General features: G+C 70.1%; 55 protein-coding genes (1 of these 55 cut by a window edge). 35 read left to right on the top strand and 20 right to left on the bottom strand.

What is annotated here, in order from left to right; all coding sequences use genetic code 11:
- The 6 genes from Pka01_RS09600 to Pka01_RS09575 all read left to right on the top strand — a co-directional run.
- Positions 1-134 carry the 3' end of a thiamine pyrophosphate-binding protein gene (locus Pka01_RS09600; RefSeq protein ID WP_203882276.1) on the top strand. Its footprint begins 1552 nt before the window's first position, so 134 of the gene's 1686 nt are visible here — the last part of the coding sequence; its start codon lies off the left edge, out of view; its stop codon occupies positions 132-134.
- Positions 135-144: 10 nt separating this feature from the next.
- Positions 145-1371 carry a formyl-CoA transferase gene (gene frc / locus Pka01_RS09595; RefSeq protein WP_203882275.1) on the top strand — a complete coding sequence of 409 codons (1227 nt, stop codon included), beginning with the start codon at positions 145-147 and terminating at the stop codon, positions 1369-1371.
- A complete protein-coding gene (locus Pka01_RS09590; RefSeq protein WP_203882274.1) occupies positions 1371-3518 on the top strand; it encodes an acetate--CoA ligase family protein in 2148 nt (715 codons plus the stop codon). Before frc ends, Pka01_RS09590 begins: the two co-directional genes overlap by 1 nt.
- Before the next feature lie 75 nt (positions 3519-3593).
- Positions 3594-5099, top strand: coding sequence for an Nramp family divalent metal transporter (locus tag Pka01_RS09585; protein WP_203882273.1), 1506 nt, complete (start codon positions 3594-3596; stop codon positions 5097-5099).
- Positions 5099-5638 carry a hypothetical protein gene (locus Pka01_RS09580; protein WP_203882272.1) on the top strand — a complete coding sequence of 180 codons (540 nt, stop codon included), beginning with the start codon at positions 5099-5101 and terminating at the stop codon, positions 5636-5638. The genes Pka01_RS09585 and Pka01_RS09580 overlap by 1 nt, the downstream gene beginning before the upstream one ends.
- Entirely contained in the window at positions 5635-6621 is a 987-nt protein-coding gene (locus tag Pka01_RS09575; protein WP_203882271.1) for a TerC family protein, read from the top strand. The genes Pka01_RS09580 and Pka01_RS09575 overlap by 4 nt, the downstream gene beginning before the upstream one ends.
- A 56-nt stretch (positions 6622-6677) precedes the next feature.
- On the opposite strand, the gene Pka01_RS09570 is transcribed toward Pka01_RS09575, so the two are convergent.
- From Pka01_RS09570 to Pka01_RS09560, 3 genes are all read right to left on the bottom strand, one after another.
- Positions 6678-6860 (bottom strand): hypothetical protein, encoded by a 183-nt coding sequence (locus Pka01_RS09570; protein ID WP_203882270.1) that lies wholly within the window; start codon positions 6858-6860, stop codon positions 6678-6680.
- 396 nt (positions 6861-7256) lie between these two features.
- Positions 7257-7994, bottom strand: coding sequence for a GntR family transcriptional regulator (locus Pka01_RS09565; RefSeq protein ID WP_203882345.1), 738 nt, complete (start codon positions 7992-7994; stop codon positions 7257-7259).
- A gap of 121 nt (positions 7995-8115) precedes the next feature.
- Positions 8116-9324, bottom strand: a complete 1209-nt coding sequence (locus Pka01_RS09560; protein ID WP_203882269.1) for an MFS transporter — start codon at positions 9322-9324, stop codon at positions 8116-8118.
- Positions 9325-9516: 192 nt separating this feature from the next.
- On the opposite strand from Pka01_RS09560, the gene sucC reads away from it, so the two are divergent.
- The 10 genes from sucC (at position 9517) to Pka01_RS09510 (ending at position 19604) form a co-directional block, all read left to right on the top strand.
- Positions 9517-10674, top strand: coding sequence for an ADP-forming succinate--CoA ligase subunit beta (sucC, locus tag Pka01_RS09555; RefSeq protein ID WP_203882268.1), 1158 nt, complete (start codon positions 9517-9519; stop codon positions 10672-10674).
- Between the two features lie 76 nt (positions 10675-10750).
- Positions 10751-11635 (top strand): succinate--CoA ligase subunit alpha, encoded by an 885-nt coding sequence (gene sucD, locus Pka01_RS09550; RefSeq protein ID WP_203882267.1) that lies wholly within the window; start codon positions 10751-10753, stop codon positions 11633-11635.
- A gap of 89 nt (positions 11636-11724) precedes the next feature.
- The gene (locus tag Pka01_RS09545) at positions 11725-12510 is read left to right on the top strand and encodes a hydroxypyruvate isomerase family protein (protein WP_203882266.1); all 786 of its coding nucleotides are present in this window, start codon (positions 11725-11727) and stop codon (positions 12508-12510) included.
- Positions 12507-13376, top strand: coding sequence for a 2-hydroxy-3-oxopropionate reductase (locus Pka01_RS09540; protein ID WP_203882265.1), 870 nt, complete (start codon positions 12507-12509; stop codon positions 13374-13376). Before Pka01_RS09545 ends, Pka01_RS09540 begins: the two co-directional genes overlap by 4 nt.
- A gap of 64 nt (positions 13377-13440) precedes the next feature.
- Positions 13441-15165: a glyoxylate carboligase gene (gcl, locus tag Pka01_RS09535; protein ID WP_203882264.1), complete on the top strand. Its 1725-nt coding sequence runs from the start codon at positions 13441-13443 to the stop codon at positions 15163-15165.
- Positions 15166-15176: 11 nt separating this feature from the next.
- Complete coding sequence (locus Pka01_RS09530; RefSeq protein WP_203882263.1) at positions 15177-16715, top strand: aldehyde dehydrogenase family protein; 1539 nt, start codon at positions 15177-15179, stop codon at positions 16713-16715.
- A gap of 133 nt (positions 16716-16848) precedes the next feature.
- The gene (locus Pka01_RS09525) at positions 16849-18081 is read left to right on the top strand and encodes a glycerate kinase (RefSeq protein WP_203882262.1); all 1233 of its coding nucleotides are present in this window, start codon (positions 16849-16851) and stop codon (positions 18079-18081) included.
- Positions 18082-18535: 454 nt separating this feature from the next.
- A complete protein-coding gene (locus Pka01_RS09520; RefSeq protein ID WP_203882261.1) occupies positions 18536-18913 on the top strand; it encodes a DUF2089 domain-containing protein in 378 nt (125 codons plus the stop codon).
- Positions 18913-19170, top strand: coding sequence for a hypothetical protein (locus tag Pka01_RS09515; RefSeq protein WP_203882260.1), 258 nt, complete (start codon positions 18913-18915; stop codon positions 19168-19170). The genes Pka01_RS09520 and Pka01_RS09515 overlap by 1 nt, the downstream gene beginning before the upstream one ends.
- Positions 19171-19181: 11 nt before the next feature.
- The gene (locus Pka01_RS09510; RefSeq protein ID WP_203882259.1) at positions 19182-19604 is read left to right on the top strand and encodes an SHOCT-like domain-containing protein; all 423 of its coding nucleotides are present in this window, start codon (positions 19182-19184) and stop codon (positions 19602-19604) included.
- Positions 19605-19779: 175 nt separating this feature from the next.
- On the opposite strand, the gene Pka01_RS09505 is transcribed toward Pka01_RS09510, so the two are convergent.
- The 5 genes from Pka01_RS09505 to Pka01_RS09485 form a co-directional block, all read right to left on the bottom strand.
- Complete coding sequence (locus Pka01_RS09505) at positions 19780-20724, bottom strand: hypothetical protein (protein WP_203882258.1); 945 nt, start codon at positions 20722-20724, stop codon at positions 19780-19782.
- A 98-nt stretch (positions 20725-20822) separates the two neighbouring features.
- Positions 20823-21614: an ABC transporter permease gene (locus tag Pka01_RS09500; RefSeq protein ID WP_203882257.1), complete on the bottom strand. Its 792-nt coding sequence runs from the start codon at positions 21612-21614 to the stop codon at positions 20823-20825.
- A complete protein-coding gene (locus Pka01_RS09495) occupies positions 21611-22597 on the bottom strand; it encodes an ATP-binding cassette domain-containing protein (RefSeq protein WP_203882256.1) in 987 nt (328 codons plus the stop codon). The genes Pka01_RS09500 and Pka01_RS09495 overlap by 4 nt, the downstream gene beginning before the upstream one ends.
- A gap of 99 nt (positions 22598-22696) precedes the next feature.
- On the bottom strand, positions 22697-23533 hold the full coding sequence (locus tag Pka01_RS09490) for a DUF4097 family beta strand repeat-containing protein (RefSeq protein WP_203882255.1): 837 nt from the start codon (positions 23531-23533) through the stop codon (positions 22697-22699).
- Positions 23534-23607: 74 nt separating this feature from the next.
- Positions 23608-24141 (bottom strand): hypothetical protein, encoded by a 534-nt coding sequence (locus Pka01_RS09485; RefSeq protein ID WP_203882254.1) that lies wholly within the window; start codon positions 24139-24141, stop codon positions 23608-23610.
- Between the two features lie 595 nt (positions 24142-24736).
- Between Pka01_RS09485 and Pka01_RS09480 the strand changes: the two genes are divergently transcribed.
- Both Pka01_RS09480 and Pka01_RS09475 read left to right on the top strand, forming a co-directional pair.
- Positions 24737-25789 carry an NAD(P)/FAD-dependent oxidoreductase gene (locus Pka01_RS09480; protein ID WP_203882253.1) on the top strand — a complete coding sequence of 351 codons (1053 nt, stop codon included), beginning with the start codon at positions 24737-24739 and terminating at the stop codon, positions 25787-25789.
- A gap of 268 nt (positions 25790-26057) precedes the next feature.
- A complete protein-coding gene (locus Pka01_RS09475) occupies positions 26058-26579 on the top strand; it encodes a pyridoxamine 5'-phosphate oxidase family protein (protein ID WP_203882252.1) in 522 nt (173 codons plus the stop codon).
- Between the two features lie 93 nt (positions 26580-26672).
- On the opposite strand, the gene Pka01_RS09470 is transcribed toward Pka01_RS09475, so the two are convergent.
- The gene (locus Pka01_RS09470) at positions 26673-27254 is read right to left on the bottom strand and encodes a TetR/AcrR family transcriptional regulator C-terminal domain-containing protein (protein ID WP_203882251.1); all 582 of its coding nucleotides are present in this window, start codon (positions 27252-27254) and stop codon (positions 26673-26675) included.
- Positions 27255-27386: 132 nt separating this feature from the next.
- Here Pka01_RS09470 and Pka01_RS09465 point away from each other — a divergent pair, with 132 nt between their 5' ends.
- Positions 27387-28241 (top strand): alpha/beta fold hydrolase, encoded by an 855-nt coding sequence (locus tag Pka01_RS09465; RefSeq protein WP_203882250.1) that lies wholly within the window; start codon positions 27387-27389, stop codon positions 28239-28241.
- 84 nt (positions 28242-28325) lie between these two features.
- Entirely contained in the window at positions 28326-29441 is a 1116-nt protein-coding gene (gene nicT / locus Pka01_RS09460) for a Nickel transporter NicT (RefSeq protein WP_239114855.1), read from the top strand.
- Between the two features lie 31 nt (positions 29442-29472).
- Here the strand turns inward: nicT and Pka01_RS09455 are convergent, their stop codons facing one another.
- Positions 29473-30339, bottom strand: a complete 867-nt coding sequence (locus tag Pka01_RS09455; RefSeq protein ID WP_203882249.1) for an NAD(P)H-binding protein — start codon at positions 30337-30339, stop codon at positions 29473-29475.
- Between the two features lie 120 nt (positions 30340-30459).
- Here Pka01_RS09455 and soxR point away from each other — a divergent pair, with 120 nt between their 5' ends.
- Complete coding sequence (gene soxR, locus Pka01_RS09450) at positions 30460-30900, top strand: redox-sensitive transcriptional activator SoxR (protein ID WP_203882248.1); 441 nt, start codon at positions 30460-30462, stop codon at positions 30898-30900.
- A 30-nt stretch (positions 30901-30930) separates the two neighbouring features.
- Here the strand turns inward: soxR and Pka01_RS09445 are convergent, their stop codons facing one another.
- Positions 30931-31395 (bottom strand): MarR family winged helix-turn-helix transcriptional regulator, encoded by a 465-nt coding sequence (locus Pka01_RS09445; RefSeq protein ID WP_203882247.1) that lies wholly within the window; start codon positions 31393-31395, stop codon positions 30931-30933.
- Positions 31396-31567: 172 nt separating this feature from the next.
- Here Pka01_RS09445 and Pka01_RS09440 point away from each other — a divergent pair, with 172 nt between their 5' ends.
- Complete coding sequence (locus tag Pka01_RS09440; protein WP_203882246.1) at positions 31568-32134, top strand: NADPH-dependent FMN reductase; 567 nt, start codon at positions 31568-31570, stop codon at positions 32132-32134.
- A gap of 123 nt (positions 32135-32257) precedes the next feature.
- Here the strand turns inward: Pka01_RS09440 and Pka01_RS09435 are convergent, their stop codons facing one another.
- Genes Pka01_RS09435 through Pka01_RS09425 form a run of 3 tightly spaced genes read right to left on the bottom strand, consistent with a single transcriptional unit; the run spans position 32258 to position 33964 of the window.
- Entirely contained in the window at positions 32258-32650 is a 393-nt protein-coding gene (locus tag Pka01_RS09435) for a DUF4180 domain-containing protein (RefSeq protein WP_203882245.1), read from the bottom strand.
- Positions 32643-33530, bottom strand: coding sequence for an alpha/beta fold hydrolase (locus tag Pka01_RS09430; protein ID WP_203882244.1), 888 nt, complete (start codon positions 33528-33530; stop codon positions 32643-32645). Before Pka01_RS09430 ends, Pka01_RS09435 begins: the two co-directional genes overlap by 8 nt.
- Positions 33527-33964 carry a helix-turn-helix domain-containing protein gene (locus tag Pka01_RS09425; protein WP_203882243.1) on the bottom strand — a complete coding sequence of 146 codons (438 nt, stop codon included), beginning with the start codon at positions 33962-33964 and terminating at the stop codon, positions 33527-33529. The genes Pka01_RS09430 and Pka01_RS09425 overlap by 4 nt, the downstream gene beginning before the upstream one ends.
- A 178-nt stretch (positions 33965-34142) precedes the next feature.
- Between Pka01_RS09425 and Pka01_RS09420 the strand changes: the two genes are divergently transcribed.
- Entirely contained in the window at positions 34143-36836 is a 2694-nt protein-coding gene (locus tag Pka01_RS09420) for an ATP-binding protein (protein WP_203882242.1), read from the top strand.
- On the opposite strand, the gene Pka01_RS09415 is transcribed toward Pka01_RS09420, so the two are convergent.
- Positions 36808-37566 carry a GNAT family N-acetyltransferase gene (locus tag Pka01_RS09415; protein WP_203882241.1) on the bottom strand — a complete coding sequence of 253 codons (759 nt, stop codon included), beginning with the start codon at positions 37564-37566 and terminating at the stop codon, positions 36808-36810. The genes Pka01_RS09420 and Pka01_RS09415 overlap by 29 nt on opposite strands.
- Before the next feature lie 603 nt (positions 37567-38169).
- On the opposite strand from Pka01_RS09415, the gene Pka01_RS09410 reads away from it, so the two are divergent.
- Both Pka01_RS09410 and Pka01_RS09405 read left to right on the top strand, forming a co-directional pair.
- A complete protein-coding gene (locus Pka01_RS09410) occupies positions 38170-39135 on the top strand; it encodes an ATP-binding cassette domain-containing protein (protein WP_203882240.1) in 966 nt (321 codons plus the stop codon).
- Positions 39136-39172: 37 nt separating this feature from the next.
- Positions 39173-39922 carry an ABC transporter permease gene (locus Pka01_RS09405; RefSeq protein ID WP_203882239.1) on the top strand — a complete coding sequence of 250 codons (750 nt, stop codon included), beginning with the start codon at positions 39173-39175 and terminating at the stop codon, positions 39920-39922.
- Positions 39923-39940: 18 nt separating this feature from the next.
- Here the strand turns inward: Pka01_RS09405 and Pka01_RS09400 are convergent, their stop codons facing one another.
- On the bottom strand, positions 39941-41014 hold the full coding sequence (locus Pka01_RS09400) for a TetR/AcrR family transcriptional regulator (RefSeq protein WP_203882238.1): 1074 nt from the start codon (positions 41012-41014) through the stop codon (positions 39941-39943).
- A gap of 166 nt (positions 41015-41180) precedes the next feature.
- Here Pka01_RS09400 and clpX point away from each other — a divergent pair, with 166 nt between their 5' ends.
- The 5 genes from clpX to Pka01_RS09375 all read left to right on the top strand — a co-directional run bounded on the left by clpX (position 41181) and on the right by Pka01_RS09375 (position 45266).
- The gene (clpX, locus tag Pka01_RS09395; RefSeq protein WP_203882237.1) at positions 41181-42443 is read left to right on the top strand and encodes an ATP-dependent Clp protease ATP-binding subunit ClpX; all 1263 of its coding nucleotides are present in this window, start codon (positions 41181-41183) and stop codon (positions 42441-42443) included.
- 122 nt (positions 42444-42565) lie between these two features.
- Positions 42566-42904 (top strand): YciI family protein, encoded by a 339-nt coding sequence (locus tag Pka01_RS09390; protein WP_203882236.1) that lies wholly within the window; start codon positions 42566-42568, stop codon positions 42902-42904.
- 38 nt (positions 42905-42942) lie between these two features.
- Entirely contained in the window at positions 42943-44067 is a 1125-nt protein-coding gene (locus tag Pka01_RS09385; protein WP_239114854.1) for an RNA polymerase sigma factor, read from the top strand.
- 42 nt (positions 44068-44109) lie between these two features.
- Positions 44110-44730 carry a YceI family protein gene (locus tag Pka01_RS09380; RefSeq protein ID WP_203882235.1) on the top strand — a complete coding sequence of 207 codons (621 nt, stop codon included), beginning with the start codon at positions 44110-44112 and terminating at the stop codon, positions 44728-44730.
- 83 nt (positions 44731-44813) lie between these two features.
- On the top strand, positions 44814-45266 hold the full coding sequence (locus Pka01_RS09375) for an ester cyclase (protein WP_203882234.1): 453 nt from the start codon (positions 44814-44816) through the stop codon (positions 45264-45266).
- Positions 45267-45351: 85 nt separating this feature from the next.
- On the opposite strand, the gene mmsB is transcribed toward Pka01_RS09375, so the two are convergent.
- The 3 genes from mmsB to chvE form a co-directional block, all read right to left on the bottom strand.
- The gene (gene mmsB, locus Pka01_RS09370; RefSeq protein WP_203882233.1) at positions 45352-46614 is read right to left on the bottom strand and encodes a multiple monosaccharide ABC transporter permease; all 1263 of its coding nucleotides are present in this window, start codon (positions 46612-46614) and stop codon (positions 45352-45354) included.
- A 5-nt stretch (positions 46615-46619) separates the two neighbouring features.
- Entirely contained in the window at positions 46620-48149 is a 1530-nt protein-coding gene (gene mmsA / locus Pka01_RS09365; RefSeq protein ID WP_203882232.1) for a multiple monosaccharide ABC transporter ATP-binding protein, read from the bottom strand.
- A gap of 74 nt (positions 48150-48223) precedes the next feature.
- A complete protein-coding gene (gene chvE, locus Pka01_RS09360; RefSeq protein ID WP_203882231.1) occupies positions 48224-49354 on the bottom strand; it encodes a multiple monosaccharide ABC transporter substrate-binding protein in 1131 nt (376 codons plus the stop codon).
- Between the two features lie 314 nt (positions 49355-49668).
- Between chvE and Pka01_RS09355 the strand changes: the two genes are divergently transcribed.
- The 5 genes from Pka01_RS09355 (at position 49669) to Pka01_RS09335 (ending at position 55538) form a co-directional block, all read left to right on the top strand.
- A complete protein-coding gene (locus Pka01_RS09355; protein WP_203882342.1) occupies positions 49669-50661 on the top strand; it encodes a LacI family DNA-binding transcriptional regulator in 993 nt (330 codons plus the stop codon).
- An 84-nt stretch (positions 50662-50745) separates the two neighbouring features.
- Positions 50746-52395 (top strand): ribulokinase, encoded by a 1650-nt coding sequence (gene araB, locus Pka01_RS09350; protein ID WP_239114853.1) that lies wholly within the window; start codon positions 50746-50748, stop codon positions 52393-52395.
- A complete protein-coding gene (locus Pka01_RS09345; RefSeq protein WP_203882230.1) occupies positions 52392-53051 on the top strand; it encodes an L-ribulose-5-phosphate 4-epimerase in 660 nt (219 codons plus the stop codon). Before araB ends, Pka01_RS09345 begins: the two co-directional genes overlap by 4 nt.
- Positions 53048-54529: an L-arabinose isomerase gene (gene araA, locus Pka01_RS09340; protein ID WP_203882229.1), complete on the top strand. Its 1482-nt coding sequence runs from the start codon at positions 53048-53050 to the stop codon at positions 54527-54529. Before Pka01_RS09345 ends, araA begins: the two co-directional genes overlap by 4 nt.
- Before the next feature lie 187 nt (positions 54530-54716).
- Positions 54717-55538, top strand: a complete 822-nt coding sequence (locus tag Pka01_RS09335) for a pentapeptide repeat-containing protein (protein WP_203882228.1) — start codon at positions 54717-54719, stop codon at positions 55536-55538.
- Between the two features lie 7 nt (positions 55539-55545).
- On the opposite strand, the gene Pka01_RS09330 is transcribed toward Pka01_RS09335, so the two are convergent.
- Positions 55546-56352 carry an SDR family NAD(P)-dependent oxidoreductase gene (locus tag Pka01_RS09330; RefSeq protein ID WP_203882227.1) on the bottom strand — a complete coding sequence of 269 codons (807 nt, stop codon included), beginning with the start codon at positions 56350-56352 and terminating at the stop codon, positions 55546-55548.
- Between the last annotated feature and the right edge of the window lie 240 nt (positions 56353-56592).

Genomic DNA, 56592 nt, shown 5'->3' with positions numbered 1-56592 from the left:
AGGTCCGCGACCCGGCCGACATCCGCCCGGCACTCGAGCGGGCCCGCGAGTCGGGCAAGCCCGCGCTCATCAACGTATGGGTCGACCCGGACGTCTACGCCCCCGGGACCATGAACCAGACCATGTACAAGTAGGGGAGCCTCGATGAGCAGCGCACTCGAGGGCGTCCGCGTCCTCGACATGACCCACGTCCAGTCCGGCCCCTCCTGCACCCAGCTCCTCGCCTGGCTCGGCGCGGACGTGATCAAGCTCGAGTCCCCCAACGGCGACATCACCCGTCAGCAGCTGCGGGACGTCGCCAACGTGGACAGCCTCTACTTCACCATGCTCAACTGCAACAAGAAGAGCATCACGCTCAACATGAAGAGCGATCGGGGAAAAGAGATCTTCACGGAGCTCGTCCGGGACGCGGACATCCTCGTGGAGAACTTCGGCCCGGGAGCCGTCGACCGCATGGGCTTCACCTGGGAGCGGCTCCAGGAGCTCAACCCGCGGCTGATCTACGCCTCCATCAAGGGCTTCGGCCCCGGACGGTACGCCGACTTCAAGGCCTACGAGGTGGTCGCCCAGGCGATGGGCGGCTCCATGAGCACGACCGGCTTCGAGGACGGCCCGCCGCTCGCGACGGGCGCCCAGATCGGTGACTCGGGCACCGGGATCCACACGGTGGCCGGCATCCTGGCCGCCCTCTACCAGCGGACCCAGACCGGCCGCGGCCAGCGGGTCCAGGTCGCGATGCAGCACGCGGTGCTGAACCTGTGCCGGGTCAAGCTGCGCGACCAGCAGCGCCTGGCGCACGGAGGGCTCGCCGAATACCCCAACAAGACCTTCGGCGACGACGTCCCCCGCTCGGGCAACGCCTCGGGAGGCGGCCAGCCCGGCTGGGCGGTCAAGTGCGCCCCCGGCGGGCCGAACGACTACATCTACGTGATCGTCCAGCCTCCCGGCTGGGCCCCCCTCGCCCGGATCATCGGGCGCCCCGAACTGGCCGACGACCCCGAGTGGGCCACCCCCGCCGCCCGGCTGCCCAAGCTGGACAAGATGTTCCAGCTGATCGAGGAGTGGACGAGCCTGCACGGCAAGTGGACGGTGCTCGACGCGCTGAACGCCGAGAACATCCCCTGCGGCCCGATCCTGTCCACCAAGGAGCTCATCGAGGACGACTCGCTGAGGGCCGAGGGCATCATCGTCGACGTCGCCCACCCCGAGCGCGGCACCTTCGCGACTGTCGGCAGCCCCCTGAACCTGTCGGACTCCCCGGTCACCGTGACCACCCCGCCGCTTCTCGGCGAGCACAACCAGGAGATCTACGCGACCGTCGGCGTCACCGCCGAGGAGCTCGCCGAGCTGAAGTCGAACGGAGTCATCTGATGCCGAACAACGTCACCCCCGATCCCCAGGCGGTGCGCGAGGTTCTGGACAAGGCGCGGGCCGAGGGCCGTACCGGCCTGACCGCGCCGGAGGGCAAGCGGATCTGCGACGCGTACGGCATCGCCACCCCCGGCGAGGGCCTCGCGACCTCCGCCGACCAGGCGGCGGCGCTCGCGGCGGAGATCGGCCTCCCCGTGGTACTCAAGATCGTCTCGCCGGACATCCTGCACAAGACCGAGGCCGGCGGCGTGCTCGTCGGGCTCGCCACGCCCGAGGCGGTCCGCGACGGCTACGCGCAGATCATGGCCGCGGCCCACGCCTACAACGCCGACGCGGCGATCGACGGCGTGCAGGTCCAGCAGATGGTCGGCGGCGGTCACGAGGTGATCATCGGCGCGGTCACCGACCAGACGTTCGGCAAGGTCGTCGCCTTCGGCCTCGGCGGCGTGCTCGTCGAGGTCATCAAGGACGTCACGTTCCGGCTCGCGCCGCTGTCCGGCGACGAGGCGACCGGGATGCTCGACGACATCAAGGCGGCCGAGGTCCTGAAGGGCGCCCGCGGAGCCGCTCCCGCCGACCGCGCCGCGCTCGCGGCGATGATCGAGCGGGTCGGCGCCCTCGTCAGCGACTTCCCCGAGATCACCGAGGTGGACCTCAACCCCGTCTTCGCGACCGCCGAGGGCGCCATCGCCGCCGACGTGCGCATCCTGCTCGCCGAGGGTCCCGTCGTCGAGCCCGTACGGCTGCCGCGCGAGCAGATCCTCGCCTCCATGAAGCGGATCTTCAAGCCCCGGTCCGTGGCCGTGATCGGCGCGTCGGGGGAGACCGGCAAGATCGGCAACTCGGTCATGCGGAACCTCATCAACGGGGGTTACCAGGGCCACATCTACCCGATCAACCCGAAGGCGCCGGAGATCCTCGGCCTGCCCGCCTACGCCAGCATCTCCGACGTGCCGGGCGAGGTCGACGTCGCCGTGTTCGCCATCCCGGCGAAGTTCGTCGCCGGAGCCCTGGAAGAGGTCGGCCGCAAGGGCGTCGCCGGGGCCGTCATGATCCCGTCGGGCTTCGCCGAAACCGGCAACGTCGAAGGCCAGCAGGAGATCGTCGAGATCGCCCGCAGGCACGGCGTCCGCATGCTCGGGCCCAACATCTACGGCTACTACTACACGCCGGAGAACCTCTGCGCGACGTTCTGCACGCCGTACGACGTGAAGGGCAGCGTCGCGCTGACCTCGCAGAGCGGCGGCATCGGCATGGCCATCCTCGGCTTCAGCCGCACCACCAAGATGGGCGTGTCCGCGATCGTCGGCGTCGGCAACAAGGCGGACGTCGACGAAGACGACCTGCTCACCTTCTTCGAGCAGGACGACAACACCCGCTGCGTCGCCATGCACCTGGAGGACCTGAAGGACGGGCGCGGCTTCGTCGACGCCGTCCAGCGGGTGGTGAAGAACAAGCCGGTGATCGTGCTGAAGGCCGGGCGCACCGCCATGGGCGCCAGGGCGGCAGGTTCGCACACCGGCGCGCTCGCCGGCGACGACAAGGTCTACGACGACATCCTCCGTCAGGCCGGCGTCGTCCGGGCGGCCGGGCTGAACGACATGCTCGAGTACGCCCGCTCGCTGCCGCTGATGCCCACCCCCCAGGGCGAGAACGTCGTCATCATCACCGGAGCCGGCGGCTCGGGCGTGCTGCTCTCCGACGCCTGCGTGGACAACGGCCTCACGCTCATGGAGATCCCCCCGGATCTCGACGAGGCCTTCCGCGCCTACATCCCCCCCTTCGGGGCGGCGGGCAACCCGATCGACATCACCGGAGGTGAGCCACCGAGCACCTACGAGAACACCGTCAGGCTCGGCCTGTCGGATCCGCGAATCCACGCACTGGTCCTCGGCTACTGGCACACCATCGTGACCCCCCCAATGGTCTTCGCCGAGCTCATCGCCCGCGTGGTGGCGGACGAGCGGGCGAAGGGCAACACGAAGCCGGTGGTCGCGTCGCTCGCGGGCGACACGGAAGTAGAGGAGGCATGCGAGTACCTGTTCGACCACGGCGTGGTGGCTTATCCATACACGACCGAGAAGCCGGTGGCCGTGCTCGGCGCGAAGTATCGCTGGGCCAGGGCCGCGGGTCTGCTGAGCGGCTGAGCCGGCCGCTTTCGGGGCGAGTGAGGGGGCGTTCGAGGCTGCCTTAGAAGTGATCAACTCCCCAGGAGGATTTAGGTGGAGACATCCAAAACACCGGCTACCCCAGGACCCGGCCAGGCCGGCGTCTCGCCGGTGCAGGACGAACGAGTATGGAAAGCGGGCCGGCTGGAGCCGATGCCCATCCGGTCATTACCCGACGCGCCTCCCTCGGTGCACATCCTCGGCCCGACCGTCTTCCTGGTCGCGCTGGGCGTGGGCATGGGCGAGTCCTACATGTGGCCCCGGCTGGTTCTGCTCTTCGGGCCGGAGATCCGCTGGCTCTTCCTCATCGGCGTCACCCTCCAGGCCGTCGTCATGCTGGAGATGGCCCGATACGCGATGGCGACGGGGGAGAGCATCTTCTTCGGCGCCGCGCGCGTCTTCAAGCCGCTCATGTGGTTCTTCTTCGCGGTGGCGATCCTCGTGTACATCTGGCCGGGGCACCTGTCAGCGGGCGCCGCGGCCTTCGAGAAGATCACCGGAATACCCTGGGTGGTAACGGCCTGCGTGGGCCTGGTCCTGGTCGGCATCGTGTTCAGCCTGGCCAAGGTGATCTACAACCTGCTCGAGAACGTGTTGTCGATCCTCATCGGCGTCCTGGTAATCGGCACCGCGATCATCGCGGCCATGGTGGGCAGCTGGTCGGACCTGTCGAGCACCATCACCGGCATGTTCGCCTTCGGCTACCTTCCGGACGAGGCGCTGTCGCCGACGTGGTTCCCCGTCATCGTCGGCTCCATCGCCTTCGCCGGCCCCTCCGGAATGCAGCAGATGTGGTACACCCTGCACCTGCGCGACTCCGGGGCCGGCATGGGCGCGCACATCCCGAAGATCCGCGGGTTGCGGCACGCCGGTGAAGAGGAGGCCATGCCCTCGCGTGGCTTCATGTTCGACACCGACAACCCCGAGGAGATGCGCAAGTGGAAGGGCTGGCGGCGCTGGGTCACCTTCGACGCCTTCCTGCTCTTCTGGGGCATCACGATGCTGGTGACGGTCTCGTTCACCGTGCTCGCCCAGGCGGCGTCACGGCAGAACTCGAATGTCAAGGAACTGATCCTCGCCGGTGACAGGGAGGCGTCGCTCAACGCGATGTCCGACTCCTTCGCCTCCGCCGGCAGTTCGGTGCTCGGCGCCGTCTTCCTCGGCTTCATCGCGCTGATCGGCCTCAACGCCACGCTGGGCCTGTTCGACTCCTTCTCCCGAGGGCAGGCGGACATGAGCTACCACTTCGTGCCCGGCGCCAAGAAGTTCGGCATCTCCAAGCTCTACGCCGCCTTCCTGTGGGGCGTGATCATCTTCGGCATCTGCATCCTGTTGTGGGGACCCGCGGACGGCCCCGGAGCGATCCTCGACACGCTCGCGTTCCTGTCGACGTTCGCGATGGGCGCCTACTGCGTCACCCTCCTGCTGGTGAACAACCGGATGTTGCCCAAGCCGATCCGGCCCAAGCTGTACACGAACCTGATCATCGGGTTCGGCGCGGTGTTCTACCTCGGGATGCTGTTCTACAGCCTCTTCAAGTACGGCGTGGTGCTCGACTGATGAATCGCGCCCGATTGCAAGCAGAGGTCGCCCTGCCCGGACTGGTCATCGGGCTCCTCGGGGGCGCCATGGCCGGCGGGCTGACCCTGGTCGCGGGGCACTCCGCGACCTGGGCGCTGGTCTCCGCGCTGTCACTGGCCATTCCTCTCGGCCTGCTCGGGGCGGGGTACGGCATGCTGCTCGGCCGGAACCTGTTCCAGCCGGGAGTGTTCGCGCCCGCAGGCGTCTACTGGCTGGTCGGCTTCCCGCTGGGCCGGCTCGTCCAGGAGGCGGTCACGAGCCAGGTCGTCTTCGGCCAGGTCATGTTGTCCGACGATCTGCCGGCCTTCCTGGCCTTCCAGGCCGTCGTCAGCCTCGGCTTCGCGATCGGCTTCGTGTGGCTGCACGAGCGCCTGGCTCCGCAGTGGTTCATGCGCGTCGCGGACGGCAATCCGGTCGCGAACGAACTGCTCGGCCGGTATGTGGCGCACGCGGAGGCCCTCTGGCGGGCGCGGGAGCAGAGGCGGGCGTTCAGGCGCCGTGAGAAAGGAGCACGATGAACCTGCCTGTGTGGGTATGGCTGGTCACGGTCGGCGGCTTCCTGTCCGTGTTCGCCGTCGACTTCTACCTCATCTCACGCAACCCGCGGCAGCCGTCGTTCCGTGAATGTGTGTGGTGGGTGTCGTTCTACGTCCTGCTCGCGGTGATCTTCGGCCTGGGCATGGTGTTCCTCGCCGGCCCGACACACGGCGGGGAGTTCTTCGCCGGCTGGATCACCGAATACTCCCTCAGCGTCGACAACCTGTTCGTGTTCCTGATCATCATGAGCCGCTTCTCCGTGCCCCAGCGGTACCGGCAGAAGGTGCTCATGACGGGAATCGTGCTGGCACTCGTCATGAGGGGCGCCTTCATCGCGGTGGGGGCGGAGGCGATCACGCGGTTCGACTGGCTCTTCTACATCTTCGGAGCCTTCCTCGCGTACACCGCCTACAAGCTCATCACGGAGAAGGAAGAGGAGGCCGACTTCTCGGAGAACCTCGCCCTCCGCACGGTCAAGCGGCTCGTGCCGTCCACCGACGCCTACCACGGCGCCGCGATGACGACGCGGATCGACGGGCGCAGGCTCGTCACGCCGATGCTGATCGTGATGGTGGCGATCGGGACGTCCGATCTCCTGTTCGCCCTGGACTCCATCCCGGCCATCTTCGGCCTGACGAAGGAGCCCTACATCGTGTTCACGGCCAACGTCTTCGCCCTGATGGGCCTGCGCCAGCTCTTCTTCCTCGTGGGAGGCCTGCTGGAGCGACTGGTCTATCTCAACAAGGGCCTGGCGGTGGTCCTCGCCTTCATCGGCGTCAAGCTCGTGATGGAGGCCCTCCACCACGACGGCGTCTCGTGGGCGCCCGAGGTGCCCATCGTGGCCTCCCTCGGCGTCATCATCGGCACGCTGGCCATCACCACGGTCGCCAGCCTGCTGAAGTCGCGAAGCGACCGCCGCAAGGAGGTCGAGTTGGAACGGGATCAGGTGTCCGTGGACTCCTGACGCCCGGCCCGCGCCCATGGGCGGGAGCTCTCCTCGGGGGAGACTCCCGCCCATGGTCATCGGGAGGCGTCGATCCTGCGGTCGCCGGCCCAGGCCTCGAGGTAGCGCTCGACGTCGTCGGCGGAGCCCTGCCTGCGCATCGCCGCCGCCAGTCCGGCGCCGATCATCCGGCCGTCCGCGGGATGCCCCACGGGCTCCTCGAGCAATGCGCGGAATCTGCGCAGAAGCGTCTTCTTCATTTTTCTGCCTTTCCTTCATGGATTCGGCCTGATGCCCCGGATGCCGTCCGGTCTTCAGGCTCACGGCTCTGACCTCGGTCGACTCAGAACGGCCGGCTCCGCGAGGTGCTGTTTCCGTTCCATTGACAATCATCTACCCGAGGTGTTTCAACCAAACGGAGTGCTCGTGAATTCCATGTCAATTCTGAAACTTCACGGCGACGCCCGGGGATCCCGCCGGATCTGGTATGCCAATTTTCACGGGCACGCGAACGACGGCCATCCGGTTGATCTCGACGTGAAATCGGCTCTATTGCGCCGGTCCGCCCACCCCGTGGGTCAAATGATTCGCCTGGCACGTTTCTGGGAAACGTGCCAGGCGGTAAATCCGCTTTCAGCGGGACTTTCTGTGGTCTTTCACTTGGGGGAACGCGGCCGGCGGCGCCTCGTGGGCTCCGGCGCCGCCTCGATCGGCTCCGCCTCGCGCTGCTCCAGGTAGGAGCTGCGCGTGTGCTCGGTGTGCTTGCGCATGATCTCGGCCGCGCGGTCCTCGTCGGCTGCGGCGATGGCGTCGACCAGTTCGGTGTGCTCGCGCCAGGAGTCGCGGCCCCGCTTGCGCGCGACCGGTGTGTGGTACCACCGGACCCGCCGCGAGACCTGGGAGGCGAGCTCGGCCAGCACCTTGTTGCCGGACAGCTCGGTGATCGCCGCGTGCAGCTCGGAGTTGATCGCGACCGACGCGTCGACGTCGTCGGCCTCCACGGCGGCCAGCCCACGGGCGCACAGCGCACGCAGCCGCTGCACGCCGTCGGGCGTCGAGTGACGGGCCGCGAGCTTGGCCGACTCGGTCTCCAGCAGCGTGCGCACGGCGAGGAGCTGGTCCGCCTCCTCCACCGTCGGCGCGTGGACGAAGGCGCCGTGCCCGGGGTGCAGGTCGACCCAGCCCTCACCGCTGAGCAGCTGCAGCGCCTCCCGGATCGGCTGTCGTGAGACGCCGAGCAGGCCGGCGAGCTCGCTTTCCGCCAGGTGCTGCCCGGGCTTGAGATGGCCCGTGAGGATCAGTTCGAGGAGCGCCTCGAATACGCTCTCCCGCAGCGGTACGGGCCGCGCGATCTTGGGAGCGGCTCCCTGGCTCGCCAATTCCGTCCGCAACATGTCCATCCACTCCAGAATGACGCGACAGGCGGCGGCCGAATGCCGCGAATATCCCGTCGCTGTTTCTCGTAGACCGCCTACAGCATACAGTTGAACGCTTGCCAACCGTCTGTGAAGCCAATCACATGCCCGCCGGCAACGTCGCCGGGCATCCCGGCCGCCGCAGCCGATGGCTCACCACCAGTGACAGCACGGCCGCCATCGCCATTCCCACGAAGACCGTCGCCTGGCTCCCGGACGTGAGCGCCACGTAGGCGAGCCCGACGCCGAGGACGCCCGCCACGGCCTTGGTGCTGTAGACCACCCCGTGGATCTCCGCCGTCCGCTCGTGCCCGAAGAACTCGCGCACCAGGCTCGCGATGAGCGGGTAGAAGGCGCCGCCGCCGAGCCCGGCGAGGACCGCCCCCACGAAGATCAGGCCGGTGGAGCCCGGTGACGTCCCCGCGGCGAACAGCGGCTGTCCCGCGGCCAGCAGCGCGAGCACGGCGCTGAGCACGCGCCTGCGGCCGAACCGCTCGGAGGCGAGCATCGCGCAGGCCCGGCCGGCCCCGTTGAGGGCGATCAGAAGGGTCAGCGCGATCCACGATCCCGGCGCCTCGAGCGTGGCCACCACGACGACGTCGAAGATGGAGACCGCACCGGCCAGGACGAGGATCGCCACCAGGCTGGACAGCGCGCCCGTCCGCAGCGCCTGGCCCGTCGAGAACTCCCGCAGCGCCGGGGGAGTCCTGCGCAGCACCAGGCTGTCGAGCGCGTGGTCGCGCGGGTCGACGTGGGACGGCCACCAGCGCGGCGGCGGCAGCCGTACGAACCGGGCGGCGAAGCCGATCACGGCGACCGCCACGACGCCGGAGACCGCGAACGCGACGTCGAGATGCGCGGGGCCCGCGCCGGCGACCACGGCGAGGGGCGCGGCGCCGTAGGCGAACGCGCCGGTGGCGAACGCGACGTGGGTGCCCGGGCGCTCCGGGAACCACCGGGCGACGACCTCGGTGCACACGCCGTAGACCAGCCCGGCGCCCGCTCCGCCGAGCAGCGCGTATCCGGCGACGATCGTCGCCGTCCCGTCGGCGAGGGCGAGGGTGAACAGGGCCGTGCCGCTCAGCGCCGCGCCGGCGCCGAGCGCCGCGCGCGCCCCGAGCCGGCCGTCGCGCACCAGGTACGCCGTGGGGAAGGCGACGACGGCCTGGCAGACGATCCAGGCGGCGAGGGGGGCGAGCACTCCGGTGACGGAACGGCCCCCGGGACCGAGCAGGCCCGGCACGGCGGCCGCGTAGCCGTACTGGAGGGGCGCGATCGCGATCATGGCGGCCCAGGGCAGCCAGAGCATCCATGACCTCGATCGATTGATGAGATCGCGTGGCGATGCGCCGACGAGATAGGCGCGTCCCTGCCAGTCTCGGACGACCTGTGGTTTCTCCATACTGTATGGAATATCCCGGAAGTCGACGCCTGTCGAGACCCTAGACCGACGCGATTCCATACGGTATACAGTCTACGAGCCCTCTAAAGGAGACCCCCCATGGACCTGTACGAGTACCAGGCCAAGGAGTTGTTCGCCCGGCACGGGATCACGGTTCCCCCCGGCCAGGTCGCGGCCACCCCCCAGGAGGCGCGCGCGATCGCGGCCGAGATGAGGGCCCCGGTGGTGATCAAGGCCCAGGTGAAGACGGGCGGGCGAGGAAAGGCCGGCGGAGTGCGGCTCGCGCCAGGCCCCTCGGCCGCTGAGGACGAGGCCCGGCGGATCCTTGGAATGGACATCAAGGGACACACCGCTCACCGCGTGCTCGTCGAGAAGGCCACCGGCGGCTTCGAGGAGTACTACGCGGCCTACCTCGTCGACCGGGCCAACCGCACACTGCTGGCCATGGTGTCCAGCGAGGGCGGGATGGACATCGAGGAGGTAGCGGCGACCAAGCCCGAGGCGCTGGCCAGGATCCCGATCGACGCCACGATCGGCGTCGACCTCGAGACCGCCCGCCTGCTGGCCGCCCGCGCCGGTCTGCCCGAGGACGTCCTTGACGCGGTGGCCGCCACGCTCGTCCGCCTGTGGGAGGTCCTGGTCGAGGAGGACGCCGTGCTGGTCGAGGTCAACCCGCTCGCCTGCACCTCGGACGGAACGGTCCTCGCCCTCGACGGGAAGATCACCCTCGACGGCAACGCCGCGTTCCGCCACGACCACGCGGCCCTCGCCGACGGCTCCGACGACGGCGGGCTCGAGGCCAGAGCCCGCGCCAAGCACCTCAACTACGTGAAGCTCGCGGGCCAGGTCGGGGTCATCGGCAACGGAGCCGGGCTGGTCATGAGCACGCTCGACGTCGTCGCCTATGCGGGCGAGCGGTTCGACGGCGTACGGCCGGCCAACTTCCTCGACATCGGGGGCGGGGCCTCGGCCCAGGTGATGGCCGACGGACTGGAGATCATCCTGTCCGACCCCGACGTGCGGGCCGTGCTGGTCAACGTCTTCGGCGGGATCACGGCCTGCGACGCCGTCGCCAACGGCATCGTCAAGGCGCTGGAGGTCCTCGGAGAGGCGCGGTGCCCGATCGTCGTGCGCCTCGACGGCAACAACGCCGAAGCCGGGCGAAAGATCCTCAGCGACGCGGCTCATCCGATGGTCCGCGTGGTCACCACCATGGACGGCGCCGCCGAGCTCGTCGCGGAGCTGGCCGCCGCGTGAGCTCCGTCGGGAGCGCCGAAGGAAACGCCGGCAGCGGCCCCCGTACGACCCGGGTGCGCCGCGGAGAGGAGCAGCGATGGCGATCTTCTTGACCAAGGACAGCAAAGTGCTCATCCAGGGCATGACCGGCGCGGAGGGCACCCGCCACACCGCCCGCATGCTCGCCGCGGGGACCGACGTCGTGGCCGGGGTGACCCCCGGCAAGGGCGGTCAGTCGGCCGACTTCGGGCAGCGCTGGGTGCCCGTCTTCGGCACGGTCGCCGAGGCGATGGCCGAGACCGGCGCCGACGTGTCGGTCGTCTTCGTGCCGCCGAAGTTCGCCAGGGGCGCCGTCGAGGAGGCGATCGACGCCGGGATCCAGCTGTGCGTGGTGATCACCGAGGGCGTTCCCGTCCACGACACGCTGCGCTTCTGGGCACGCGCTCAGGCGTCGGGGCGGACCAGGATCATCGGGCCGAACTGCCCGGGCCTGATCAGCCCCGGCCAGTCCAGCGCGGGCATCATCCCTGCCGACATCACCTCCGCCGGTCGTATAGGCCTGGTGTCCAAGTCGGGGACGCTGACGTACCAGCTCATGTACGAGCTGCGGGACATCGGCTTCTCGACGGCGGTGGGCATCGGTGGCGACCCGGTCATCGGGACGACGCACATCGACGCGTTGCAGGCGTTCCAGGACGACCCGGGTACCGACGCGATCGTGATGATCGGTGAGATCGGCGGCGACGCCGAGGAGCGGGCGGCGGCCTACATCGAGCAGCACGTGACCAAGCCGGTCGTGGCCTACGTGGCGGGGTTCACCGCTCCGGAGGGCAAGACCATGGGCCACGCGGGCGCGATCGTGTCCGGCTCGGCCGGTACGGCCCAGGCCAAGAAGGAAGCCCTGGAGAAGGTCGGCGTCCGCGTCGGTAAGACCCCCAGCGAGACCGCCCGCCTCATGCGAGACACCATCCGGACCCGCTGAGGCGCGTCCTGTCCCTGATCGGCCGGCCGCGCCGAGGGTCGGACCCCCCGATCGCGATCGACCGGCATCGTGACGTTCCTGGAGGCATCGTGAAGTTCGACGTCAACCTCTCCATCCTCTTCACCGAGCTGCCGCTCCTGGAACGTCCGGCCGCCGCGGCCAAGGCGGGGTTCGACGCGGTGGAGCTGTGGTGGCCCTTCGACCGCCCGGATCCCGGGGAGCGTGAACTCGACCGGCTGCGGCGCGCGATCGAGGACGCCGGGGTGCGGCTGGTCGGGCTGAACTTCGACGCCGGCGACATGGCCGCGGGAGACCGGGGCCTGCTGTCGCGGCCGGACGGGTCGGCGCGGTTCCGCGCGAACATCGACGTCGCGGTCGGCCTGGCCGGCGCGCTGGGCTGCCGCGTCCTCAACGCGCTCTACGGCAACCGCATACCGGGCGAGCCCGACCGGGCGCACCGCGACCTGGCCCTGTCCAACCTCTCGCTGGCGGCGCAGGCCGCGGCGGAGGTCGGCGCCACGGTGGTCGTCGAGGCCATCAACACGCACGAGAACCCGCACTATCCGATCGAGTCGTCCGCCGGCGCGTTCGAGGTGATCGACGAGGTGGGCGCAACCAACGTCGCCTTCCTGGCCGACCTGTACCACCTGCACCGCATGGGCGAGGACGTGATCGCCCTCATCGACACGCACTCCGCACGGTTCGGCCACGTGCAGATCGCCGACGACCCCGGGCGGGGTCAGCCGGGCACCGGCGCCATGCCGTACAAGCAGATCTTCGAGCGGCTGGGGGCCGTGGGATACCGCGGCCACGTCGGCCTGGAGTACCGGCCCGTCGGCGCGAGCGCCGAGAGCTTCGCATGGAGGAACGGATGAACATCGCATTCATCGGGCTCGGGATCATGGGCAGCCCGATGGCGGCCCACCTGGTGCGAGCCGGTTACACGGTCGTCGGGTACGACGTCAGCGAGGAACGGCTGGCCGCGCTCGCCGCGATCGGCGGGCAGACGGCCGCGAACGTCGCAGAGGCGGTCGCGGGCGCCCACGTCGCGATCACGATGTTGCCCGACTCCCCCCAGGTGGAGGAGGTCGCCTTCGGCGAGGACGGCCTGCTCGCGCATGCCAAGCCCGGGCTGCTCTACATCGACGCGAGCACGATCAGGCCGGAGACCTCCCGCCGGGTCGCGCGGGAGGCCGCCGACAGGGGCGTCGGCGTGCTCGACGCGCCCGTCAGCGGTGGTGAGCGCGGCGCCGTCGACGGCACATTGTCGATCATGGTGGGCGGCCGGGCCGAGGACTTCCAGGCGGCCAGGGAGATCCTCGGCCACCTCGGCACGACCATCGTCCACGTCGGACCCCACGGCGCCGGGCAGACGGTCAAGGCGGCCAACCAGCTCGTGGTCGGCGGCATCTACGGCCTGGTGGCCGAGGCGATCGTGCTGCTCGAGGCCTCAGGGGTGGACCCCGGCCCCGGCATGGACGTGCTCGCCGGAGGCCTGGCCGGCTCCCGGATCCTCGACCTCAAGCGCCAGAGCATGATCAAGCGGGAGTTCGCTCCCGGCTTCCGCATCGACCTCCACCACAAGGACATGGGCATCGCGGTCGCCGCCGCGCGCGAGGCGGGGGTGTCCCTGCCGCTCACCGGCATGGTCGCCCAGCTCGTCGCCGCGGCGAAGGCCCAGGGTCACGGGTCGCTCGACCATTCCGCACTGCTCAAGGTGATCGAAAGGATCAACTCGTGAACGAGCGCAGCGTGACAACCGACACGCGCCCCACGACCTCGCGCACGCTCTCGGAGGAGGCCAGGTGAAGCGCATCCCCTGCATGGAGGCGGTCGTCGCCGTCATGGAGTCCGAAGGCGTCGACACCGTCTTCGGCATCCCCGGAGCGGCCATCCTGCCGCTCTACGCCGCGCTCCAGCACAGCTCGATCCGGCACGTCACGGTCCGGCACGAGGAGGGCGGCACGCACGCGGCCGACGGCTGGTCCCGGGTCACCGGCAACGTCGGCGTCTGCATCGGCACGTCGGGCCCGGCCGGCACGAACATGATCACCGGGCTGTACACCGCGCTGGCCGACTCGATCCCGATGATCTGCATCACCGGCCAGGCGATGAAGAGCAAGCTGCACCAGGAGTCGTTCCAGGCCGTCGACATCGTGGAGATCGCCAAGCCGGTCACCAAGTGGGCCGTGCAGCTCAAGGAGCCCGCGCAGGCGCCCTGGGTCTTCCGCGAGGCCTTCCGCATCGCGCGATCCGGCCGTCCGGGGCCCGTCCTCATCGACCTGCCGATCGACGTGCAGCGCGGCACCTGCCTCTACGACCCCGAGCTCGACGGCCCGTTCCCCGTCGACGTGCCGGAGCCGCGGGCCGAGGCCGTCCGGGCGGCCATCGACCTGCTGATGGAGGCCCAGCGGCCGCTGATCCTCGCCGGCGGCGGCGTCGTCATCGGAGACGCGTCGGCCGAGTTGCGCGCGCTGGCCGAGCACCTGCAGGTCCCGGTCCAGGTCACGCTCATGGGCAAGGGCGCCTTCCCCGAAGACCATCCCCTGTTCGCGGGCATGGCGGGAATCCAGACCCAGACGCGCTGGGGGAACGCGGCGTTCCTGGAAAGCGACCTGGTCCTGGCGGTCGGCGCCAGGTTCGGCGACCGGCACACCGGTGACCTGGACGTCTACCGCAAGGGCCGCACCTTCATCCACGCCGACATCGAGCCCACCCAGATCGGGAAGGTCTTCGAACCCCACCTCGGCCTGGTCGGCCACGCGCGGCCGACGCTGGCCGCCCTCACCGAGGAGGCCCGCCGCCACACGGCGCAGAAGAAGCCGGGCCGCTGGGTGAAGAAGGTCGAGAAGCTGCGCACCACGCTGCCGCGGCGCGACGACTTCGAGGACGTCCCGATCAAGCCGCCCCGCGTCTTCAAAGAGATCAACGAGTTCTTCGGCCAGGACACGACGTTCGTCACCGCCATCGGCCTCTACCAGATCTGGTCGGGGCAATTCCAGAAGACCTTCCTTCCCCGCCGTTACCTCGTGTGCGGGCAGGCCGGGCCGTTGGGCTGGGAGGTGCCGGCCGCGATGGGCGTCAAGTGCGCCTACCCGAACCGGCAGGTCGTGGCCGTCGTCGGCGACTACTCCTTCCAGTTCCTGATGGAGGAGGTCGCGGTCGCGGCGCAGTACCGCATCCCGTTCGTGATCGTGATGATCAACAACGAGTATCTCGGGCTGATCCGGCAGGCCGAGCTGCCGTACGACATGAACTACGCGGTCGACCTGCACTACGGCGAAGGCGGGATCGACCACGTGAAGGTCATGGACGCCTTCGGCTGCCCCGCGCGCCGCGTCGAGCGGCCCGGCGACATCCGCGACGCCCTCGCCTGGGCCACCGCCGAGGCCGAGCGCGCGCAGCTGCCCGTGCTCGTCGAGGTGATGGTCGAACGCGAGGCCAACGCCGCCATGGGGCAGTCGCTCGACGCGATCAAGGAGTTCGAACCGCTTCCGGAGCTCGCCCTCGCCATCGACTGGTCCGACTGAGGAGAACGCGCATGCCACTCCTGCTCAAGCCCGGCACCGCCTGGACCGACGCCTACAGCCGATGCCGTACGGCGGCGCCGGAAGCCTTCCACGACGACAGGGTGCTCAACCACTGGGCCGGGATGTGGCAGCGTGACGGCCGCCCGTCGCCGGCGGCGTCGCCCGTCGACGGCACCACCATCGCCGGCCCGCCGCGTCTCGACCGGTCGACCGCCTCGCGGGCGGTGCGGGCGAGCCTCGACGAGCACCAGCGCTGGCGGCACGTGCCGCTGGCCGACCGCAAGGCCCGGGTCTCCGCCACGCTCGACGCGATGACCGAACATCGGGAACTGCTGGCCCTGCTGCTGGTATGGGAGATCGGCAAGCCCTGGAAGCTCGCCCTCGCCGACGTCGACCGGTGCATCGAAGGAGTGCGCTGGTACGTCGGAGAGGCCGACTCCATGGTCGCGGGACGCGCCCCGCTGCCCGGGCCGGTCAGCAACATCGCGAGCTGGAACTACCCGCTGAGCGTGCTGATGCACGCAATGCTCGTGCAGACCCTCGCCGGCAACGCCGCGATCGCGAAGACCCCCACGGACGGCGGCCTCGCGTGTCTCACCCTCGCCTGCGCGCTGGCCGTGGGCGAGGGACTGCCGATCACCCTGGTGAGCGGCGGCGGCGCCGAGCTTTCCCCGGCGCTGGTCCGCAGTCAGGAACTCGGATGCGTGTCCTTCGTCGGCGGGCGCGACGCCGGCGCCAAGGTCGCGACGTCGCTGGCCGACCTCGGCAGGCGGCACATCCTCGAGCAGGAGGGCCTCAACTGCTGGGGGATCTGGGAGTACAGCGACTGGGACCTGCTGGCGAGCCAGATCCGCAAGACCTTCGACTACGGCAAGCAGCGGTGCACCGCCTACCCGCGCTTCATCGTCCAGCGCGCGTTGTTCCACGACTTCCTGGCGGCCTACCTCCCGGCTGTCCGATCGGTCCGGTTCGGCCACCCGCTCGCGGTGGAGTCGGCGGACGACGCGCTGCCGGAGCTCGACTTCGGCCCGCTCATCAACAACACCAAGGTGAAGGAGCTGGCCGACCAGGTCGACGAGGCGATCACGAAGGGCGGCGTGCCGCTCTACCGGGGGTCGCTGGCCGACGGCCGGTTCCTTCCCGGCCAGGACACCTCCGCGTACCTGGCGCCCGTGGCGATCCTGGCCCCGCCGGGCTCCTCGCCGCTTCGCCACGCGGAGCCGTTCGGGCCGGTGGACACCATCGTGGTGGTCGACACCGAGGCCGAACTGCTGGCCGCGATGAACGCCAGTAACGGCGCGCTGGTGGCGACCATCTCCTGCGACGACGAGGAGACGGCGACGCGGGTCGCCTCGGAGGTGCGGGCCTTCAAGGTGGGGATCAACGCGCCCCGCTCGCGGGGAGACCGAGAGGAGTTGTTCGGCGGTCTCGGCGCCTCGTGGCGCGGCGCGTTCGTCGGAGGGGAACTGCTGGTCCGGGCGGTGACGCTCGGGCCCGAGGGCGAACGCCTGCCGGGCAACTTCCCCGGCTACACCGGCCTGCCTCACTAGAAAGTGTCCTCGCGGGGAGCGTTCCTCCTCGCTCCCGCGGGACGTCGCCCCGCCGGGATCCCGGTGCGCACACATCAGGATCCCGGCGGGATGATGGACGGCGTCGTCGCCGCCGAGCCGCGAAAAGGGGATCATGAAGGGTCACGTCGTCATCGCGCCGGACAAGTTCAGGGGGTCGCTGACCTCGCCCGAGGTGGTCGCCCATGTGGCGGCGGGACTGGGACGGGTGCCGGTGGTGGGCCTGCCGGTGGCCGACGGCGGCGAGGGGACCGTGGACGCCGTGGTGGCCTCCGGCTTCACCCGGGTCGAGGTCGAGGTGACCGGCCCGACCGGCGACCCGGTCGTGGCGTCGTACGCCGTGCGCGACGAGCCGCAGGACTCGGCGCCGGCGCAACCGGCCGCTGAACGCGCCGCCTCCCCGCGGCCCGCGGGCAGGGTGGCGGTCGTCGAGCTCGCGGAGGCCTCGGGACTGCGGAGGCTGCCCGGTGCGCCCGCCCCGCTCACCGCGACCAGTTTCGGGACCGGGGAGCTCATCGCCCACGCCGTACGGCACGGCGCGACCCGGATCGTCCTCGGGCTGGGCGGCAGCGCCTGCACCGACGGGGGAGCCGGCCTGGTCCAGGCGCTGGGAGTGCGCCTGCTCGACCAGGACGGGGAGGAGTTGCCGTTCGGCGGGGCCGCGCTGCGGCGGCTCGACCGGATCGACGCGTCGGCGCTCGCCCAGCCGGCCGCGGGCGGAACCGGCGTCGGCGGAGTCGAGTTCGTCGTCGCGAGCGACGTGGACAACCCGCTGCTCGGGCCGAACGGCGCGGCCGCCGTCTACGGCCCGCAGAAGGGGGCCGCACCGCGGGATGTGGCGGTCCTGGAGCAGGGGCTGGCCAGGCTGGCCGCGGTCGCGGTGCACACGCACGGTCTCGTGGGATCGATCGAGCACGACGGCGTGGTGCGGAGCATGGGGGTCGCCGGCCGTCCGGGGGCCGGGGCGGCAGGGGGAGTGGGCTTCGCCGCGCTCGCCTTCCTGGGGGCGGAGATCCGGCCCGGGATCGGATACCTCCTCGAGTTGCTGGACTTCGACCGGCACGTCGAAGGTGCCCGTCTGGTCGTCACGGGGGAGGGCTCGATCGACGAGCAGTCGCTGCGCGGCAAGGCCCCCGTGGGCGTCGCGGCGGCGGCGGCCAAGCACGGCGTGCCCGTCGTGGCCGTCTGCGGGCGCAGGTCGATCGGCGACGCCGAGCTCCGGTCGGCGGGGATCGGTGCGGCCTACGCCCTGACCGACATCGAGCCCGACGTCAAGCGGTGCATCGACGAGGCGGGACCGCTTCTCGAACGCGTCGCGCGCACGATCGCCGCCACCCATCTGGCGTGAGGAGCCGGACGAGTAAGTCCTGAGCCGTTCGGGCCGCCTCCTGGGAATCCGGCTTCGGCAAGCGCCTTCGTGCCGCCGTGCGGTCGAACGAGGCGTACGGCTGGTGCGCTCCGCATACAGCGACCGCCCACCTCGCACCGGCGAGTAGCGGCTCAAGCGATTCGCCGGCCCATCGAGCCGGTCATCGACGCCCGCAAGGGCCTGCTCGACGTCGAAGTCCGCGGCGGACGCATCCCGGCCGGGCCTCGCCGTCCGCGGCATCGTGTCCTCGCCCTGACCGCCGCGATCTGGCACCAGCGCGCGACCGGCCAACCCGTCACCCGATCCCTGATCGCCCGCGCCCACGGCCGGAAGGGTGGTCGGCGGGCCGGCAAGAACCCGATTGGCGTGCCATTTAAAGAAAATCAAGATCAACTTCTTGAAAATTGAAAGTTCGGCGGGTACAACTTTAGATATGACAGATCAGGCGATGGACTGGCAGGAGCTCACGAACCTGACCCGGGGTCGGCCGTTCGTCGTCGAGCGGGTGCGCCTGGCAGGCGGCGGCGTCGCGATCGAGGGCGAGTTCGAACTACCGCAACTGGCTCAGCTCAACGTCGAGGACCAGGTCTTCGTCACGGCGTTCGTGCGGTGCCACGGTTCCATCAAGGAGATGGAGCGGATCTTCGGGGTGAGCTACCCGACGATCAAATCGCGACTGAACCGGATCACGCAGATGCTCGAGTTCGTCGAGACCGATCCGGCGCCGTCGCGGGCCGACGTCATCGATCGGTTGCGCCGCGGCGAGATCACCGCACAGCAGGCGCTGTCCGAATTGGAGGGCAGGACGTGATGCCGCAGCTGGTGACCGTGAGGGTTAAGCGCCCGGACGGTCGTCCCATCCGGATCTGGGTCCCGGTGCTCCCCGTGGTGGTCGTGTTCTCACCGGTCGCGGTCCTGGCCGTAGTGGGGGTGGCCGTTGCCTGCCTCCTGTACCGCGTCAGTGTGGTGCGGGCACTCGGCACCGGCTGGCGCATCGTCTCCGCGTCGCCCGGCACCCGGGTCGACATCGAGCAGGGCCGTACGGCTGTGCTCGTAACCATCCGATGAGAGAGGTTCCGATGAACGAACAGCGCAAGGACATCCTCGACATGCTGGCCGAGGGCAAGATCACCCCAGAGGAGGCGGAGCAGCTCATCTCCGCGCTCGAGCGGGACCAGCCGCCGGCGGCGTCGAGCCTCGACACCCGGCCGAAGGGCAAGGCGAAGTACCTGCGGGTGGAGGTGGACGCCCTCGAGAACGACGAGCCGACACGGGTCAACGTGCGGGTGCCGCTGCAGCTCCTGCGGGCCGGCGTACGGCTGGCGGCCCTGATCCCGCCGCAGGCACTGGTCAAGGCCAACGCCGAACTGAACAAGGCGGGCGTGCCGTTCGACCTGACGCAGCTCAAGCCCGAACACCTCGAGGCGCTCGTGGAGCACCTCGACGAGATGACCGTGGAGGTCGACCAGCTCGATGCCAAAGTGCGTGTCTACTGCGAGTAGGCGCCGTCCGGTTGGACGGACCCCCGGGAGGGTGCTGGAACACCCTCCCGAGGCCGCGTCCGCTACAGCAGAGCACGGTTGAACTGCCGACCCGAAAGTCTAGCCGCGCACCGGCGCGCAGCGGAGGGGCCACTCGGACGAGTGGCCCCTCCTTCCGCTCAAGCGCCCACAGTGGTCACTGCAAGTCCGCGGGCCTGAGCTGGTCCCTGCCTTCGGTCCTCGCCAGCCATGCGGCGACGGTCAGCACCGCGGCCGAGAGCACGGTCAGCGTCGTCAGCCGGGCCGGATCCCCGAGCCACGGCGGCGGAAAGCACGCGCACAGGAGTGGCAGCAGGGTGACGATCGCGCGACGTCCGACGGGCGAGCGCAGCGTCTTCACAGCGGCCGTGGTGACGACCAGAACCGGCACGAGAACGGGGAGGGGACTCCCTGAGCCGCTCGAGATCTGCAGGCCGGCGACAGTGGTGGCGAACACGGCGACCGACCAGCCCAGCAGCCGCCGGCCGTACAGGGAGGCCGGCCCGGGCGAGCGGTCACTCAGGGGCGGCGGTCCTGGCGAGGGCGCGAAGGTCAGCATGGCGGCGCACATCCCGGCGCGCAGCACGCCCATCCCGACGTCGGCGGCCGTCCAGGACGTGCCGTACTCGGCGAACATGTCCGCGTGCTGCTTGAGCGCCATCAACCCGGTGAACAAGGTCCAGGCCCAGGCGCAGGCCACGGCGGCCGTTCTGCGCCTGAGGCAGACCAGCAACACGATCAGGCCGTACGGCAGCGCGTACGGGAGCGTTTGCAGTGCGGCGTCGAAACTGTGCCGCCAGGCGTATCCCGCGGGCCGGATCAGGGTGGCGAGGAAGAGCGCGGCCGGTGCGACGAGCGCCGCGACGCCGACGGCGTCATGCCAGTGCCGGCGCGAGCTCGGCGAGACGGCCGCGGCCGCACGGCCCAGCCTGATCGACAGGCCTCCCCGCATCAGGTCGGACATCTCGCGGAGGGTCGGCCGCTCCTGCCCGGGGGTCGCCCCCGCGAGCAGGACCGTGATCATCTCCGCCTCGTGCCGGGTGCGGTGCTCCTTCGGATACCACGCCATCAGCTTCCTGTAACGCCGCTCGAGCGTGGTCACGTGAGCTCCCGTGTCAATCGGATCATGTGATCGATATATACCGATAGATTGACTATCGGGCAAGCCGTAGCCGGCGAAGATTTCGGATCTCGGGTGTTTCAGCGGTTGGCGTCGCGGTTGAACGTGGTCCGCGCCCACACATAGCCGACCAGGCTGAGCCCGGCGCACCAGGCCAGGGCGATGATCGCGCTGTCGCCGACCGGGGTGCCGAGCAGCAGGCCCCGCAGCGTCTCGATGATCGGCGTGAAGGGCTGGTACTCCGCGAACCAGCGCATCCCGGTGGGCATGGACTCCGTGGGGACGATGGCGCTGCCGATGAAGGGGAGGAACTGCAGCGGAAGGGGGATGTTGCTGGCGGACTCGGGACTCTTGGCCACCAGCCCGATTCCCGCCGCCAGCCAGGTGAGCGCCACGGTGAGCAGCGTGAGGACGCCGACGGCGGCGACCCACTCGAGGAAGGTGGCGGTGGGCCTGAACCCCATGAGCAGCGCGACGCCGATGACGAGCACGATGCTGGCCATCGTCTGGATCACACTGCCGACCACATGCCCGGTCAGGAAGGACGCCCGGGAGATCGCCATTGTGCGGAACCGGTTGACGATGCCCTCGGTCATGTCGACGCAGACGCTGACCGCGGTGACCAGGGCGCCGGCGGTCGCGGTCAACAGGATCATCCCGGGGGTGATGTAGTCGATGTACTTCCCGCCTCCGGCGGACATGCCGCTGATTCCGGCGGTCAGGGCACCGCCGAAGACGTAGTTGAACAGAAGAAGGATCACGACGGGCGTCGCGGCGACCGACAACGTGAGCCCCGGGTAGCGCTGGGCGTGCTTCAGGTTGCGCCGCAACATCGTCATGGAGTCGCCGACGGCGTAGGACAGGCTGGTCATCGGGTGCTCTCCTTCGGGGAGCCGGCGTCGTCGCCGGAACGGGACCTGCCGGTCAGGGTGAGGAACACGTCGTCGAGATCGGGCGTGTGCACCGTGAGCGCCTCCGCCTTGATCGACGCGCGGTCGAGGGTGTCGAGGACGGAGCGCAGGGCGGGGACGCCGCCGTCGCCGGGGACGTTCAAGGTGAGCGCCTCGTCGTCGCGGGTCACGGAGCCGAACAGGGCGGCGGCTGATTCGAGTGCGTCGGCGTCGGCGAACTGGAGGCGGATGTGGCCGCCGGGGATGCGGCGCTTCAGCTCTTCCGGCGTGCCTTCCGCTACCAGCTTTCCGTGGTCGAGGACGGCGATGCGGTCGGCCAATTGGTCGGCCTCGTCCAGGTACTGCGTCGTCAGGAAGATCGTGACACCGTCGGCGGCGAGCCCCCGGATGATCTGCCACATGGTTCGCCGGCTGCGCGGGTCGAGCCCGGTGGTCGGCTCGTCGAGGAAGATGATGCGCGGATCGCCCATCAGCGTCATCGCGAGGTCGAGCTTGCGCCGCATGCCGCCGGAGAGGGTGGACACGGGCTTGGCGGCCGCCTCCGTCAGTTCGAAGCGGTCCAGCAGGCCGGCGGCGCGACGGCGGCCTTCGGCGCGGTTCAGATGGTTGAGGTCCGCCATGAGGATCATGTTCTCCTGGGCGGTGAGCAGGCCGTCCACCGCCGAGAACTGGCCGGTCACGCCGATCGCGGCGCGCACGGCCCCGGGCTCGCGGGTCAGGTCGTGCCCCGCGACGTACGCCGTGCCCGCGTCGGCGGAGATGAGGGTGGACAGGATCTGCACGGTGGTCGTCTTGCCCGCGCCGTTGGGCCCGAGCAGGGCGAAGATCGAGCCTTCGGGGATGCGCAGGTCGATGCCGGCGAGCACCACCTTGTCACCGAAGGACTTGGACAACCCGGTGGTGGTGATCGCCGATGCGACGGCGGTCGCCGTGGATGGAGTCATGGAGATCGCGTGCCTTTCTGCGTGGGCGGGTCAGAGCGTGCTGCTGCGCCGGTGGGGTTCGGTGACGTTCGGGTCGGGAGCGCTCTGCGGTGGGTGCGATCAGGAGCGGCGGATCACGATGTCGCCGAGCCCCGTGCGGGCGCGGATCTCGACGGTCTCGTCGGACGCCTCGGGCCCTTCGGAGGGGCCGAGAGAGTTGCGCACCCGGCCGATGCGGGTGTTCACGTCGAGCCAGGCGGCGGTGGACTCACGGATGCCGACCTCGACGTCGCCGAGCGCGGTCTGCAGCATGACCCGGCCGCGTGCCACCTCGCCGACCCGGATGCCCCCGCTGGCGGCCCTGACCTCGACTCCGGCGCGCGCGACGCCGACGTTGACCCGGCCGTTGGACGAGGTGGCCTCCAACTCGCCCGCGACCTCGCCGACCGTGGTCTCGCCGTTGGAGTTCTTGAGCGTCGCTCTGCCGCCGATGCCGCCGACGTCGATCCTGCCCACCCCGGCGATCTCGGCGTCGCCCGCCACGCGGTCGACGCGGACCTCTCCGTGGTCGGTCTTCAGGTGTGCGGTCTTCGCCTGGTCGACCTGGATGTCGCCGACCGCGGTCTTGATCCTGCAATCGCCGAGACGACCGTCGCAGACGAAGTCGGCCAAAGCGGCGGTGCCCCGCACGTCCGAGCCCGCGGGCACCTCGACACTGATGTCGAGCGAGCCGCTCATGCCGAACAGTGAGCGCTTCCTCGGCCCCTTGACCAGCAGGGTGCCTCCCGAGCAGGTGACCTTGGTCTGCTGCGCGGCCCGCACGTCGTCGTCGTTGGCGCCGTCGGTCGGCAGCACCTCGACGACCGTGTCGGTGCGGTCGCCGGCCACGATCCGGGCGGATCCGATATCGAACTCGAGGATGACGGAGATCGGTTCGGGGGTGTCGAAAATGGGCATGGCGGTGCCGTCCTCATGACTGTGGTGTGCGTTCCCGCTGGTGGAGCGGGTGGATGACTAGTGGCGGGTACCGGTCAGCGGACCCAGCCTGTGTAGCTCTGGTGACCTCTGCGGTTCCGCCCGGCCGGAGGAGCGCCCTCACCGGGCTCCAGCGCGGTGGCGACGGCCCGCACCAGCCAGGCGTTGACCGAGAGCCCTTCCTGTCCTGCGGCGTCTTCGACGCGGGCCTTGAGATGAGCGGGGAGGCGGAAGTTGATCCGGGCGGCCGTGCCGTCGTCGCCGTCCGCGGGAGCGGGAGGGACGATGGGCCGCGCACTGACAGGCGCGCCGTCGTACTCTCCGGATCTCATGTGCGGCTCCTGCGACGGCGGCTGCGTCACCACGAACTCGGGGTCGAGACCGCGCAGCCGTACGTCGACCGAGCCCGGCGCCAGATCACGGGTCACCTGGTCCATGGCGGCGGTCAGGGCGCCGAGCAGCGTGAGCCGGACGGCGGACTCCAGAGGTGCGGTGAGCCGCTCGGCCAGGGCGCGGGCGTCGTCGCCGCCCGCCGCCGCGGCGACCGCGAGCTCGTGCCGGAGGTTGTCGACGTAGGGCGTGAGGTCCATGACGTCATGATGACACACCGATGGCGTCATTGATAGCCCTCAATGGCGCCATCATGACACCACCATGGCACCATCCCTTGCGCGTGATCATGCACGGATTCGGTGGAGGCCCTGCCGGCCTGGGCATTCCCGGTTCGTGATCATGCGCAAGTTCGTTGAATGATGCCCGGGCCTGGGAAGACGCCTCTGGTGATCATGCACGCTCGCCAGGCGGCCTGTTCGCCGTACGAGGGGCCTGTCGCAGGCCGGTGATCGATGGGCGGGTATCGGCGACGAGTGCCTGCATGATCATGAACTCGAAGAGCGCAGGTCGGCGAGGGGTGGCGCGAGTCCATGCATGATCACGGGACGGATACGCGCACGTCGGCAGGCCCTTCTCCGAATCCGAGCATGATCACGCCAAGGGGAGGGGGAGGTCGGCGAGGGGTGGCGCGAGTCCGTGCATGATCACGGGACGGATACGCGCAGGTCGCCGAGCCCTTCTCCGAATCCGTGCATGATCACGCCAAGGGGGGAGTTGCTGAGGTGGCAACAAATTTTGTCAGGGGGGTTCGTGAGGGCCGAGCATTTCGGCTGACGAACGGAGGTACCACTCATGACCCCAGAAGAAAACGCCCCCCGCACCGGTACGCCACGGCGCCATGACGTCGTGGTCGTCGGCGGGGGAGCAGCCGGCCTCAGCGGGGCCCTGACCCTGGCGCGGGCACGTCGCTCGGTGCTGGTGATCGACGACGGGCGGCCGCGCAACGCGCCCGCCGCCCAGGTGCACGGCTACCTGTCGCGCGACGGGATGCCGCCCGCGCAACTGCTCGCGTCCGGCCGCGCCGAGGTGATCGGCTACGGCGGTGAGATCGTGACGGGCCGCGTGGCGACGGCTGAACGCCGGGACGCCGGAGGCTTCCTCCTCACGCTCGAAGACGGATCCAGGGTGGCGGCGGACCGGCTGCTGGTGACCACCGGCCTGGTCGACGAGCTGCCCGACGTGCCGGGGCTCGCGGAGCTGTGGGGACGCGACGTGCTCCACTGCCCGTACTGCCACGGCTGGGAGGTGCGCGACCAGCCGATCGGCGTCCTCGGCACCGGTCCGCTGGCGGTGCACCAGGCGCTGTTGTGGCGGCAGTGGAGCGAGGACGTGACCCTCTTCCTGCACACGGCGCCCACCCCGACCGAGGACGAACGGGAGCAACTGGCCGCCCGCGGCATCGCGGTGGTGGACGGACCGGTGACCGGGCTGGAAGCCGCGGACGGCAGGCTCGCCGGCGTACGGCTGGCGGACGGCAGGGTGGTCCCCCGCAGCGCCCTGGCGACGACCCCGCGTTTCACCGCCAGAGCCGAGATCCTCGGCGGGCTGGGGCTCAAGCCGACCGACCAGGAGGCAGGCGGTCATGTGATCGGCAGTTACATCGCCGCCGATCCCTCAGGGGCGACCGACGTGCCCGGGGTGTGGGTGGCGGGCAACGTGGCCAACCTGATGGAGCAGGTCGTCGGCGCCGCCGCCGCGGGCGTGCGGGCCGCCGCGGCGATCAACGCCGACCTGGTCGCCGAGGACACGCGCCGGGCCGTGGCCACCCGCAGGTCGCCCTTCTCCGCGGCGATGGAACGCGAGGTCAGCGCGATCGTGCTGGGCGACCGCCGGCACGGCTTCTAAGGTCCCGCCCGTCAGAAACCGGATGCCTCAAGCGCCGCGCAAGACCGCATCCTCCCGTCCGCGCGAAACCGGATGCCTCCCGGACCGCGCAAGACCGCATCCTCCCGTCCGCGCGAAACCGGATGCGGTCGCGCCGCCCCTGCAGTCCACCCTTCGGTGACTCCGAAGTCCTCCGCACGGATACCGGAACATGTCGAGAACGCGCGGGCGGCTCCGTCCAACTCATGAACGCGCCGAGTGGGCGTGTCAACCGACGAGGGAGATGGACATGGATCGCCGAGACGTCGCCGAGGTGCTGGCCAAGCCGATATCGCGAAAGTTGCTGGGGTCGTCGATCCCCGCGCGGCTGGCCTACGTCGGCGTCGACGGTGCGCCGCGGGCGATTCCGATCGGGTTTTGGTGGACCGGCGAGCAGGTGGTCATGGCCACCGTGCCGAAATCGGCGAAGGTTCGGGCGCTGCGGCGGAATCCGAGGGTGGCCCTCACCATCGACACCCAGGACGAGTGGCCGCCACGGGTGCTGCTGATCCGTGGCGCGGCACGGGTCGAGTTGGTTGACGGGGTGCCGGATTCGTACGTCGAAGCGTCCAGGAAGGTGGTCCCGGCCGAGCACTTCGCGGGCTGGGAGCAGGGGGTGCGGTCCCTGTACGACCAGATGGTCCTCATCACCGTTGAGCCGGACTGGGCGAAGCTGCTGGACTTCGAAACCACCATCCCTAGAGCCGTCGAGGACCTGATGGTGGAACGCCGAGTCGCCGGACGGCGCACGGTCGGCGATCAGCATGGGTAGGCCGCCGCGGCGAACTGCCGCGCAGCCGCTGCCAGGACCACCGGCGAAGCGGAGCGGCACCACCTGATCGCTCAGGCGGCCAGGCTCGACAAGTCACGCGCCGCGTCCGGATCCGGCTGGTCCGGGCTGATCTCGCAGGGATCCCCGGACGCCCGAGATGATCAGTTCGAGGCCGTCGCCGAAGGCGCGGTCGCGTTGCTCTCGGGACCGGGCACCGGCGACGTCTTCCCGGGCCTGTTCCTCGATCGTGTAGCCGTTGACGTAGGCCACGACGGTGTCGACGGCGACGAGGGCACCGTCGGCGGGGAGGCCGGCGGTGACCAGGACGCCGACCAGGCCGTGGAAGCCGGCGACGGCGTCGCCGCCCGGATGGTGGAAGGTGGACATGAGCCGCGCGCCGTCGAGATGGGCCAGCCTGACCTCGCGCATGCCCATCGCGACGTCGCGCAGCCGCTCGTCCCAGGGGCGGTCGGGAGCAGGCGGGCCGGCCGGTGGAGTGGCGAGGTGCGCGACCATCGCGTCAAGCAGGGCCTGCTTGCTGGGGTAGTGCCGGTACAGCGCGCCCGCGCGGACCCCCAGCCTGCTCGCCAGCACCCGCATGGTCAGACCGTCCAGGCCGACCTCGTCGAGCAACTCGATCGCCGCCTGAAGGACCTGGGCCTGCCGCTCTCCCACTGGACCCTCCTGGACGGGTTGACAGTCCGGCTCCGCCTACGTGAACAATGTACACGTGAACGTTGTTCACGTGCGGCGATATGAGTGGTCGACGAGGTCGCCGCATCGGTCACGTAGATGGAGGCGATGCGGGTGCCCGGATACGTCACAGGTCAGGTTCGCTCCGCTGACGGCACGACGGTCGGCTACCGTCAGGTCGGCCACGGCCCCGGCCTGATCTTCCTGCACGGCGGGATGCTGGCGGCGCAGCACCTGATGGAACTCGCAGGGGCGCTCTCGGCCGAGTTCACCGTCCATGTGCCCGACCGGCGAGGACGCGGGCTCAGCGGACCTCACGGTGACGACTTCGGCGTCGTGCGTGAGGTCGAAGACCTGCAGGCCCTCGTCGCGGCGACCGGTGCCACCCGGGTCTTCGGCCTGAGTTCGGGTGCGCTCGTCGCGCTGCGCGCGGCCCTCGTCACCCCCGCGATCGACCGGCTGGCCCTCTACGAGCCGCCGTTGTCCCTCGACGGCTCGGTGCCGCTGGAGTGGGTGCCGCGCTACGACCGTGAGATCGCCACGGGCAGGATCGGCTCTGCGCTGGTCACGGCGATGAAGGGGCTGGGGGCCGAGCCGGTGTTCGGTCGTGTCCCGCGGTTCGTGCTCGTGCCCCTCATGGCGATCGGCTCGCGCCTCCAGCGGGACCTTCCAGAGGATGACGTCCCCATCGCAGAACTGATCCCCACGCAACACTACGACGTGCGCATCATCACAGAAGTGGCCGACACCGTCGAGGAATACGCGACGCTGCCGGCGCGCGTGCTGCTGCTCGGCGGAACGCGGAGCCCCGCTTACTTCGACGGCGCCCTGAAGCGACTCGCCGCCGTGTTGCCGCAGGCGAGGAGCATCACCCTGCCGGGCGTCGGACACTCGGCGCCGGACGACGACCCCCTCGTCGTGGCCCGGCCGCTGCGTGATTTCTTCGGTTCCCCGGCGGGCGCCTGGTGATCGGAGTCCCCCTTCGCCGACACTTCCCAATTGCAAAGGGCTCGCAATATCCCTAATATCCGGAATGTCCTAAGGGGGGCTCGGATGGGAAGTCCGGCGGCCGCGGTACGGCGCCGAATGTCGGGGATGTCGCGCGAGGAGTGGATCCGGCTCGGGGGGATGGCGGCCTTCGTCATCGCCCTGCACATCGCCGGCTGGTTCTCCCTCCTCGCCCTGATCGCCCCGCGGCACTACCAGCTCGGGACGTCCGGCGCCTTCACCGTGGGCCTGGGCGTCACGGCGTACACCCTGGGCATGCGGCACGCGTTCGACGCCGACCACATCGCGGCCATCGACAACACGACCAGGAAGCTGATGGCCGACGGTCAGCGCCCGCTCTCCGTGGGGTTCTGGTTCTCTCTCGGCCACTCGTCGATAGTGTTCGGCCTGTGCCTGCTCCTCAGCCTGGGCGTGCGGACCCTCGCGGGGCAGGTCGAGAGCGAGTCGTCCACCCTGCAGAGCGTGACCGGGCTCATCGGAACGCTCGTGTCCGGCGTCTTCCTCGTGATCATCGCGCTGATCAACATGATCGTCCTGTGGGGCATCCTCAAGGTCTTCCGTCAGATGCGCCGGGGAGCCTTCGACGAGGCCGCGCTGGAGGAGCAGCTCAACAAGCGCGGCTTCATGAACCGGATCCTGTCGGGCGCCACCAAGGCGGTACGCAAGCCCTGGCACATGTATCCGATCGGACTGCTGTTCGGCCTGGGATTCGACACGGCCACGGAGGTGTCCCTGCTGGTCCTGGCGGGCGGCGCGGCGGTGTTCAACCTGCCCTGGTACGCCGTGCTCACCCTGCCCGTGCTGTTCGCCGCGGGGATGAGCCTGCTGGACTCCATCGACGGCTGCTTCATGAACTTCGCGTACGGCTGGGCCTTCTCCAAGCCGGTGCGCAAGGTCTACTACAACATCACGATCACGGCGCTGTCGGTGGCGGTCGCGGTCATCGTCGGAGCCGTCGAACTGCTCGGACTGCTCGCGGACAAGCTCGGGATCGAGACCGGCCCGCTGGCGGCGATCGCCGGTCTCGACCTCAACTACGTCGGCTACGGGATCGTGGCGCTGTTCGTGCTCACCTGGGTCGTCGCGCTGGCCGTCTGGCGGTTCGGCCGGATCGAGCAGCGCTGGTCGGCCTCGGTGCGTCCGGCCGACGCCGACGCCTGAGACACGCGCAGAAGGCCACCCGGAGATCGGCCTATGCGCGTGAGCTCCGAGCCGCGGGGGAGAAGACACCGGCGTGCTCCCGCGCCCATTCGCCGAACGTGCGCGCGGGTACGCCCGTGACCTGTTCCACCGTGTGCGTCACCGGCTCCGGCCGGTCGGCGAGCGTGGCCCAGTAACCCAGCGCGCCGTCGACGAAGGCGGGATCGCCCCACGAGGCGAGCAACTGCTCCCGTGCCGACTCCGGAGGCAGCTCTTCCCAGCGCACGGGCCGGCCGATCGCCTCGCCGATCAGGCGCGCCTGGTCCGCCTGAGTGACCGCCTCCGGCCCGGTGAGGACGTACTTCGCGCCCGTGTGCCCGTCCTCGAGGAGGGCCCGCGCCGCCACGGCCGCGACGTCCCGCTCGTGGATGAGGGACCGGGCAGCCGCGCCGTACGGCCATCGCACGACGCCTTCCGTGCGGATCTGGTCCGCCCATCCGAGTGTGTTGGCCGCGAGGCCGCCGACCCGCAGGAAGGTCCAGTCGAGCGCCGAGCGCTCGATGAGGTGCTCGACCTCGCCCCAGAACCCGTTCTCCTCCGGCTTCAGATCATCGCGGACCGACATCGCGGACAGGTAGACGACCTGGCGGGCGTGCCCGGCGAGCGCGTCCACGACCGCGGGCGCCGCGTCGGCGGACAGGAAGGGCCAGAGCAGGAAGACCTTCGTCACTCCGTCCAGCGCCGCGTCGAGCGTGCCCGCGTCGGTGAGGTCGCCCTGCACGACGTGCACACCCTCGGGCAGCAGGCCGGCCGCCGGCCTGCGGGCCAGGGCCCGCACGTCGGCCCCGCCGTCCAGCAGATGGGAGACGACGTGCCGCCCGACGTTGCCGGTCGCGCCGATCACCAGAGAACCAGACATGAACATCCCCTCGATGTCGCAGACCGCCGGCCCGCATGACCGGCGCGAGGAACCCGCGCGGGCGCCTCAGGGGAAAGGCTCGGACTTAAACAATGGTGTAAGTCAAGCTAGGGTGATCGCGTGTCACCGAGAGAGGCCGACGAGCTGACGATCGGCGAGCTGGCCGAGCGCAGCGGTGTGCCGGCCACGGCGCTGCGGTTCTACGAGCGGCAGGGGCTGCTCCGCAGCCGCCGCACTCCCGGGAACCAGCGCAGGTACGGCCATGCCGCGGTGGGCAAGGTCGCGTTCATCCGGGCTTCGAGGAACGCGGGCGTGCCCGTCGCGATGATCGGGGAGGTCCTCGGGATCCTGCCCGAAGGCGCCGCCCCGACCAGGGAGTTCTGGATCAGGGCCGCGCGCTGCTGGAGCACGCATCTCGACGACAGGCTCTCGAGGTTGCGGCGCGCCCGCGAGGTGTTCGGAGGGTGCGCGAGCTGCGGCTGCCTGGCGTTCGACCGGTGCGCTCTGATGAAAGCGGGCACGGGCGAACCGGCGGGCCAGGGCGTCGACGACGGGATGTGACGGGGCCGGGTCAGGCCGCGGCCGGCTCGCTCACCCTCGGCATGCCGACTCGCTCACCTTGGACATGATGCGCATGAACGCGTCGAGATCGCCCGGGTCGATGTGGTCCATGACGTGCCGGCGAACGCTCGCGAGATGGGCGGGGTAGGCGGTCTCGAGGTGGCGGAAACCGGCATCGGTGAGCACCGCGAACGACCCCCTGCCGTCCGCCGCGCACTTGCGGCGTTCGACGAAGCCCTGGGCGACGAGCCGGTCGACGATGCGCGTCATGCCGGCGGGGGTGAAACTGCTCATCGACGCCAGCTCGCTCATCCTGAGCTGCCGGTGGGGCACCTCGGAGAGCTGGACCAGGACGCCGTACTCGCTCAGGCTCATGCCGTGACCGGCGACGAGTTCGGCGTCCAGGGCGCGCGGCAGGACGATGAGCGCATGAGCCAGAGCCCGCCAGGCGGCCTCTTCGTCGGCCGACAGGGGCTGGAGGTGTGTGGCTGCCACGGGGGCCAGTCTACTTCCTTGCCTAATCAACGACCTATTTACTTGACGAAGCAACAACCGGTGCTACTGTTTGTTCCGCTCAGCAACTATTTTGGGCGTGGCGCCCTGAGCTGCCCTTTTGTTTCCCCTGGGCGGGCGCACTGTCCCGATCTCAAAGAAAGTGCAGTTTCCCGTGACCAAGATCGCGATCATTCTCGGAAGCACCCGGCCGGGCCGCAACGGCGAGGCCGTCGCCAAGTGGGTCCTCGAGCTGGCGAGCAAGCGCAGCGACGCCGAGTTCGAGCTTGTCGACCTGAAGGACTACAACCTGCCCCACCTGGACGAGGCCGTCCCCCCGTCGATGGGCCAGTACTCGCAGCCGCACACCCATGCGTGGGCTGCGAAGATCGCTGAGTTCGACGGCTATGTCTTCGTGACGCCGGAGTACAACCACTCCACGTCAGGCGCGCTGAAGAACGCCATCGACTTCCTGTACGGCGAGTGGAATAACAAGGCGGCCGGCTTCGTCAGCTACGGCTCCGTCGGCGGTGCCCGGGCGGTGGAGCACCTTCGCCTGATCATGGCCGAGTTGCAGGTCGCGGACGTGCGCGCGCAGGTGGCGCTGTCGCTGGCGACGGACTTCGAGAACTACCACATCTTCACCCCGGCGGCCTACCACGAGGACAGCCTCACGACCCTCCTCGACCAGCTCGTCGCCTGGAGCCGCGCCCTCGCGCCGCTCCGCGCGTCGGCCGTCTGAGAACGCTCCGGAGCCGCCGCGCCGTGACGCGGTGACGCGAAGCCGTCCCCCGTGCTCGACCCGCCACAGTCGACGCACTGTGGGGGACGGCTTCGCGGTCTCCGTCCAGACCTGCCGGGCCCGTCAGTCTCCTGAGCCGTCGGCGGCGGTGGTCCGCGCCAGCCGGTCGGCGAGGCTCTCGGCGTCGAGGAGGAACCACGTCTGCGCGCCTCTGTTGCTCTCGTAGACGAAGTCGCGCAGGGCGGGGCTCTCGTTCGTGTGCGAGGTGACGTCACCGAGGACGGCGAGACCGAGCCGGTAGTTGACGAACTTCTGGATGACGTCGCCGGCGACCCGCGTGCGAAGCCGGAAGAAGTCCTCACCGAGACGGCTCGCCGGCACCGCGACCCATTCCGCGCCCACGCCGAACGCCTCTCCGATGAGGTCCAGCGCCTCACGCTCGCCGCGCAGCACGGGCCCCTCGGGCTCGCACACGAGGACGGGGACGCCGCCGAGGTGCCGCAGCGTGTCAGGCATGACCGCGATCTCCCTCCGTGTCACGCAGGAACCCGAGGATCCGCGACGTCTGCCCCTGCAGGAGGTGCCCGGCGTCCTCCAGGAGGTCGACCGTCGCGTGCGGCACGTTCCGCTCCATCCGCCGGCGGGTGCCGTACGAGTCGAGCAGGGCGTCCCTGCCGCCGACGATCACCAGCACGGGCATCGTCAGCCGCTGGAGCGTTTCGCCGGCGAAGACGGGGAGCCGATCCCTCCGCGGCCTGAAGTGCCTGTCGATGAGCATCACGAAATCGGCGAACGACCGGGCGCTCTCCGGATCCGTGCTCTGTTCCGCGGACGGGCGGACGCCGAGGACGAGCCGCATAAGGGTCCGCCGTCCTCGCCGCCCGAACAGGGCGAGCGGCACGGCCGCGAGCAGCACGCCGTACTTCTGCCGGCCGATGCCGCCGGGGCACAGGAGCACCAGGCGGTCGATCCGCTCGGGGCGCCGGGCCGCGTAGTCGACGGCCAGCCATCCGCCGAGCGAGACTCCGGCCAGTGACGCGCGCTCGACGCCAAGGGCGTCCAGCACGTCGTCGAGCCACGACGCGTACGCCTCCGACCCGAGCGCGGGCCGTGAGGGCGCGCTGAGACCCGGCTCACCGATCATGTCGACGGCGTGGACGCGGAAGTGCGCGGACCAGACGGCGGCGTCCGCCGCCCACATCGCCGCGTTCGCCTTCGACCCGTGCAGCAGAAGCAGGGGAGGGGCGTCCCGCGGCCCGCAGGACATGACGAACGTCTCGCCCTCGCGGGTCGGGACGCGCGACTGCTCGCCGGGCACCGGCCAGGCGTCGAGGTACTCGCGGTAACGCCGCTCGACGGCGCGTGCGCCCTCTGCCGAGGTGTAGAGGGCGCTCACGGCTGCTCGTCCGCGATCACGCTGATGATTTTGAGCAGGTCGGCGGTGGTGTTCAGATCGCCCACAAGGATGATCTTCATGCTCGCCCTCTCTTCGTCGTAGACGATCTCGATGTGCAGGCGTTCGCCGTCATGGGGGTGGGCGACGGAAGCCGTGACCAGGGTGCTCAGGCGGTTCATCGTGGTCGGGTCGACGGCGTCGATCTGCACGATGCCGGTCACCTCGGTCCGCCGGTGCCGCCGCGCGTCCTCCCGCGCCGGCGTGGCGACCGGATGCCCGGTGAACGCCTCGAGGTCGTCGCGGGCGATCCGGTACTGCCTGCCCCCGATGCGGACCGCCTTCAACCGGCCGTCACGTACGTAGCCGCGAACGGTCTTCACATGGAGTCCCAGTAGGTCGGCCACCTGGTCCACCGAATAGAGCTGGTCGGACACCACAACACCCTCTTGTCCCTTGAATTCCCTTCAAGCATGCCATGCGGAGGAGGTTTAGGGAAGTTAAGGGAAGCTATCGGCACGTCGGCAGGCCCGGTTCGGCGGCGAGAATCCGTGTCCGATGCGGGAGAAAGGGTGCGATTGAGAGGAATGTGCAAGCAATAGATAAGTTGTGCTGATGCTGCAGGGGCGGGTCGCGGAGCGTGACCAGATTGATCAGATGCTCACGAACGCCGCCACGGGCACAAGCAGCGCGCTGCTGATCCACGGCGAGGCGGGAATCGGGAAGACCGCCTTGCTCGACTACGCCGCCGAACGCGCGGACGGCGTCCGCGTGCTCCGCGTCGAGGGCATCGAGTCAGAGATGGAACTCGCCTTCGGCGGCCTGCACCAGCTCTTCCTGCCGGTGATGGACCTCCTCGGCCGGCTCCCCGGACCGCAGGCGGCGGCCATGCGGGCCGCGTTCGGGCTCACCGACGGTGTGGTGCGCGACCGGTTCACGATCGGCCTGGCGGTGCTCACGACGCTGGCCGAGGCCGTGGGTGAGGGACGGCTGTTGTGCCTGGTCGACGACGCCCAGTGGCTCGACACCGAGTCGGTGGACGCGCTGGTGTTCGCCGCCCGCAGGCTGCAGGCGGAAGGCGTCGTGATGATCTTCGCGGTCCGGGACGGCACGCGCGACGCCACCGTGAAGGGCCTGCCCGCTCTGCGGCTCCCGGGACTCGACCGGGAGGAGGCGGCGGCCCTGGTCGCCGGCCTTCCCCCGTATGTGCTGGACCGGATCGTGGCCGAGGCGCAGGGCAACCCACTGGCGATCATCGAGTTGTCCGCCGCCCTGACCCCGGCCCAACGCGCCGGCCGGTTGAGCCCGCTGGCGCTGCCCGAGACCGCGTCGCCGCCCTCCGGCCGGATCCAGGACGCGTTCCTGGCACAGATCGGCCGCCTTCCCGCCGCCACACAGGCGATGCTGCTCGTGGCTGCCGCCGACGACACCGGCGACCTCGGCCTGGTGCTGGACGCGGCCGGCCGGTTCGAGGTCTCGATCGCGGACCTCGAACCCGCTGAGCACGCCGGGCTGGTCTTCCTGTCGGGTGAAACGTTGCGCTTCCGCCACCCGCTGATCAGGTACGCCGCCTACCGGCGTGCCCCGCTCGCCCGGCGCATCGCCGCGCACAGGGCGCTGGCCGAGACGATGACGACCCCCCAACACGCGCACCGGCGCGCCTGGCACCTGGCCGCCGCCGCGACGGGTCCCGACGAACAGGTCGCCGCTGAGCTCGAACGTGTCGCGCGGTGGGCCGGTGGCAGGCAGGCGATGTCGTCCGCGTCGGCGGCCTACGAGCGGGCCGCCCAGCTCACTCCCGACCCGGGCACGCGGGTGCGGCGGATCATCGCCGCGGCCCTGGCCGCCGCCGACGGCGGTCAGGACGAGCGATGCGGCGACCTGACGGCGCTGGTGACGGATCCGATCCAGGACGCGGGCGTGGCGGCCGACTTCGCCCGGGCGCGGGCCATCGTCGAACTCGGGTACGGCAGGCCCGCCGCCTCCAGCCGCATCCTGCTCGAATGCGCGGACCTGATCGGCGCCGACCGGCCCGACAAGTTGCCTTCGCTGCTGGGCGACGCGCTGCACTCGGCCTTGTCCTCCGGAGACGCCGGCCTGATCGCCGACATCGCCGCCCGAGGGCAGGGTGGCCTGGTCATGGACGTGCCGGCCCGGCTGTTCGGCGGCGACCTGCCGGGTGGTCTGGAGGCGCTAGGCGACCTCGTGCGAGCCGTCCGCGAGCCGGAGGCCGCGTTCATGGACCTGCTGCTGGCCGCCGGCTACTGCCATCTGGTCGCCGATCACGAGACCGCGCACGAGCTCGCCGCCGCCGCTGCCGCGCACTGCCGCGAGCATGGCATCGGCGGATGGCTGCCCACGGCGCTTCATCTGCTCGCCCAGGTGGAACTGGCTCTCGGCCGCCACGACGAAGCCGCCGCGCACGCCGCCGAAGGGCTGCGGCTCGCGGACTACTGCAACCTGGCGCACCGAGCCGCCTATCTGCGCACCGTGACGGCCATGCTGGCCGCCGTGCGTGGTGATGAGGAACAAGCCCGCGACCTGGGAGAACACGCCCTGGCCTACACGCGCGGCCACGAGGTCGGCAGGGGCGCGGCCGACGCTCTGTGGGCGCTCGGCCTGCTGGAACTCGGGGCGGGCAGAGCTGAGGCGGCGCTGGTGCACCTGGAGTCGGCCGGGAGACAGGTCGGCCACCCTCTGCCGGCCATGTTCCTGGTCCCCGATCTGGTCGAGGCGGCCGTCCGCGCCGGGCGGCCGGAACGGGCGCGCGAGCCCGCGCGTCTGCTGGAGGAATGGGCGCGAACCGCCGGCCGGCCGCCGATCGCCGCCCTCGCCCGCCGCTGCCGAGCCCTGATCGGCCCGGACGAGGAGGCGGAACTCCACTTCGCGGCGGCCGTCCAGTCGCACGAGGGCGGCATCGGCTTCGACCGGGCTCGCACCGAACTGCTCTACGGCGAATGGCTGCGCCGCATGCGCCGCAGGACCGACGCGCGCCGTCATCTGCGCGAGGCACTGGAGACGTTCGAACGGCTCGGCGCCCGGCCGTGGGCCCGCCGCGCCCGGGCCGAACTGCAGGCCACGGGCGAGGCCGTGAACACGGCCGATCTCGCGGCCGGGCGCATCGGCCGGCTGAGCCCACAGGAGCGCGAAGTCGTACGCCTGGCCGCAACCGGCGCGACCAACCGGGAGATCGCCTCACAGCTGTTCCTGAGCCCCCGCACCGTCGGTCACCACCTCTACCGGGCCTTCCCCAAGCTCGGCGTCAGCTCCCGCGGCGAGCTCATGACGGTGCTGAGTACACCATCCTGATCTGCGCGGTGTGGTAGCCCGCTCGGGCGAAGGCGGCCGCCATCGGCGCGTTGCACGTGTCCGTGGTCGCCGTGATGAGCTCCGCCCCTGCCTCCGCCTGGAAGCGGGTGATCTCGGCCAGCACGTCGTCGACGTATCCACGGCCGCGCAACTCCGGGACCACGCCGAGGTAGCCGACATTGCGGTTGTACGGGGTCGCGGACGGGATCGCCAGCCCCGCGACCTGCCCGTCGGCGGTGCGGGCGAGCCGCCACCATGAGCGCTCGCCCGGGCAGCCGAGGTAGAAGTCCATCTCCTCGCGGGCCGTGGCCTCGACCCCCATGGCGGTCAGGTTCCTGCGGGTCTCATTGTCCAGGCTGCCCTGTGCGATCCGCCTGAACATCTCGAGGAACTCCTCGTCGGAGGCTTCGGCGAAGGTGAGCCTGCCGCTCGAGGCCGGGACGCCGGCCGCGGGTGTCCACTCCAGGCGCAGCCGCTCCACCTCGTCGGTGAGCCCCGCCGCCAGGGACGCGGACCGTCGCCAGGACAGCGCGGCGGAGACGGCCGGATCCTCGCGCCAGCCGTTCGGCAACGTCAGGTTGTAGATCGGCGGCTTCTGCGCGCCCTGCTCGTGGAAGGCCCGCAGGCCCGCGCCGAGCAGTCCGGCCGCCAAGGCGGCGCGGTCGGCGACCGAGGCCTCGACGTGGAGGCAGTCCAGGGCGCCGGATGCTCGCTCGTCGCCTGCCCCCACCACAGCGCACGGCCCACGATCCGGTCGCCGTCCTCGGCGATCCAGGTCCACTCGGGGCGGTACATCCTCTCGGCCAGTTCGGCCAGATAGCGGTCGGCGGGGATCCAGCTGATGGGTTCGTCGACCGTGAAGGCGACGACGCGATCGAGGTCGGCCTCGGTCGCAGGGCGGAACAACATGCTTCTCCTGATGCGTGGGGAATGTCGAGATCGTCACATGGTGGGGAAAGGTCCCGTGTCGACCGGCCCTACCGGGGCGGATCGGCGGAGACGATCGCCACCTCGGGGCCGAGCCGCGCCTGGGCCCGTCGGGAAGGGCGGGCGTCGTCGACGGTAGACGGATCATGGGGGAGGCGGCATCGGTCAGCGTGACTTAACACGACCACCGCCCACGGGCAGGCGTGTCCGCTGTCGTACGGACCGCATGAACGATTCCAAGGACGGATCCGGCCGTAAATCGGTTGACTCTTCCCGTGCCGGAGGATCCAGACTTGGCACGGCCGGCCCGCCCTCGCCCACACCAGGGCGCCGGCCACCGTCCATCCACCCCCTCGGCGTCCGTGGCGACTGACGGCACGAGGGCTCTCAGAACGGAGAGGAAGACGTGATCATCGAAGCGCACGGGTTGCGCAAGACGTTCACCGCCAAACGGGGCCGCGGCAAGACCGAGCAGGTCGAAGCGGTCAAAGGCGTCGACCTGGAAGTCGAGGCGGGCCAGATCTTCGCCGTGCTCGGCCCGAACGGTGCGGGCAAGACCACCACGATCAGGATGCTCGCCACCCTCATCCCGCCCACCTCGGGGACCGCGATCGTCGCGGGCCACGACGTGACCAGGGACCCGGGCAAGGTGCGGGAGAACATCGGCTACGTGGGCCAGGCCGGCGGCGTCGATGAGAACTCCCCGGGACGCGAGGGGATCATCCTCGCCGCGCGGATCGGCGGAATGTCCCGCAAGCAGGCGGAGACCCGCAGCGAGGAACTGCTCACCGCGTTCAGCCTGACCGAGTTCGCCGACCGGCCGATCAAGACCCTCTCCGGAGGTCAGAAGCGGCGGTTCGCCCTCGCCATCGGGCTCGTGAACCGGCCGCCGCTGTTCTTCCTCGACGAGCCGACCACCGGCCTCGACCCGCAGAACCGGGCCAACCTCTGGGACGAGGTGCGGGCGCTGCGCAAGCAGGGGACCAGCGTGCTGCTGACGACGCACTACCTGGAGGAGGCCGACGCGCTCTGCGACCGGCTCGTCATCATCGACCACGGGCTGGTGGTCGCCGAGGGCACGCCCGACGACCTGAAGAAGGAGATCGCGGGCGACGTCGTCACGCTCAGGCTGGGGGAGTCCGCGAACGAGCCGGCCCAGGCCCTGCTGTCCGCCGAGCCGTACGTCAGGGACGTGCGCACCGAGGACGAGACGCTGCGCGTCTACGTCGACGACGGCGAGCACAACCTTCCCCACCTGCTGCGCGCCCTGGAGGCCGGCGGGCTCGGCATCCAGTCCATCTCGCTCGACCGGGCGACGCTCGACGACGTCTTCCTGCGTCACACCGGCCGATCCCTCCGCGACGCCGACTGAGACTCCAGGACCCCGACGAGAACCGATTGGACCCCCGATGTTCCGACACACGATGTTGTTCCTCGGCTACGAGCTCAGGCTCACCCTGCGCAATCCGGTGTGGCCGCTGTTCGGCATCCTCCAGCCCGTGCTCTACCTGTTGCTGTTCGCGCCGCTCGTGGCCAACACCACCGTCGGCGGCACGATGGGCGACACGCTCCGGCTGTTCACACCGGGCGTGCTGATGATGATCGCCCTCTTCGGCTCGCTGTTCGTGGGCTTCGGCATGATCAACGAGATTCGCAACGGCTATCTCGAGCGGCTGGCGGTCAGCCCGGCGTGGCGTCCGGCGATCGTGCTCGGCCGCACCATGCGCGACATGCTCGTGCTGGTCCTCCAGGCGCTCCTCGTGATCGGCCTGGCCTGGCTGATGGGCATGCGCGCCAGCGCTCCGGGCGTGCTCGTGATGCTCGTGCTCATGGCGGCGACCGGCCTGCTCGCCTCCGGCCTCTCGTACGGCCTGGCGCTCGCGCTGCGGGACGAGAACGGGATGAGCCAGATCATGCAGTTCTTCGCGCTGCCGCTGATCCTGCTCACCGGCATCATGTTGCCGATGTCGCTGGCGCCGCAGTGGATGCAGACGGTCGCCCACTTCAACCCGCTCTACCACGCGGTGGAGGCGGGCCGTTCGCTGTTCGACGGCGACTTCACCGACGGGTCGATCCCGCTCGCGTTCGGTCTCACGCTGGCCCTCGGCGCCCTGACGCTGACCTGGTCGGTCTCGTCGATGAACAAGCTCGCGGGCTAGGTGCCGCCTGGACACTCCCTAGGCGGGCGCGATAGACGCCGCCGCGTGGCCCGCGCCGAAACCCTCGGCGCGGGCGACGACGCGGCCCGACGAGACGCGGACGGCGGTCTCGGTCCCGTCGCTGACCGCCGGCACGCCCGCCGCCTCGGCGAGGGCGCCCGTCTCGTCGCACACCACCTGCAGGCGCGGCCACGCCGCCATCGGGAACGCCTGGTGCAGACACATGCACAGGTCGGCGACGACCAGCCGCGCCAGGGGCGCCAGTTCGCCCGGCGAACTCGTGACCAGGACGGCCGTGACCTCGGCGCCGGCGGCGGCGGCGCGGACCGCGTCCTCGGCGGCGGCCGCGCGGTGCAGCCCCAGGATCGTCACGACGCCGTCTCCGGTCAGCCGTGCGGCTTCGCCGCGCACCAGGTCGACCGCGGGCGGCGGCGCCCACGGCTCGTCCACGGCACGGGTCGGGGGGATCATCGGCGGGGGCGGCCACCGGTCGCCCAGGTCGAGGCCGGCGAGCCGCTCACACGCGCTGACGACGTTGAAGGGCTCGACGAAACCGGGTGCGGCGGCGGCCATCTGGGCAGCGCCGTGCAGGGTGGTCAGCGCGACCTCTGCGGTCCGCACCAGCCGGGCGCCGGGCCTCCTCTGCGGGGTCAGGCGTTCGAGCGCCAGCCCGAGCAGGATCGCGTCGAGCTTCATGAGCTGCGCGAACGGACGCCGGACGCGTTCGTCGGCGAGGACCTCGGGCATCAGGTCCCTGTTCAGGGAGGCCATGCCGTGCCGGTCGTCCGTGGCGAGGGGGAACCGGGTCACCCAGGCGCGGGCGAACGCGCCGAGCGCGTCCCCGGGAGTGCGGCCGGGCTCGGCCTGCGACGGTTCGGGCGCCCGTTCGGCCAGGTCGGCCAGGACGGCGAAGTAGAGGGCCCGCTTGCCGGGGAAGTTGGAGTACACCGCGCCGCGGGTGAGCTCGGCCCGCTCGGCGATACCGTCGATCTTGGCGTCCCGGAAACCCCGTTCGGCGAACTCGGCTCTCGCGGCGGCCAGCACCTTGGCGCGGTTGCGCTCCTGGGCCTGCGCCCTGGTGAGCCGGCTCATGGTCCCCCTCTTCCGGCGTCGCCGTGTCCGTTCCTCCGGCGTTGCCGTCCGTTCCGGAGCAAGATACCGTTGCCACTCACATGTTGAGATCATCTGATCACACCATTCGAAGCCCGGCCCGCACCCTCCGAACCCGCCCGCACGATCGCTGAGGAGACCTCCTCCCGTGGCACGCACCGATCACGACCCGCTGAAGTGCGCATTCTGCGGCAAAGCCCATTCGCAGGTCAGGAAGCTCATCGCGGGCCCCGGCCGGATCTGCATCTGCGACGAATGCGTCGGCCTGTGCAACGAGCTCATCGCGGAGGAGTTCGGAGAGCCCTCCGTCGACGAGCCGCGGCACCTGCCGAAGCCGCGGGAGATCCACGCGTTCCTCGACCAGTACGTCATAGGCCAGGACGAGGCCAAGAAGGCCCTGTCGGTGGCGGTCTACAACCACTTCAAACGGATCCGCCCGGGAGCCGGGGGGAGTGAGCAGGTCGAACTGGGCAAGTCCAACATCCTCATGATCGGCCCGACCGGATCCGGCAAGACCCTTCTGGCGCAGACGCTGGCCCGGATGCTCGACGTCCCGTTCGCCGTCGCGGACGCCACCGCGCTGACCGAGGCCGGCTATGTGGGGGAGGACGTCGACAACATCCTCCTCAAGCTCGTCCAGGCCGCCGGCCACGACATCGCGAAGGCCGAGACCGGCATCGTCTACATCGACGAGATCGACAAGATCGCCAGGAAGGGCGAGAGTCCGTCGATCACCCGTGACGTCTCCGGCGAGGGTGTGCAGCAGGCGCTGCTCAAGATCCTGGAGGGCACGACGGCGAACGTCGCCCCGCAGGGCGGCCGCAAGCACCCCCAGCAGGAGTTCCTGCAGATCGACACCACCAACGTGCTGTTCATCGTCGGCGGCGCGTTCGCGGGCCTCGAGGAGATCATCGAGCGGCGGACGGCCCGCTCAGGCGCGGGGTTCGGCGGGGTGCTGCGCGGCCCCGGCGAACGGGACGTCCTCGCCGAGGTCACGCCGCAGGACCTGCTGACGTTCGGGCTGATCCCCGAGATCGTCGGGCGGCTTCCCGTGGTCTCCACGTTCCGCCCGCTCGACCGGACGGCGCTGGCGCGGATCCTCACCGAGCCGCGCAACGCGCTGATCAAGCAGTATCAGAAGCTCTTCGAACTCGACGGCGTGGAACTCGAGTTCACCGACGACGCCGTCACAGCGATCGCCGACCAGGCGTTGCTGCGCCGCACCGGCGCGCGGGCGGCCCGGGCGATTCTCGAGGAGATCCTGCTCAACGTGATGTACGAGGTGCCGAGCAGGGACGACGTGGCCAGGGTCGTCATCGACCGCGACACCGTGCTCGACAACGTCAATCCGACCCTGGTGCCGCGGGGACGGCCGGACGGCCGGCGGGGACGGGGACAGAAGTCCGCCTGACACACGCCGTCGGGGCCGCGACCGGTGTCTCGGCCGTCCTGGGATCATGAGATCCCGGCGGTGTCCCCCGCGCCGCCGCTCGTTCGTCGTGCGTGTGAGAGCCCGCTGCCCCGGAGGTCGAGATGCGGTACGCCTTGCTGATCTACAACGAGCCCGGCCAGGTCGAGGCGCTGTCGGACGCCGACCGCGAGGAGGCGTACGCCGAGTACCAGGTCCTGGCCGATGACGCCCGCTGCGTGGGCGCCACGCAGTTACATCCCGCGGAGACGGCGACCAGCGTGCGCGTGGTCGGCGGCCGGACGCTGGTGACCGACGGGCCGTTCGCCGACACCAAGGAGGTGCTCGGCGGCATCTGCATGATCGAGGCGGCCGACCTGGACGAGGCGCTCGAGATCGCGGCGCGTGTCCCGGCCGCCCGGGTCGGCGGCGTGGTGGAGGTCCGGCCGGTGGTGCAGCGCTGAGCGTTCTGGAGGAGGTCTTCCGGGACGAGTGGGGCCGGGTGCTGGCCTCGCTGGTCCGGTTCCTCGGCGACTTCGACCGGGCCGAGGACGCCGCGCAGGAGGCGTTCGCGATCGCGGCCCGGCGGTGGCCGGAGTCGGGAGTGCCGACCAACCCGGGTGCGTGGCTGGTGACGACCGCCCGCAACCGGGCGATCGACCGGATCCGCCGGGAGCGCACCCTGGCCGAGAAGATCCACCTGCTGCTGCCGGAGCCCGACGCCGTGATGGAGGAGCCCGACGACACCGTGATCAAGGACGAACGGCTGGAACTGATCTTCACCTGCTGCCACCCGGCGCTGGCGCTGGAGGGGCAGGTGGCGCTCACGCTGCGCGCCCTCGGAGGACTGGAGACCGCCGAGATCGCCCGGGCCTTCCTCGTCTCCGAGGAGACCATGAAGCGGCGCCTGTCCCGCGCCAAGAACAAGATCAAGGCAACCGGGATCCCGTTCGCGGTACCCGCCGCGCACCGCCTGCCCGACCGCCTCGACGCGGTGCTCGCCGTCATCTACCTGATCTACAACGAGGGCTACCGCGGCCGGGTCGACCTCGGCGCGGAAGCCATCCACCTGGGCCGGATGCTGGCCGCGCTCATGCCGGGCGAACCGGAGGCGCACGGGCTGCTGGCGCTGATGACGATCCACCACGCCCGGCGGCGGGCCCGGTTCTCCGGCGAGGATCTCGTGCTGCTCGACGATCAGGACCGGTCGTTGTGGGACATGGGCCAGATCGAGGAGGGGCGGGCGGCGCTCGATCGGGCGCTTGCGCTCGGCGGGCGGGGCTCCTATGTCGTCCAGGCCGCGATCGCGTCGCTGCAGACGCGGGAGCGCGTCGACTGGCCGCAGGTCGCCGAGCTGTACGGGCGGCTGGCCGAGCTCACCGGCTCCCCGGTGGTCGAGCTCAACCGCGCCGTGGCGCTCGCCCAGGCCGGTGACCCCGGTGGCGCGTTGCGTGCCGTCGACCGCCTCGACCTGGACGGCTATCTCTACTTCCACTCGACCCGCGCGGAGCTGTTGCGGCGGCTCGGCCGGGACGACGCGGCGAGAGCCGCGTACGGCCGGGCGCTCGAACTGGCCACCACGACCCCCGAGCGGCGGTTCCTGACCCGAAGGATCGAAGAACTCTGATCCCGGGCGTCCCGCCGGCGGGCGCCCGTTCGTCGCCTGAGTATGAGCGACAACCTTTCGTCCCCATCTCGTGATCCGCGCGGCCGCGCGGGCGTACAGGCCGCCCCGGCACGCCCGGCCGTCGAGATCCCCGGATACCTGGCCGGCACCTGGACGGCCGACCCGGTGCACTCCGAGATCGGCTTCTCCGTCCGGCACCTCATGATCAGCACGGTTCGCGGCCGGTTCACCGGATACGACGTCACGATCGTCACGAGCGAGGACCCGCTGAGCTCGTCGGTCGCCGCGACGATCGACCTCGCGTCCATCGACACCGGCTTCGGACGGCGGGACGGCCACCTCCGCTCCATCGACTACTTCGACGTCGGCAGGCACCCGACGATGAGCTACCGCTCGACCGAAGTCCGCGGGACCGACGACGGTTGGCTCGTCGACGGCGAACTCACGTTGCACGGCGTCACCCGCCAGGTGCCGCTGACCGTCGAGGTGGGCGGGTTCGGCCCGGATCCGTTCGGCGGGCACCGGGCCGGCTTCTCCGCGACCGCGCAGATCAACCGGCGCGACTTCGGCGTCGACCACATCATCCCGATGGACGGCGGCGGCGTCGTGGTGGGCGACGTGGTCTCGATCAGCCTGGAGATCCAGGCCGTCCTCCAGAAGTGACCCGATCCGGGCGGGCCGCCGCACATCCCGCGGCGAGCGGCGCCGGCCACTCGAACGTTCAGACCGACCAGAGGAGAGACCACATGCCGACGACCCGGGCCACCGGCAACCAGGCCACGTTCAGCCGTTTCCACGACGCCGTGAACAGCCGCGACGCCGATCTCATCGCGAAGACGATCGACGAGGTCGTCGACCCGGACCTGGTGTTCCACGCGCCGGTGGCGATGGACGCGCCGGGGGTGCAGGCGCTCAAGCACGTGTGGAGACTGCTCCTGCGCGCGTTCCCCGACATCCACGTCGAGATCGAGGACGTGATCGCGGAGGGGGACAAGGTCGTCTACCGGAACACGGTCACCGGGACGCACCAGGGCGAGTACCGGGGTCTGGCGCCCACCGGCAGATCCGTCACGTACGGCGAGATCTTCATCGTCCGCTTCGCAGGCGGCCGCATCGCCGAGATCTGGGGAATCGTCGACGTCTTCGCACAGATGCGGCAACTCGGTGCCCTTCCGGCCCAGGAGGCGCCGCAAGCCTGACCCGAGCGGCGGCGCCGGAACGGAGAAAGGCCGGGCACCGAGACGCGATCACGTCTCGGCGCCCGGCCTTCCGGTCGTGCGGGGTTCAGCGGCTGGAGCTCGCCGCCCGGCGCTTGGTCCACACGTCGAACGCGACGGCGGCCAGCAGGACGACGCCCTTCACGAGCATGACCCGCTCACTCGGCGCGCCGATGAGGGACATGCCGTTGTTGATGACGCCCATGATGAGACCGCCGGTGACCGCGCCGACCACCTTGCCGACGCCGCCCTGGACGGCCGCGCCGCCGATGAACGCCGCCGCGATCGCGTCGAGCTCGAAGGAGTTGCCCGCGGTGGGGCCCGCCTGGTTGAGCCGGCCGGCGAAGATGATGCCGGCGATCGCCGACAGGACGCCCATGTTGACGAAGATCCAGAAGATGACCGACTTGACCTTGATGCCGGACAGGAGCGCGGCCTGCAGGTTGCCGCCGATGGCGTAGATCCGCCGGCCGAACACGGCCCGGTTGGTCACCAGCGAGTAGCCCAGCACGAGCGCCGCAAGCAGCACGAGCACCCAGGGCAGGTTCTTGAACCGGGCGAGCTGCACGACCACGAAGAGGATGACCGCGGCGGCCAGGACCACCTTGAGCAGGAAGACCGGGATCGAGTCGACGGCCTGCCGGTAGCCCAGCCGTGCCGCGCGGGAGCGCCACTGGGTGATCGCCACGCCCGCTACCGCCACGATGCCGATCAGCAGGCTGAACAGGTCGGCGCCGCCCAGGGGGCCGAGGCCGATGTTGCCCAGGTAACCGTCGGTGAAGCCGTTCGACAGGGTGCGCACCGCGTCGGGGAACGGGCCGATGCCCTGGTTGCCCAGGACGGTGAGGGTGAGCGCGCGGAACAGCAACATGCCGGCGAGCGTGACGATGAAGGCCGGGATGCCGAAGTAGGCGATCCAGTACCCCTGCCAGGCGCCGATGAGGGCACCGGCGATCAGCGTGATGAGCAGCGCCAGCGGCCAGGGCACTCCGTAGTTGACCATCAGCACGGCGGCGATGGCGCCGGTGACCGCGACGACCGAACCGACCGACAGGTCGATGTGCCCGGCGATGATGATCAGGATCATCCCGATCGACAGGATCAGGATGTAGGAGTTCTGAACGATGATGTTCGAGATGTTCTGCGGCTGGAGCAGCGCCCCGTCGGTGAGAACCGTGAACAGCAACACGATCAGCGCGAAGGCGATGTAGATGCCGCTCTGCCGTACGTTGATCGACAGGCCCGATGACCTGCCGGGCGTGCCCGGTGCGGGCGCGTCCTTCGCGCCCGACGCGAGGGCCGCGTCAGAGGGGGAGGTGCTGCTGCTCATCGGATCTAGTCCAGTCCCTTCGTCATGTACTGCATGATCCGTTCCTGCGTCGCGTCGCCGCGCTGGACTTCACCGGTGATCCGGCCGGCCGACAGCGCGTAGATCCGGTCGCACAGACCCAGCAGCTCCGGCAGTTCCGACGAGATGACGAGGATGGCCTTGCCGGAGTCGGCGAGGCGGTTGATGATCGTGTAGATCTCGTACTTGGCACCGACGTCGATGCCGCGGGTCGGCTCGTCCAGGATGAGGACGTCCGCGTCCGTGAAGATCCACTTGGCCAGGACGACCTTCTGCTGGTTGCCGCCGCTGAGCTTGCCGGTGACGCTCGAGACGCTGGGCGCCTTGATGTTCATGCTGGAGCGGTACTCGTCGGCGACGCGGAATTCCTCGTTGTCGTTGACCCAGCCCCGGCGGGCCAGCTTCGACAGCGCGGCCGCCGAGACGTTGCGCTTGATGTCCTCGATCAGGTTGAGGCCGTACCGCTTGCGGTCCTCGGTGGCGTACGCGATGCCGTTCTGGATCGCCTCGCGCACCGACCGCGCCTCGATCGGCCGGCCTTCCTTGAACAGGCGGCCCGAGATGTTGGTGCCGTAGGTGCGGCCGAAGATGCTCATCGCGAGCTCGGTGCGGCCGGCGCCCATGAGGCCGGCGAGGCCGACGATCTCGCCCTTCCGCAGCGTCATGTTGACGCCGGAGACGACCGCCCGGCCGCGCTGCGTCGGGCTGTGGACCGTCCAGTCCTCGATCCGCAGGGCCTCCTCGCCGATCTGCGGCTCGTGCGGCGGGAAGCGGTTCTCCAGGGCCCGGCCGACCATGCCGGCGATGATGCGGTCCTCGGTGACCTCTCCGGTCGCCATGTCGAGCGTCTCGATCGTCCGGCCGTCGCGCAGGATCGTGATCGAGTCGGCGATCGCCATGACCTCGTTGAGCTTGTGCGAGATGATCACGCAGGTGATGCCCTCGTCACGCAGGCCGCGCAGCAGGTCGAGCAGGTGCTCGGAGTCCTCGTCGTTCAGCGCGGCGGTGGGCTCGTCCAGGATGAGCAGCCGCACCTTCTTGGACAACGCCTTGGCGATCTCGACGAGCTGCTGCTTGCCGACGCCGATGTCGGAGATCGTGGTGACCGGGTTCTCCCGCAGGCCGACACGGTCGAGGAGGGCCGCGGCCTCCGCGTTGGTGCGGTTCCAGTCGATCAGGCCACGCGTGGCCTGCTCGTTGCCGAGAAAGATGTTCTCCGCGATCGACAGCTGAGGGGAGAGCGCCAGTTCCTGGTGGATGATGACGATCCCGCGGTGCTCGCTGTCCCGGATGTCGGAGAATCGGCAGGGCTCCCCGTCGAAGGAGATCTCGCCCTCGTACGACCCGTGGGGGTAGACCCCGGACAGCACCTTCATGAGGGTCGACTTGCCGGCGCCGTTCTCTCCGCAGATCGCGTGGATCTCGCCCCGCCGCACGGAGAGGTTCACGTCCTGGAGCGCCTTGACTCCGGGGAACGTCTTGGTGATCCCGCGCATCCGCAGGATGTCATCGGTCATTTGTCGCTCATGGCCTCTCGGTGAGCTGTGAAGGAGGTGCGGCCCCCGTTCCAGGGCCGCACCTCGTTACGGGATCAGCCGCCGAGCTGGGCCTGGGTGTAGTAACCGGTGTCGACGACTTCCTTCTGGTAGTTCGTCTTGTTCACGATCACCGGCTCCAGCAGGTACGACGGGACGACCTTGTTGCCGTTGTCGTAGTCCTTGGTGTTGTTGACTTCAGGCTGCGCGCCCTTGAGTACGCTATCCGCCATTTTGACCGTGACGTCCGCCAGTTGGCGGGTGTCCTTGTAAATGGTGGAGTACTGCTCGCCCGCGATGATCGACTTAACCGAGGCGAGCTCGGCGTCCTGGCCGGTCACGATCGGGTACGGCTGGTCGCCGGTGCCGTAGCCGTTGCTCTTCAGCGCGGACAGGATGCCGATCGACAGGCCGTCGTAGGGCGACAGGACGCCGTCGACCTTCGTGCCGCTGCTGTAGGTCTTGGTGAGCAGGTCCTCCATGCGCTTCTGCGCCGTGGCGGGGTCCCACCGGAGGATGGCGACGGTCTTGAAGTCCGTCTGGCCGCTCTTCACGACGAGCGTCTTGCTGTCGATGAGCGGCTGGAGGACCGACATGGCGCCGTTGAAGAAGAACGTCGCGTTGTTGTCGTCGGGGGAGCCGCCGAACAACTCGATGTTGAACGGGCCCTTCGCGGAGCCGTCCGTGCCGTCCTCGTTCTTCAGCTTCAGGCCGACCAGCAGCGAGGTGGCCTGCTGGACACCGACCTTGAAGTTGTCGAACGTCGCGTAGTAGTCGACGTTGGGGCTGTTGCGGATCAGCCGGTCGTAGGCGATGACCGGGATCTTCTTGTCCGCGGCCTCCTGGAGCTGCGTGGTGATCGCGGTGCCGTCGATCGAGGCGATGATCAGAAGCTTGGCGCCCTTGGTGATCTGGTTCTCGATCTGGTTGACCTGAGTCGGGATGTCGTTCTCCGCGTACTGCAGGTCGACCTTGTAGCCGAGCTTCTCCAGACCCGCCTTGACGTTGTCGCCGTCGTGGATCCAGCGCTCCGAAGACTTGGTCGGCATCGTGACGCCCACCAGGGCCCCGGTGTTGTCGCCGGACGTGGCCTGTGTGTCGACCGTCTTCTCGCTCGAACCGCACGCCGACGCGAGCACAGCGAGGGCTACGGCGGGAACCACCGCCGCCAATCGTCGAAATCTCATTTTTTCTCCTTGCGCATGGGGGTGGCCGGATGCGGCACGAGGAGACGGCCGGGCCCGAGGGAGTTCGCAAAGGCAAAGCTAGCCCGGGCAGTCGTCTGACCCTGAGTTCGGTAGTGTTATCGCTAACATTCTCAGTGTCAATAGATGCCGATAACGTCGCCGTAACAAGGGGCAATCGCCCCTGTAAGGCTGTCGTTACCACAACGTAACAAAAAGTCTTCTTGACGCTGGCGGTTGTTAACGCTCACAGTCGTTCTCTGGGAAGAAGGAGAGGAGTGCGCGTGGGATCAAGCACGGGGGGACGCCCACCGGTGATGGCCGATGTGGCCAAGGCGGCGGGCGTGTCACACCAGACCGTCTCCCGGGTGCTCAACGACCACCCGAACGTGCGGGCCGAGACGCGTTCGCGCGTCCTGGAGGCGATCGACCTGCTCGGCTACCGCCGCAACATGGTCGCGCGAGCCCTGGTGACCCGGCACTCGCGGACGCTGGGCGTCGTGAGTTTCGACACCACCCTGTACGGCCCGGCGAGCACCGTCTACGGCATCGAGCAGGCGGCCAGGGACGCGGGATATTTCGTCAGCATCGTCAGCCTCCGCACGATCGACAGGGCCGGTGTGCGCGACGCCATCAACTACCTGATCGAGCAGGGCGTCGACGGCATCGTCGTGGTCGCCCCGCAGCGGTCGGCGGCCGCCGCGCTGGAGGACCTGTCGCCCGGCATCCCGATCGTGGCAGTGGAGGGCGGGCACTCCGGCCAGGTCCCGGTCGTCTGCGTCGACCAGGCGGAAGGAGCCAGGCTTGCCACCGCCCACCTGCTGAAGCTCGGTCACGAGACGGTGTGGCACGTCAGGGGGCCGCAGGACTGGCTGGAGGCCGAGGGCCGGGTCGAGGGCTGGCACGAGACCCTGTCCACCGCGGGCCGGGAGATCCCCGAGGTCCTCTCCGGCGACTGGAGCCCGCGCTCGGGCTACGAGGCCGGCAAGCGCCTGGCCACGATGGCCGGCGAGGTCAGCGCCGTGTTCGTGGCCAACGACCAGATGTCCCTCGGCGTGTTGCGCGCCTTCACCGAAGAAGGCGTGCGGGTGCCGGAACAGATCAGCATCGTGGGATTCGACGACATCCCGGAGTCGGAGTTCTTCTCTCCGCCGCTCACCACGGTCAGGCAGGACTTCGGAGCGGTGGGCCGGCACAGCATCGACGTGCTTCTCGGGCAGCTCGAGGAGGGCGCGGCGAAGGTGCTGGAGCGTTTCGTCGTGCCCCCCGACCTCGTCGTCCGGGGGAGCAGCGCTCCGCCGGGCGCGTAGATCCCCGTCCGGCTTCCCCGCGCCGCCACCGGAAAACCCGGAACGCGGCGCCGGCCGTACCCCCGTCCCCCCGTTGGAGTTGAAGTGAGCGATAACAACGACCGCTACGTGATCGGTGTCGACTTCGGCACCTTGTCCGGACGCGCCGTCGTCGTTCGGGTGAGCGACGGCGCCGAACTGGGCAGTGCCGTCCACGAATACACGCACGCCGTGATCGAGGAGAGTCTGCCGGGCACCGCGATCCGGCTCGGGCCCGACTGGGCCCTGCAGTCGCCCGAGGACTGGCGCGACGTGCTGCGCGTCGCGGTGCCGAAGGCGCTGGCCGTCGCGGGCGTCCCCGCCTCCGACGTGATCGGCATCGGCACCGACTTCACCGCGTGCACGATGTTGCCGACCACCGCCGACGGCGTCCCCCTCAGCGAACTGCACCCCGAGCGGCCCCACGCGTGGCCGAAGCTCTGGAAGCACCACGCCGCCCAGCCCCAGGCCGACCGGATCAACGCCGTCGCCGCCGAGCGGGGCGAGCCGTGGCTGCCGCGTTACGGCGGGAAGATCTCCTCGGAGTGGGAGTTCGCGAAGGCGCTGCAGGTCCTCGAGGAGGACCCGGAGACCTACCACGCGGCGGCCCGCTGGATCGAGGCCGCCGACTGGATCGTCTGGCAGCTCACCGGCGTGGAGTCCCGCAACGTCTGCACCGCCGGATACAAGGGCATCCACCAGGACGGCCGCTACCCCGACGAGGGCTTCCTGACCGCGCTGCACCCCGGCTTCGGCGGCTTCCCCGCCACGCTCGGCCAGGAACTCGCCCCCCTCGGAGGCCTCGCCGGCCGCCTGAGCGCGGAGGCGGCCCGGTGGACCAAGCTGCCCGAGGGCATCGCCGTCGCAGTCGGCAACGTCGACGCGCACGTCACGGCCGCCGCGGCCGATGCCGTACGGCCCGGCCAGATGGTCGCCATCATGGGCACCTCGACCTGTCACATCATGCCGTCAGACGAGCTCGCCGAGGTTCCCGGCATGTGCGGCGTGGTGCGCGACGGCATCGTGCCGGGCCTGTGGGGCTACGAGGCCGGCCAGTCGGCCGTCGGCGACATCTTCGCCTGGTTCGTCGAGACGTCCGTGCCCGCGTCCTACGCCGCGCGCGCGGCCGAGGCCGGCATGAACGTCCACGAGTACCTGACCTCGCTCGCCGAACGGCAGGCGGTCGGCGCCCACGGGCTCGTCGCACTCGACTGGCAGGGCGGGAACCGCTCGGTGCTCGTCGACCACAACCTGTCCGGCGTGATCGTCGGCCAGACCCTCGCCACCAGGCCGGAGGACGTCTACCGCGCGCTGATCGAGGCGACCGCGTTCGGCGCCCGCGTCATCGTGGAGACCTTCGAGGCGGCCGGGGTGCCGGTCGGAGAGTTCGTCGTCGCGGGCGGACTGCTCAAGAACTCCTTCCTCATGCAGGTCTACAGCGACGTGCTGCGCCGCCCCCTGTCGGTGATCGGCTCCGACCAGGGGCCCGCTCTGGGCTCGGCCATCCACGCGGCGGTCGCGGCCGGCGCGTACGCCGACATCACCGAGGCCGCCGCCGCGATGGGCAAGCGCACTCCGGACGCCTACGTGCCCGACTCCGGCCGGGCGGACGCATACGACCGGCTGTACGCCGAGTACCGCCGGCTGCACGACCACTTCGCGGACGGCGGGCTGCTGCACCGCCTCCGCGCGATCAGAAACGAGGCCACGGAATGATCGAGCAGCTCCGGGAGGCCGTGTGCGGCCTGCACGCCGAGCTGGTGCGCTACAACCTGGTCGCCTGGACGGCGGGGAACGTGTCCGGCCGCGTACCGGGCGAGGACCTGTTCGTCATCAAGCCGAGCGGCGTCTCCTACGACGACCTCACCCCGGCGTCGATGGTCGTCTGCGACCTCGACGGCAACGTCGTCGAGGGCGAGCACGCCCCGTCCAGCGACACCGCCGCGCACGCGTACGTGTACCGCCACATGCCGGAGGTCGGCGGCGTGGTGCACACCCATTCGACGTACGCGTCGGCCTGGGCCGCACGGGGGGAGCCGATCCCGTGCGTGCTCACCGCGATGGCGGACGAGTTCGGCGGCGAGATCCCCATCGGGCCGTTCGCGCTCATCGGCGGAGACGACATCGGCCGCGGCATCGTCGAGGTCCTGTCCGGCCACCGCTCGCCGGCCGTCCTCATGCAGAACCACGGGGTCTTCACCATCGGCGGCTCGGCGAAGGCGGCGGTCAAGGCCGCCGTGATGTGCGAGGACGTGGCCCGGACGGTGCACGTGTCCCGGCAGCTCGGCGAGCCCCTGCCGATCAAACAGGACGACGTCGATCGTCTGTACGACCGCTACCAGAACGTCTATGGGCAGAGGAGCTCGCGTTGAAGATCTGGTTTCTGACCGGCAGCCAGGGCCTGTACGGTGAGGACACCCTCCGCCAGGTCGCCGAGCAGTCCCGGCGGATCGCCGAGGAGCTGAACGACACGCTGCCCGTCGAAGTGGTGTGGATGCCCGTCCTCACCAGCGCGGGCGCGATCCGGAGGCTCTGCCTCGAGGCCAACGCCGACGACGAGGTCATCGGGCTGATCGCCTGGATGCACACCTTCTCGCCCGCCAAGATGTGGATCGCCGGGCTCGACGCCCTGAGCAAGCCCCTCGTGCACCTGCACACCCAGGCCAACCGTGAGCTCCCGTGGAGCTCCATCGACATGGACTTCATGAACCTGAACCAGGCCGCCCACGGCGACCGGGAGTTCGGTTACGTGCAGACCAGGCTGGGCGTGGCACGCAAGACCGTCGCCGGGCACGTCAGCGACCCGTCGGTCGCGGCGCGGATCGGCGCCTGGGCCCGGGCGGCGGCCGGCCGGGCCGAGGTGGCCTCCCTCAAGCTCGCCAGGTTCGGCGACAACATGCGCGACGTGGCCGTCACCGAGGGCGACAAGGTCGAGGCCCAGATCACGTTCGGCGTCTCGGTCAACACCTACGGCGTCAACGAGCTGGTCGAGGCCGTCGACGCCACGGCGGACGCGGACGTGACGGCGCTGGTGAAGGAGTACGAGGAGCTCTACCAGGTCGCGCCGGAGCTGCGCGCAGGTGGGGAGCGCCACGACTCCCTGCGCTACGCCGCCCGCATCGAGCTGGGCCTTCGGGGGTTCCTCGAGGCCGGCGGGTTCAAGGCGTTCACCACCAACTTCGAGGACCTCGGCGGCCTGCGGCAGCTGCCGGGCCTGGCCGTACAGCGCCTGATGGCCGACGGCTACGGCTTCGGCGGCGAGGGCGACTGGAAGACCTCGGTCCTGCTGCGCACACTGAAGAAGGCGGCCGAGGGGGTGCCCGGCGGCACGTCCTTCATGGAGGACTACACCTACCACCTGACGCCGGGAGAGGAGCTCATCCTCGGGGCGCACATGCTCGAGGTCTGCCCCTCCATCGCCTCGGGAACGCCGTCCTGCGAGATCCACCCGCTGGGCATCGGCGGCCGGGAGGACCCGGTCCGGCTCGTCTTCGACGCCGCCCCCGGCCCGGCGGTGGTCGTCGGCCTGGCCGACATGGGTGAGCGCTTCCGGCTGGTGGCCAACGAGATCGACGTCGTCGCGCCGCTCGAGCCGCTGCCGCGGCTTCCCGTCGCCCGTGCGGTCTGGAGTCCCCGTCCTGACCTGCGCACCTCCACCGAGTCCTGGCTGACGGCGGGCGGCCCGCACCACACCGTGCTGTCCGCGGCCATCGGCACCGAGGAGCTCACCGACCTGTCCGACATGCTCGGCGTCGAGCTGGTCATGATCGACGCCGACACGACCTCCCGCGCGCTGGCCAAGGAGCTGCGCTGGAACCAGGCCTACTACCGCCTCGCCCGAGGCTTCTGACCGGCGGATATCCGCCACCTCCAGGGGCGCCGCCCAAAGCCGGCGCGGCGCCCCGTCCGGGCAGGGACGCCGTTGTGGACACGGCGCCCTGCCCGTCCCCGTTCATGGGCCGGGGACGGACGGGAGAACGGTGCTGGGAGAATGGTGTGTCATCTCGAGCATCGTGTCGGAACGGGGAGCGCGCACGTTGTCAGACAAGTCCGGAACGCCGGTCCGCCCTGAGCTGCAGGCCGACTGCGGAAGCTGCTTCGCCCTCTGCTGCGTCGCGCTGCCGTTCGCGGCGTCGTCCGATTTCGCGATCAGCAAGAAGGCGGGCGACCCCTGTCCCAACCTGCAGGCCGACTTCCGCTGCGGCGTCCACTCCGAGCTGCGGCAGCGAGGGTTCTCCGGCTGCACCGTCTTCGACTGCTTCGGCGCCGGCCAGAAGGTCTCCCAGGTCACCTTCGAGGGACGGGACTGGCGCGGGACGCCGGGGACGGCCCGGCGGATGTTCGCCGTCTTCCCGGTCATGCGTCAGCTCCATGAGCTCCTCTGGTACCTCGCCGAGGCGTTGACCCTGCCCGCCGCCGGGCCCGTCCACGACGACCTGCGCGAGGCGTTCGACGAGACCGAGCGCCTCACCCTCGGCGACCCGGACGAGCTCACGGCGCTGGACGTCGCCGGGCACCGGGACCGGGTCAACACCCTGCTGCTGCGCACGAGCGAGCTCGTCCGGGCCGGAATCCCGGGGCGGAGGAAGAACCGCAGAGGAGCGGATCTCATCGGGGCGAACCTGAAAGGCGCCGACCTGCGCGGCGCCAACCTCCGCGGCGCCTACCTCATCGCGGCCGACCTCAGGAACGCCGACCTCCGATCGGCCGACCTGATCGGCGCCGACTTCCGCGACGCCGACCTGAGCGGAGCCGACCTCACGGACGCCGTCTTCCTCACCCAGTCGCAGCTCAACGCGGCCAGGGGCGACGCGGCGACCAGGCTGCCAGGTCGCCTGGCCCGCCCCGCCCACTGGTAGCCGCCGGTCAGATCTCCTTGAGGAATCCGCCGTCGACGGCGAAGTCCGCGCCCGTCGTGCTCGCGGAAAGCGGTGAGACGAGCAGGGCGACCACGTCGGCCACCTCCTGGGGTTCGACCAGCCGCCCGGTCGACAGCCGCATCATCTCCGGCGCGACGGAGTCCATCACGGTGTCGCGGTCGGTGCCCGCCTGAGCGGCGATGATGTCGGCCGCGCCGCCCTCCTCGGTCCACCACGCCGTCCGCACGGGCCCCGGAGACACGGTGTTCACCCGGACGCCCTGCGGCGCGAACTCCTCCGACAGCGCCTTGGTCAGGTTGTTCAGGGCCGCCTTGGCGGCGTTGTAGTCGACGTTCATCGGGGCGGGCTGCCGGGCGCTCCCCGACGAGACGTTGACGATCGAACCCCCGCCGCGGCCGAGCATCGCCGGGATGGCGGCGCGAAGGGCGCGGACGGCCGAGAACAGGTTGAACTCGAACATCACCCGCCAGTCCTCGTCACCGGGGGTGAGGAACGACATGCGCGGCAACGCCACACCGGGCGGCGGTCCGCCGGCGTTGTTCACCAGGATGTCGAGTCCGCCCCACTCCGCCACCGCCCGCGCCACGACCTGACCGGGCGCCTCGGGGTCCATCAGGTCGACCGGCACGTGGACCAGCGAGTCGCCGCCGAGCGCCTCCAGTTCCGGAGTGCTCTTGCGCGAGGCGGCCACGACGCGCACGCCCTCGGCGAGCAATGTGCGCGTGACGGCCAGGCCGATGCCCTTGGAGGCGCCGGTGACGACGGCGACACGGCCGGAAAGCTGCAGATCCATGGAGGTCCTTTCCTCATCGGCCCCCCTCCGGGCTCGGAAGGGGATCTTCATGAGGGAGAACCTAGGACGGACGTGTGCCGCGGGCCCGGCGGCCATCGGACCGCTAATCGCGGCGGGATTCGGACCGGCAATCCTCTGTGAGCAGGCGTCGTGCAGGGGATCGGGGCCGCGGGATCCGGGGGCTTCGACGGGCTCTGGTAGCGTTGCGGCGATCGCAGGACCGTCCGAGGAGGTGAGACC

It is taken from the genome of Planotetraspora kaengkrachanensis, assembly GCF_016862895.1.
GTDB lineage: Bacteria > Actinomycetota > Actinomycetes > Streptosporangiales > Streptosporangiaceae > Planotetraspora > Planotetraspora kaengkrachanensis.
The sequence above is the reverse complement of the archived record's forward strand: the minus strand, read 5'-3'. Positions and strand labels throughout refer to the sequence as shown.

Excerpts from the sequence above, each read along its gene's own strand:
- Pka01_RS09480 (WP_203882253.1), top strand. The coding sequence starts at position 24,737 with ATGACCCCAGAAGAAAACGCCCCCCGCACCGGTACGCCACGGCGCCAT.
- Pka01_RS09380 (WP_203882235.1), top strand. The coding sequence starts at position 44,110 with ATGAGCGACAACCTTTCGTCCCCATCTCGTGATCCGCGCGGCCGCGCG.
- Pka01_RS09525 (WP_203882262.1), top strand. The coding sequence starts at position 16,849 with ATGAAGGGTCACGTCGTCATCGCGCCGGACAAGTTCAGGGGGTCGCTG.
- Pka01_RS09475 (WP_203882252.1), top strand. The coding sequence starts at position 26,058 with ATGGATCGCCGAGACGTCGCCGAGGTGCTGGCCAAGCCGATATCGCGA.
- Pka01_RS09565 (WP_203882345.1), bottom strand. The coding sequence starts at position 7,994 with ATGTTGCGGACGGAATTGGCGAGCCAGGGAGCCGCTCCCAAGATCGCG.
- Pka01_RS09560 (WP_203882269.1), bottom strand. The coding sequence starts at position 9,324 with ATGCTCTGGCTGCCCTGGGCCGCCATGATCGCGATCGCGCCCCTCCAG.
- Pka01_RS09405 (WP_203882239.1), top strand. The coding sequence starts at position 39,173 with ATGTTCCGACACACGATGTTGTTCCTCGGCTACGAGCTCAGGCTCACC.
- Pka01_RS09590 (WP_203882274.1), top strand. The coding sequence starts at position 1,371 with ATGCCGAACAACGTCACCCCCGATCCCCAGGCGGTGCGCGAGGTTCTG.
- Pka01_RS09515 (WP_203882260.1), top strand. The coding sequence starts at position 18,913 with ATGCCGCAGCTGGTGACCGTGAGGGTTAAGCGCCCGGACGGTCGTCCC.
- Pka01_RS09495 (WP_203882256.1), bottom strand. The coding sequence starts at position 22,597 with ATGACTCCATCCACGGCGACCGCCGTCGCATCGGCGATCACCACCACC.
- Pka01_RS09540 (WP_203882265.1), top strand. The coding sequence starts at position 12,507 with ATGAACATCGCATTCATCGGGCTCGGGATCATGGGCAGCCCGATGGCG.
- Pka01_RS09345 (WP_203882230.1), top strand. The coding sequence starts at position 52,392 with ATGATCGAGCAGCTCCGGGAGGCCGTGTGCGGCCTGCACGCCGAGCTG.
- frc (WP_203882275.1), top strand. The coding sequence starts at position 145 with ATGAGCAGCGCACTCGAGGGCGTCCGCGTCCTCGACATGACCCACGTC.
- Pka01_RS09490 (WP_203882255.1), bottom strand. The coding sequence starts at position 23,533 with ATGCCCATTTTCGACACCCCCGAACCGATCTCCGTCATCCTCGAGTTC.
- Pka01_RS09580 (WP_203882272.1), top strand. The coding sequence starts at position 5,099 with ATGAATCGCGCCCGATTGCAAGCAGAGGTCGCCCTGCCCGGACTGGTC.
- Pka01_RS09330 (WP_203882227.1), bottom strand. The coding sequence starts at position 56,352 with ATGGATCTGCAGCTTTCCGGCCGTGTCGCCGTCGTCACCGGCGCCTCC.
- Pka01_RS09455 (WP_203882249.1), bottom strand. The coding sequence starts at position 30,339 with ATGTCTGGTTCTCTGGTGATCGGCGCGACCGGCAACGTCGGGCGGCAC.
- Pka01_RS09400 (WP_203882238.1), bottom strand. The coding sequence starts at position 41,014 with ATGAGCCGGCTCACCAGGGCGCAGGCCCAGGAGCGCAACCGCGCCAAG.
- chvE (WP_203882231.1), bottom strand. The coding sequence starts at position 49,354 with ATGAGATTTCGACGATTGGCGGCGGTGGTTCCCGCCGTAGCCCTCGCT.
- Pka01_RS09420 (WP_203882242.1), top strand. The coding sequence starts at position 34,143 with ATGCTGCAGGGGCGGGTCGCGGAGCGTGACCAGATTGATCAGATGCTC.
- Pka01_RS09570 (WP_203882270.1), bottom strand. The coding sequence starts at position 6,860 with ATGAAGAAGACGCTTCTGCGCAGATTCCGCGCATTGCTCGAGGAGCCC.
- Pka01_RS09510 (WP_203882259.1), top strand. The coding sequence starts at position 19,182 with ATGAACGAACAGCGCAAGGACATCCTCGACATGCTGGCCGAGGGCAAG.
- mmsB (WP_203882233.1), bottom strand. The coding sequence starts at position 46,614 with ATGAGCAGCAGCACCTCCCCCTCTGACGCGGCCCTCGCGTCGGGCGCG.
- Pka01_RS09485 (WP_203882254.1), bottom strand. The coding sequence starts at position 24,141 with ATGGACCTCACGCCCTACGTCGACAACCTCCGGCACGAGCTCGCGGTC.
- Pka01_RS09530 (WP_203882263.1), top strand. The coding sequence starts at position 15,177 with ATGCCACTCCTGCTCAAGCCCGGCACCGCCTGGACCGACGCCTACAGC.
- mmsA (WP_203882232.1), bottom strand. The coding sequence starts at position 48,149 with ATGACCGATGACATCCTGCGGATGCGCGGGATCACCAAGACGTTCCCC.
- sucD (WP_203882267.1), top strand. The coding sequence starts at position 10,751 with ATGGCGATCTTCTTGACCAAGGACAGCAAAGTGCTCATCCAGGGCATG.
- nicT (WP_239114855.1), top strand. The coding sequence starts at position 28,326 with ATGGGAAGTCCGGCGGCCGCGGTACGGCGCCGAATGTCGGGGATGTCG.
- Pka01_RS09500 (WP_203882257.1), bottom strand. The coding sequence starts at position 21,614 with ATGACCAGCCTGTCCTACGCCGTCGGCGACTCCATGACGATGTTGCGG.
- Pka01_RS09575 (WP_203882271.1), top strand. The coding sequence starts at position 5,635 with ATGAACCTGCCTGTGTGGGTATGGCTGGTCACGGTCGGCGGCTTCCTG.
- sucC (WP_203882268.1), top strand. The coding sequence starts at position 9,517 with ATGGACCTGTACGAGTACCAGGCCAAGGAGTTGTTCGCCCGGCACGGG.
- Pka01_RS09355 (WP_203882342.1), top strand. The coding sequence starts at position 49,669 with ATGGCCGATGTGGCCAAGGCGGCGGGCGTGTCACACCAGACCGTCTCC.
- Pka01_RS09390 (WP_203882236.1), top strand. The coding sequence starts at position 42,566 with ATGCGGTACGCCTTGCTGATCTACAACGAGCCCGGCCAGGTCGAGGCG.
- Pka01_RS09520 (WP_203882261.1), top strand. The coding sequence starts at position 18,536 with ATGACAGATCAGGCGATGGACTGGCAGGAGCTCACGAACCTGACCCGG.
- Pka01_RS09375 (WP_203882234.1), top strand. The coding sequence starts at position 44,814 with ATGCCGACGACCCGGGCCACCGGCAACCAGGCCACGTTCAGCCGTTTC.
- Pka01_RS09435 (WP_203882245.1), bottom strand. The coding sequence starts at position 32,650 with ATGCCTGACACGCTGCGGCACCTCGGCGGCGTCCCCGTCCTCGTGTGC.